60 protein-coding genes (1 of these 60 only partly in view) are annotated in these 54,771 nt (G+C 60.0%); 27 read left to right on the top strand and 33 right to left on the bottom strand.

The genetic code is table 11. The annotated features are described in order from the left end of the window. A partial coding sequence (locus AC1DPR_RS16805) for a helix-turn-helix domain-containing protein (RefSeq protein ID WP_477816810.1) occupies positions 1-161 on the bottom strand: 161 nt, incomplete at its 3' end. Positions 162-799: 638 nt separating this feature from the next. Between AC1DPR_RS16805 and AC1DPR_RS16810 the strand changes: the two genes are divergently transcribed. Beyond that, a complete protein-coding gene (locus AC1DPR_RS16810) occupies positions 800-1,840 on the top strand; it encodes a porin (protein WP_113470679.1) in 1,041 nt (346 codons plus the stop codon). A gap of 99 nt (positions 1,841-1,939) precedes the next feature. On the opposite strand, the gene AC1DPR_RS16815 is transcribed toward AC1DPR_RS16810, so the two are convergent. Further along, positions 1,940-2,827 carry an alpha/beta fold hydrolase gene (locus AC1DPR_RS16815; RefSeq protein ID WP_113470680.1) on the bottom strand — a complete coding sequence of 296 codons (888 nt, stop codon included), beginning with the start codon at positions 2,825-2,827 and terminating at the stop codon, positions 1,940-1,942. A gap of 63 nt (positions 2,828-2,890) precedes the next feature. After that, entirely contained in the window at positions 2,891-4,963 is a 2,073-nt protein-coding gene (locus AC1DPR_RS16820; RefSeq protein WP_113470681.1) for a lytic transglycosylase domain-containing protein, read from the bottom strand. A 213-nt stretch (positions 4,964-5,176) separates the two neighbouring features. On the opposite strand from AC1DPR_RS16820, the gene dapA reads away from it, so the two are divergent. Together dapA and smpB are read left to right on the top strand one after the other, a co-directional pair. Next, positions 5,177-6,061, top strand: coding sequence for a 4-hydroxy-tetrahydrodipicolinate synthase (gene dapA / locus AC1DPR_RS16825; protein ID WP_113470682.1), 885 nt, complete (start codon positions 5,177-5,179; stop codon positions 6,059-6,061). 103 nt (positions 6,062-6,164) lie between these two features. Then, on the top strand, positions 6,165-6,644 hold the full coding sequence (gene smpB / locus AC1DPR_RS16830; protein ID WP_025659866.1) for an SsrA-binding protein SmpB: 480 nt from the start codon (positions 6,165-6,167) through the stop codon (positions 6,642-6,644). A gap of 32 nt (positions 6,645-6,676) precedes the next feature. On the opposite strand, the gene AC1DPR_RS16835 is transcribed toward smpB, so the two are convergent. Further along, positions 6,677-7,258 carry a LabA-like NYN domain-containing protein gene (locus AC1DPR_RS16835; protein WP_018857436.1) on the bottom strand — a complete coding sequence of 194 codons (582 nt, stop codon included), beginning with the start codon at positions 7,256-7,258 and terminating at the stop codon, positions 6,677-6,679. A 285-nt stretch (positions 7,259-7,543) separates the two neighbouring features. Here AC1DPR_RS16835 and rpoZ point away from each other — a divergent pair, with 285 nt between their 5' ends. From rpoZ to AC1DPR_RS16895, 12 genes are all read left to right on the top strand, one after another. Next, the gene (rpoZ, locus tag AC1DPR_RS16840; RefSeq protein ID WP_018857435.1) at positions 7,544-7,948 is read left to right on the top strand and encodes a DNA-directed RNA polymerase subunit omega; all 405 of its coding nucleotides are present in this window, start codon (positions 7,544-7,546) and stop codon (positions 7,946-7,948) included. Positions 7,949-8,048: 100 nt separating this feature from the next. Then, positions 8,049-10,289 carry a RelA/SpoT family protein gene (locus AC1DPR_RS16845; protein ID WP_018857434.1) on the top strand — a complete coding sequence of 747 codons (2,241 nt, stop codon included), beginning with the start codon at positions 8,049-8,051 and terminating at the stop codon, positions 10,287-10,289. A 180-nt stretch (positions 10,290-10,469) separates the two neighbouring features. After that, entirely contained in the window at positions 10,470-10,619 is a 150-nt protein-coding gene (locus tag AC1DPR_RS16850; protein ID WP_018857433.1) for a hypothetical protein, read from the top strand. A 141-nt stretch (positions 10,620-10,760) separates the two neighbouring features. Then, positions 10,761-11,345: a DUF2062 domain-containing protein gene (locus AC1DPR_RS16855; RefSeq protein WP_025659865.1), complete on the top strand. Its 585-nt coding sequence runs from the start codon at positions 10,761-10,763 to the stop codon at positions 11,343-11,345. Beyond that, complete coding sequence (gene acpS / locus AC1DPR_RS16860) at positions 11,342-11,746, top strand: holo-ACP synthase (RefSeq protein WP_113470683.1); 405 nt, start codon at positions 11,342-11,344, stop codon at positions 11,744-11,746. The genes AC1DPR_RS16855 and acpS overlap by 4 nt, the downstream gene beginning before the upstream one ends. 114 nt (positions 11,747-11,860) lie before the next feature. Continuing rightward, positions 11,861-12,604, top strand: coding sequence for a signal peptidase I (gene lepB, locus AC1DPR_RS16865; protein ID WP_477816797.1), 744 nt, complete (start codon positions 11,861-11,863; stop codon positions 12,602-12,604). Further along, on the top strand, positions 12,601-13,320 hold the full coding sequence (gene rnc / locus AC1DPR_RS16870) for a ribonuclease III (protein WP_113470684.1): 720 nt from the start codon (positions 12,601-12,603) through the stop codon (positions 13,318-13,320). Before lepB ends, rnc begins: the two co-directional genes overlap by 4 nt. An 8-nt stretch (positions 13,321-13,328) precedes the next feature. Beyond that, positions 13,329-14,267, top strand: a complete 939-nt coding sequence (gene era / locus AC1DPR_RS16875; protein ID WP_113470685.1) for a GTPase Era — start codon at positions 13,329-13,331, stop codon at positions 14,265-14,267. A gap of 133 nt (positions 14,268-14,400) precedes the next feature. Then, positions 14,401-15,153, top strand: coding sequence for a Crp/Fnr family transcriptional regulator (locus tag AC1DPR_RS16880; protein ID WP_018857427.1), 753 nt, complete (start codon positions 14,401-14,403; stop codon positions 15,151-15,153). A gap of 231 nt (positions 15,154-15,384) precedes the next feature. Continuing rightward, entirely contained in the window at positions 15,385-15,747 is a 363-nt protein-coding gene (locus tag AC1DPR_RS16885) for a response regulator (protein WP_018857426.1), read from the top strand. A gap of 67 nt (positions 15,748-15,814) precedes the next feature. After that, the gene (gene recO / locus AC1DPR_RS16890) at positions 15,815-16,573 is read left to right on the top strand and encodes a DNA repair protein RecO (protein ID WP_113470687.1); all 759 of its coding nucleotides are present in this window, start codon (positions 15,815-15,817) and stop codon (positions 16,571-16,573) included. A gap of 106 nt (positions 16,574-16,679) precedes the next feature. After that, positions 16,680-17,681, top strand: a complete 1,002-nt coding sequence (locus AC1DPR_RS16895; RefSeq protein ID WP_113470688.1) for an aldo/keto reductase — start codon at positions 16,680-16,682, stop codon at positions 17,679-17,681. Here the strand turns inward: AC1DPR_RS16895 and AC1DPR_RS16900 are convergent. From AC1DPR_RS16900 to AC1DPR_RS16910, 3 genes are all read right to left on the bottom strand, one after another. After that, positions 17,678-18,532, bottom strand: a complete 855-nt coding sequence (locus AC1DPR_RS16900; protein ID WP_018857423.1) for an MOSC domain-containing protein — start codon at positions 18,530-18,532, stop codon at positions 17,678-17,680. The two genes, AC1DPR_RS16895 and AC1DPR_RS16900, sit on opposite strands and share 4 nt — an antisense overlap. 9 nt (positions 18,533-18,541) lie before the next feature. Continuing rightward, on the bottom strand, positions 18,542-19,186 hold the full coding sequence (locus tag AC1DPR_RS16905; protein WP_018857422.1) for an HD domain-containing protein: 645 nt from the start codon (positions 19,184-19,186) through the stop codon (positions 18,542-18,544). A 69-nt stretch (positions 19,187-19,255) separates the two neighbouring features. Further along, complete coding sequence (locus AC1DPR_RS16910; protein WP_477816798.1) at positions 19,256-21,127, bottom strand: putative bifunctional diguanylate cyclase/phosphodiesterase; 1,872 nt, start codon at positions 21,125-21,127, stop codon at positions 19,256-19,258. 454 nt (positions 21,128-21,581) lie between these two features. Here AC1DPR_RS16910 and AC1DPR_RS16915 point away from each other — a divergent pair, with 454 nt between their 5' ends. Beyond that, positions 21,582-21,899 carry a hypothetical protein gene (locus AC1DPR_RS16915; RefSeq protein WP_018857420.1) on the top strand — a complete coding sequence of 106 codons (318 nt, stop codon included), beginning with the start codon at positions 21,582-21,584 and terminating at the stop codon, positions 21,897-21,899. Between the two features lie 117 nt (positions 21,900-22,016). Beyond that, on the top strand, positions 22,017-22,532 hold the full coding sequence (locus AC1DPR_RS16920) for a superoxide dismutase family protein (protein ID WP_113470690.1): 516 nt from the start codon (positions 22,017-22,019) through the stop codon (positions 22,530-22,532). Between the two features lie 13 nt (positions 22,533-22,545). Here the strand turns inward: AC1DPR_RS16920 and AC1DPR_RS16925 are convergent, their stop codons facing one another. The 8 genes from AC1DPR_RS16925 to AC1DPR_RS16960 form a co-directional block, all read right to left on the bottom strand. Next, a complete protein-coding gene (locus AC1DPR_RS16925) occupies positions 22,546-23,121 on the bottom strand; it encodes a hypothetical protein (protein ID WP_113470691.1) in 576 nt (191 codons plus the stop codon). Positions 23,122-23,155: 34 nt separating this feature from the next. After that, positions 23,156-23,692: a tyrosine phosphatase family protein gene (locus tag AC1DPR_RS16930; RefSeq protein WP_477816799.1), complete on the bottom strand. Its 537-nt coding sequence runs from the start codon at positions 23,690-23,692 to the stop codon at positions 23,156-23,158. Further along, complete coding sequence (locus tag AC1DPR_RS16935; protein ID WP_113470693.1) at positions 23,689-24,294, bottom strand: HD domain-containing protein; 606 nt, start codon at positions 24,292-24,294, stop codon at positions 23,689-23,691. The genes AC1DPR_RS16930 and AC1DPR_RS16935 overlap by 4 nt, the downstream gene beginning before the upstream one ends. Then, positions 24,291-25,124, bottom strand: coding sequence for a CAF17-like 4Fe-4S cluster assembly/insertion protein YgfZ (ygfZ, locus tag AC1DPR_RS16940; protein ID WP_018857415.1), 834 nt, complete (start codon positions 25,122-25,124; stop codon positions 24,291-24,293). Before ygfZ ends, AC1DPR_RS16935 begins: the two co-directional genes overlap by 4 nt. A 61-nt stretch (positions 25,125-25,185) precedes the next feature. Then, positions 25,186-25,932 (bottom strand): glycoside hydrolase family 12 protein, encoded by a 747-nt coding sequence (locus AC1DPR_RS16945; protein ID WP_018857414.1) that lies wholly within the window; start codon positions 25,930-25,932, stop codon positions 25,186-25,188. Positions 25,933-25,949: 17 nt separating this feature from the next. Next, positions 25,950-26,207 carry a hypothetical protein gene (locus AC1DPR_RS16950; RefSeq protein WP_018857413.1) on the bottom strand — a complete coding sequence of 86 codons (258 nt, stop codon included), beginning with the start codon at positions 26,205-26,207 and terminating at the stop codon, positions 25,950-25,952. Between the two features lie 100 nt (positions 26,208-26,307). Beyond that, positions 26,308-26,739 (bottom strand): TIGR02301 family protein, encoded by a 432-nt coding sequence (locus tag AC1DPR_RS16955; protein WP_113470695.1) that lies wholly within the window; start codon positions 26,737-26,739, stop codon positions 26,308-26,310. Positions 26,740-26,799: 60 nt separating this feature from the next. After that, entirely contained in the window at positions 26,800-27,219 is a 420-nt protein-coding gene (locus AC1DPR_RS16960) for an NUDIX domain-containing protein (protein WP_113470696.1), read from the bottom strand. An 88-nt stretch (positions 27,220-27,307) separates the two neighbouring features. On the opposite strand from AC1DPR_RS16960, the gene AC1DPR_RS16965 reads away from it, so the two are divergent. The 3 genes from AC1DPR_RS16965 to AC1DPR_RS16975 are packed head-to-tail and all read left to right on the top strand — an operon-like array spanning position 27,308 to position 29,101. After that, complete coding sequence (locus AC1DPR_RS16965; RefSeq protein ID WP_018857410.1) at positions 27,308-27,628, top strand: YnfA family protein; 321 nt, start codon at positions 27,308-27,310, stop codon at positions 27,626-27,628. Between the two features lie 46 nt (positions 27,629-27,674). Beyond that, positions 27,675-28,439, top strand: coding sequence for an SOS response-associated peptidase (locus tag AC1DPR_RS16970; protein ID WP_113470697.1), 765 nt, complete (start codon positions 27,675-27,677; stop codon positions 28,437-28,439). A gap of 38 nt (positions 28,440-28,477) precedes the next feature. Next, positions 28,478-29,101 (top strand): LysE/ArgO family amino acid transporter, encoded by a 624-nt coding sequence (locus AC1DPR_RS16975; RefSeq protein WP_113470698.1) that lies wholly within the window; start codon positions 28,478-28,480, stop codon positions 29,099-29,101. Here the strand turns inward: AC1DPR_RS16975 and AC1DPR_RS16980 are convergent. The 6 genes from AC1DPR_RS16980 to AC1DPR_RS17005 all read right to left on the bottom strand — a co-directional run bounded on the left by AC1DPR_RS16980 (position 29,098) and on the right by AC1DPR_RS17005 (position 37,163). Next, on the bottom strand, positions 29,098-30,867 hold the full coding sequence (locus AC1DPR_RS16980) for an adenylate/guanylate cyclase domain-containing protein (RefSeq protein WP_477816800.1): 1,770 nt from the start codon (positions 30,865-30,867) through the stop codon (positions 29,098-29,100). The genes AC1DPR_RS16975 and AC1DPR_RS16980 overlap by 4 nt on opposite strands. Before the next feature lie 157 nt (positions 30,868-31,024). Further along, positions 31,025-31,165 carry a hypothetical protein gene (locus AC1DPR_RS16985; protein WP_007531226.1) on the bottom strand — a complete coding sequence of 47 codons (141 nt, stop codon included), beginning with the start codon at positions 31,163-31,165 and terminating at the stop codon, positions 31,025-31,027. 162 nt (positions 31,166-31,327) lie between these two features. Continuing rightward, on the bottom strand, positions 31,328-32,176 hold the full coding sequence (gene pssA, locus AC1DPR_RS16990) for a CDP-diacylglycerol--serine O-phosphatidyltransferase (RefSeq protein ID WP_018857405.1): 849 nt from the start codon (positions 32,174-32,176) through the stop codon (positions 31,328-31,330). A gap of 13 nt (positions 32,177-32,189) precedes the next feature. Further along, positions 32,190-32,888, bottom strand: coding sequence for a phosphatidylserine decarboxylase (locus AC1DPR_RS16995; RefSeq protein ID WP_025659847.1), 699 nt, complete (start codon positions 32,886-32,888; stop codon positions 32,190-32,192). A 241-nt stretch (positions 32,889-33,129) separates the two neighbouring features. Then, positions 33,130-35,007: an ABCB family ABC transporter ATP-binding protein/permease gene (locus tag AC1DPR_RS17000; protein ID WP_113470700.1), complete on the bottom strand. Its 1,878-nt coding sequence runs from the start codon at positions 35,005-35,007 to the stop codon at positions 33,130-33,132. Positions 35,008-35,210: 203 nt separating this feature from the next. After that, positions 35,211-37,163 carry a LysM peptidoglycan-binding domain-containing protein gene (locus AC1DPR_RS17005; RefSeq protein ID WP_477816801.1) on the bottom strand — a complete coding sequence of 651 codons (1,953 nt, stop codon included), beginning with the start codon at positions 37,161-37,163 and terminating at the stop codon, positions 35,211-35,213. 155 nt (positions 37,164-37,318) lie between these two features. On the opposite strand from AC1DPR_RS17005, the gene AC1DPR_RS17010 reads away from it, so the two are divergent. Then, positions 37,319-37,945 carry an LOG family protein gene (locus AC1DPR_RS17010; protein WP_026371809.1) on the top strand — a complete coding sequence of 209 codons (627 nt, stop codon included), beginning with the start codon at positions 37,319-37,321 and terminating at the stop codon, positions 37,943-37,945. Positions 37,946-37,954: 9 nt separating this feature from the next. On the opposite strand, the gene rarD is transcribed toward AC1DPR_RS17010, so the two are convergent. Continuing rightward, positions 37,955-38,869 carry an EamA family transporter RarD gene (rarD, locus tag AC1DPR_RS17015; protein WP_018857400.1) on the bottom strand — a complete coding sequence of 305 codons (915 nt, stop codon included), beginning with the start codon at positions 38,867-38,869 and terminating at the stop codon, positions 37,955-37,957. A gap of 105 nt (positions 38,870-38,974) precedes the next feature. Here rarD and AC1DPR_RS17020 point away from each other — a divergent pair, with 105 nt between their 5' ends. Beyond that, complete coding sequence (locus AC1DPR_RS17020; RefSeq protein ID WP_477816802.1) at positions 38,975-39,841, top strand: protein-L-isoaspartate O-methyltransferase family protein; 867 nt, start codon at positions 38,975-38,977, stop codon at positions 39,839-39,841. 3 nt (positions 39,842-39,844) lie between these two features. Here the strand turns inward: AC1DPR_RS17020 and cimA are convergent, their stop codons facing one another. From cimA to cysS, 6 genes are read right to left on the bottom strand one after another with little or no spacing between them, the layout of a single operon-like run. Further along, complete coding sequence (gene cimA, locus AC1DPR_RS17025) at positions 39,845-41,461, bottom strand: citramalate synthase (RefSeq protein WP_018857398.1); 1,617 nt, start codon at positions 41,459-41,461, stop codon at positions 39,845-39,847. A 29-nt stretch (positions 41,462-41,490) separates the two neighbouring features. Continuing rightward, the gene (gene pip, locus AC1DPR_RS17030; RefSeq protein WP_477816803.1) at positions 41,491-42,450 is read right to left on the bottom strand and encodes a prolyl aminopeptidase; all 960 of its coding nucleotides are present in this window, start codon (positions 42,448-42,450) and stop codon (positions 41,491-41,493) included. Next, the gene (locus AC1DPR_RS17035; protein WP_113470704.1) at positions 42,443-42,922 is read right to left on the bottom strand and encodes a GFA family protein; all 480 of its coding nucleotides are present in this window, start codon (positions 42,920-42,922) and stop codon (positions 42,443-42,445) included. The genes pip and AC1DPR_RS17035 overlap by 8 nt, the downstream gene beginning before the upstream one ends. After that, positions 42,919-43,407: a GFA family protein gene (locus AC1DPR_RS17040; protein WP_113470705.1), complete on the bottom strand. Its 489-nt coding sequence runs from the start codon at positions 43,405-43,407 to the stop codon at positions 42,919-42,921. Before AC1DPR_RS17040 ends, AC1DPR_RS17035 begins: the two co-directional genes overlap by 4 nt. Beyond that, positions 43,404-43,880, bottom strand: a complete 477-nt coding sequence (locus AC1DPR_RS17045) for a GFA family protein (protein ID WP_113470706.1) — start codon at positions 43,878-43,880, stop codon at positions 43,404-43,406. The genes AC1DPR_RS17040 and AC1DPR_RS17045 overlap by 4 nt, the downstream gene beginning before the upstream one ends. Beyond that, a complete protein-coding gene (cysS, locus tag AC1DPR_RS17050) occupies positions 43,877-45,268 on the bottom strand; it encodes a cysteine--tRNA ligase (RefSeq protein WP_113470707.1) in 1,392 nt (463 codons plus the stop codon). Before cysS ends, AC1DPR_RS17045 begins: the two co-directional genes overlap by 4 nt. A gap of 357 nt (positions 45,269-45,625) precedes the next feature. Here cysS and AC1DPR_RS17055 point away from each other — a divergent pair, with 357 nt between their 5' ends. Continuing rightward, positions 45,626-46,372: a glycoside hydrolase family 25 protein gene (locus AC1DPR_RS17055; RefSeq protein WP_113470708.1), complete on the top strand. Its 747-nt coding sequence runs from the start codon at positions 45,626-45,628 to the stop codon at positions 46,370-46,372. Between the two features lie 7 nt (positions 46,373-46,379). Here AC1DPR_RS17055 and AC1DPR_RS17060 read toward each other — a convergent pair whose 3' ends face one another. From AC1DPR_RS17060 to radA, 4 genes are all read right to left on the bottom strand, one after another. Then, on the bottom strand, positions 46,380-47,123 hold the full coding sequence (locus AC1DPR_RS17060; protein ID WP_062369333.1) for an SDR family NAD(P)-dependent oxidoreductase: 744 nt from the start codon (positions 47,121-47,123) through the stop codon (positions 46,380-46,382). 78 nt (positions 47,124-47,201) lie between these two features. Then, positions 47,202-48,692 carry an amidophosphoribosyltransferase gene (gene purF, locus AC1DPR_RS17065; protein ID WP_018857390.1) on the bottom strand — a complete coding sequence of 497 codons (1,491 nt, stop codon included), beginning with the start codon at positions 48,690-48,692 and terminating at the stop codon, positions 47,202-47,204. A gap of 171 nt (positions 48,693-48,863) precedes the next feature. Then, positions 48,864-49,493, bottom strand: coding sequence for a CvpA family protein (locus tag AC1DPR_RS17070; RefSeq protein ID WP_018857389.1), 630 nt, complete (start codon positions 49,491-49,493; stop codon positions 48,864-48,866). A gap of 93 nt (positions 49,494-49,586) precedes the next feature. Continuing rightward, a complete protein-coding gene (radA, locus tag AC1DPR_RS17075) occupies positions 49,587-50,990 on the bottom strand; it encodes a DNA repair protein RadA (RefSeq protein ID WP_018857388.1) in 1,404 nt (467 codons plus the stop codon). A gap of 150 nt (positions 50,991-51,140) precedes the next feature. Here radA and AC1DPR_RS17080 point away from each other — a divergent pair, with 150 nt between their 5' ends. Then, positions 51,141-51,776, top strand: coding sequence for a LysE family translocator (locus tag AC1DPR_RS17080; protein WP_113470709.1), 636 nt, complete (start codon positions 51,141-51,143; stop codon positions 51,774-51,776). A gap of 4 nt (positions 51,777-51,780) precedes the next feature. Here the strand turns inward: AC1DPR_RS17080 and alr are convergent, their stop codons facing one another. Continuing rightward, a complete protein-coding gene (alr, locus tag AC1DPR_RS17085) occupies positions 51,781-52,947 on the bottom strand; it encodes an alanine racemase (RefSeq protein ID WP_018857386.1) in 1,167 nt (388 codons plus the stop codon). 179 nt (positions 52,948-53,126) lie between these two features. Here alr and AC1DPR_RS17090 point away from each other — a divergent pair, with 179 nt between their 5' ends. The 3 genes from AC1DPR_RS17090 to AC1DPR_RS17100 form a co-directional block, all read left to right on the top strand. Beyond that, positions 53,127-53,948, top strand: coding sequence for an AraC family transcriptional regulator (locus AC1DPR_RS17090; protein WP_025659832.1), 822 nt, complete (start codon positions 53,127-53,129; stop codon positions 53,946-53,948). Between the two features lie 72 nt (positions 53,949-54,020). After that, positions 54,021-54,725 (top strand): AzlC family ABC transporter permease, encoded by a 705-nt coding sequence (locus AC1DPR_RS17095; protein ID WP_018857384.1) that lies wholly within the window; start codon positions 54,021-54,023, stop codon positions 54,723-54,725. Continuing rightward, on the top strand, positions 54,722-54,771 hold the start of the coding sequence (locus tag AC1DPR_RS17100; protein WP_018857383.1) for an AzlD family protein. 253 nt of this gene lie beyond the right edge of the window; 50 of the gene's 303 nt are visible here — the first part of the coding sequence; its start codon is at positions 54,722-54,724; its stop codon lies off the right edge, out of view. Before AC1DPR_RS17095 ends, AC1DPR_RS17100 begins: the two co-directional genes overlap by 4 nt.

Consider the following 54,771-nt stretch of genomic DNA (forward strand, 5'->3'; position numbering starts at 1 on the left):
AGGGCCTCCAGCCCGTCCTCCTTGCAGCGATTGAAGATCTTGTAGCCGGTCTTGCGCGAGATCCCGAACGACCGACACACCTCGCTCATACCTTCGCCCTCCAGCAAACGGGCGACAAATCGAAGACGCTCATCCATGACCGAAGTCTCTCTCCACGGCAACCACACCTCCCGACCAAAATCGAAAAATGTAACCCATGTCTCCGGTACGTTCTGTCACCTATCTCTCAGGTTGGGCACATCGCACAATCTGTTTCGACGAATGACCGCTCTTCAAGTGCGTCGTGTTTCGGCGCGCTGTCCACGACCTCCGCGTTTGGCGTCCCGAATCTCGCGTCAGCAGAATCGAACCGAGAATCATCCTTCGTCAGCGAAACTGATTCTGCTGCGATTGAACATGAGGCCGAGGGCAGGCGCCCACACGCTGTCTCTCTCATCTCCTGCAAAAGACGCGAATCCGGCGGGAAACTGGTTCCAATGTGGCACAATCCACAGCCGCACACCCCAGCTCAGCGGCGGCAAACTCCCGCAAAATCAGGGGTTTCTTAATAAAGTATAAAGAAACGAGAGGGGCGGATGCCGCATTTGTGACCTTTCAGCAACAGCGTATGCGGAAGGCTGTCGCAAACACCCCAAACGGGCAAGTTGGTGATTGCGTGACAGTCCCGGTCTTGTATTTTCAACCTCGGAAGCAAGGGCGGTTGATCGTCCGACTTCTTGAAACATGGGGATGGGGCAGGGAACGCTGCTCTAACGGCGAAAAACCCAGACCCGATCGAAACTTTGAATTGGAGGTCAATATGAACATCAAGAGCCTTCTTCTCGGCTCCGCTGCTGCTCTCGCAGTAGTTTCCGGTGCTCAGGCTGCTGACGCTATCGTTGCTGCTGAGCCGGAACCGGTTGAATACGTCCGCGTCTGCGACGCTTACGGCACCGGCTACTTCTACATCCCGGGCACGGAAACCTGCCTGAAGATCGAAGGTTACATCCGTTTCCAGGTTGATGTTGGTCCGGACCAGGTCAACAAGGGTGCCAGCGGTTTCATCGGTGGCACGTCTGACTGGGATGCGACCACCCGCGGTCAGGTTCAGTTCACGGCCAAGAGCGACACCGAATACGGCCCGCTCACCGGCGTGATCGTCCTGCAGCACAATGGCGACTCCGCTGCTTACCAGAACGCGGTCCTCGACTCGGCTTACATCGACATCGCTGGCTTCCGCGCCGGTCTGTTCTACAGCTGGTGGGACGATGGCCTCTCGGGTGAAACCGACGTTCTCGCAAGCCACGAAACGCTGCACAACTCCCTCCGTTATCAGTATGAGTCTGGCGACTTCTATGCTGGTATCTCGGTCGACGAGCTGGAAGACGGTGCCTTCAAGGATGGCGAACAGCCGAACAACGTTGGCGTTGCCCTCGGCCTCGGCGGCAAGGCTGGCGCGTTCACCTACCAGGTTATCGGTGGCTATGACACCGACAACGAAGAAGGTGCGATCCGCGCTATGGGTACGGTTGCCGTTGGTCCGGGCACGCTCGGCCTCGCAGCTGTCTGGGCATCTGGCACGAACTCCTACTACGACGAATCCGAATGGACGATCGCAGCTGAGTACGCCATCCAGGCCACCGACAAGCTGAAGATCACCCCCGGCGCTCAGTACTTCTTCAACTACATGGAAGACGAAGCCTCCAACGACTTCTCCAACGACGACGCTTGGAAGGTTGGTCTGACGGTTGACTACCAGATCGTAGAAAACTTCTACGCCAAGGCTTCGGTTCAGTACCTCGATGGCGACAACATCGACGACGTCACGACCGGCTACTTCCGCCTGCAGCGTGCATTCTAATCTGATCTGACTTCGGTCAATCAGGAGAGCCCGGCTTTCGAGCCGGGCTTTTTTTGTTGTGTTGGGCGATGCAGCAAGGGCGAGTGGCTTGGAGAGCGTTCACGCCTCCGCTATGAACCGCCTGATACGCTGGAGCAGTGGCTGCACATGCAGCAGCGGTGCGTGTCCCTGGCCGTATGCCTCCAGAATCACGATTGTTGGGCACCGCGCGCGCATCTTCGCAAGCGTCTTGTCGGAGATCAGATCGGAGTTCTCGCCCTTGACGACCATGAGAGGCATCGTCGCGAGCCTGTCGTAATAGTGCCAGAGATCAGGCAGCGGCTGATCGAAGTCGATCATCTGTAATTGAGCGGCAATGGCGGGATCGAAGTCCGCGATCGGGTTCCCGTCGATATCCCGATAGATCGCCGCAGCCATCTCCTGCCAGTCGCGCTCGTCAAGGGCGGTGAAGGAGGGGCCATGGCAGGCCTTGAGAAATGCGACTGCTTCCGGCCAGTTGCGCGGCGGCGCGGCAGAATTGAGATAGTCGCGGATGCGCTTGAGGCCGCTGGGTTCAATCTTCGGTCCGATGTCGTTGAGAATGGCGGCGGCGATCAGATCCGGCCTCATCTCAGCCAGCAGATGAAGAATCAGCCCGCCCCGCGAGGTGCCGATGAAGATGGCGCGTTCAATGGCGAAATGCCGGCAGGCCGAAATGACATCCCGCGTCTCGACGCCGGGATTGTAGTTCGCCTTGTTGGCGTCCCAATCGGACAGGCCTCGCCCGCGATAGTCGAGCGTGATGACGCGTCTCGGAATCGCTCGATCGGTCGACAGGAGCAGCGCCAGTTGGTGGAAGTCACGCGAGTTCCTCGTCAATCCCGGCAAACAGATGATCGGCAGCCGGTCGGCGATGTCAGGGCCACCGTAGTCTCGCGCATGGAGCCTGAGCCCGTCATCGCTCTGATAGGTTGTCGCGCGAAAACCATCGTCTCTTGCTTCATCCACGCTTCGTCGTCCCCCGTTGCATGGGAACAGATTAGCGAGACCGGCAATAGACGCAAATGGTGATCAGGAGGAGCGGCCGCCCGTCAGGTCGCGAACGATGTCGCTCGGCTGACCCAGCCGTGCCTTGTAGACTTCGTAGTTTTCCATCACCCGCTGAACATAGTTGCGCGTCTCGGGGAAGGGGATGCGCTCAATCCAGTCGACGATGGCGTCGATCGATTGGCCGCGCGGGTCGCCATAGCGGCCGATCCATTCGGGCACCCGCTTGGGACCGGCATTATAGGCAATGAAGGTCATGATGTAGGAGCCGCCAAAGGCGTCGATCTGTTCGCCGAGATAATGCGCCCCAAGGGTCGCGTTATAGCCGGCGTCGGCGGTCAGTCGTTCCTTCGAATAGGCGATGTTGTGACGCTTGGCGACGGCCTTTGCCGTGCCCGGCAATATCTGCAGCAATCCGCGAGCATCGGCTGCCGAAACGGCCGCGGGATTGAAGGCGCTCTCTTGCCGGGCAATCGCGTAGGCGAGGGCCTTCCCGGAGCCGGAGATGTTGGCGTTCGTCGGAATGACGCCGAGTGGGAAGGCCAGCGCCGCGACATCCACGCCGTGGGAGTAAGCAATCTTACCGATCTGCAGCGACAGATGGTGGTCGCCGGACCGTTCGGCCTGCGCGCTCAGAACCGCAAGTTCTCCAGGGCTTTGCAGTTGCTCGGCGAGCGCGAGGTAGAGGCTATTGGCCCGCCAGCCATGCCCGGCCGCGTCGAGACGGGCGATGGCCTGCACGGCCTCACGCGCCAGATAGCGCTGGCGATCCGCAGCAGTCGGAGACGGGTACGCCACGTTCAGTGTCTTGCGGCCGAGCTTGTCGCTGGCGAGCTGCCCATAGAAGGTGGTCGGATAGCTTGCGGCCTTGGCGTAAAATTCCGAGGCCTTGCCAGGCCCACCCGCCTCGGCAGATCGACCCATCCAGTACCAGGCGCGCGATACGGATATCGGCCCATTGGAGAAATCGAGAATCTTCCGGAAATGGGCCTGTGCCGCCGCAGGATCCTGCAGCCCGCGCAGCGCGTACCAGCCTGCGTGGAATTCGGCCTCGACGATGTCGGTCGGCGTCGTCGCAGCATAATTGGCAACGATTCCGTAGGCCGCCTTGAATTCCCCTTGATCGACGAGGCCGCGGCTCACGATCCGCTGCTCGTTCCACCACTCGCCGGCATTGACCAGTTCATCCCGATTGCGCGGGGCCTGCCGCAGCAACTTGGCGGCTTCCGTATACTTGTCCTGTTTTCGCAGATGTTCGATGCGCGCAAAGAGGTAACCGGCATCGCCTTTCCACTGGCCATCGACCGCGGCAAGAAGCGCCCCGGCGTTGGGTGCCTTGCTCATCACAGCGGCCCATGCCTTGTAGAGGGATTGGGCCTGACCCATGTCGCCAAAGCGCTTGGCCTGCTCAGTGCGATTGCGGTACATCAGGTAGTCCATTCGCGCCTTGTGATCAGCCGAGGTCAGCAAGCCGGAGAACTCAGCCAAAATCTTGTCTTCGGTCGGTTTGTCCAGCATCTCGCCGCGCCAGACCTTGCGAATGGTCTTCGCCGCCTGGCTCTGTTTACCCGTCGCGACAAGCGCACGCGAAAGGATCATCGCGCCCGGCGTGGTCTCCGGCACGGTCTGGCCGAAGGCCGCCAAGACAGCGGTCGGGTTAGGGTTTTCATCGTAAAGTGCCCGCTCCGAATAAGCCCGCAGCTTTGCGAGCCCGGGCCATCCCTGCAACTCCTGCGCCGCAGCCGCGATCTCTGTCGAGGGAATGCCCTTCTGCCCCGAGACCGCAATCGCCCAGGTCAGGATATGCCGGTCAAGCGTCCCACGTCCCATGCCGTCGCGAATGGATAGCGCTTGCAGGGGATTGTTGTCGGAAAGCGCGTCCAGGCCGGATTTCAAATCACTGTTAACGGGTGCAATTGCCTGGCCGCGCGGAATTGAGCCGGTAACGATCGATTCCGGTATTGTCGTCTGGGGGACGAAACCAATCGGCTTCACGTCCGGAACGGGCGCGCCCTCATTCGGAAGCGACGACGCGGCGCTGCTCCACGCGGCGACTGTAAAGCCGAGGGCGGACACGATCAGGACTGCTCTCTTCATGGGACACTCACAACGAAAACACGCCCGACCATTTGGCGGGAGCCATCTTAACGAAAGCTTACTAACGTCAGTAAACTTCGTTCACATTTGCTATCGGAATTTGCCCTAAACCGATCCATGCGTGCTTGTCGCGGCGATTTCACCGCACTATGGTGCCCCACCAATATTCAAGGAATGCGGCCGAAGCGTGGATTTGGCCATGAGGAGTTCTGCATGTTCCAGGGATCCATTCCCGCTCTCGTCACTCCCTTCACCGATGCCGGCCAAGTGGATGAAACTTCGTTCGCGAACCACGTCGACTGGCAGATCAAGGAAGGCAGCAGCGGTCTCGTTCCGGTTGGGACGACCGGCGAATCTCCGACGCTGTCGCATGCCGAGCATAAGCGGGTTGTGGAACTCTGCATTGAAGCCGCAGCCAAGCGCGTGCCTGTCATGGCCGGCGCCGGCTCGAACAACACGCGTGAAGCAATCGAACTTGCTCAGCACGCCGAGAGGGCCGGGGCAGATGCGGTCCTCGTGGTCACGCCCTATTACAACAAGCCCACCCAGAAGGGGCTGGTCGCGCATTTCTCCGCGATCGCCGAGGCAGTGAAGCTGCCGATTTACATCTACAACATCCCGGGTCGCTCCGCTATCGACATGACGCCGGAGACGATGGGCGCGCTTGCCAAGGCGCACTCGAATATCGTCGGCGTCAAGGATGCGACGGGCAAGATCGAGCGCGTGTCCGAGCAGCGTCTTACCTGCGGCAAGGAATTCAAGCAGTTGTCGGGTGAAGATGCCACGGCACTCGGGTTTAATGCCCACGGTGGCGTCGGGTGCATCTCGGTGACCGCCAACGTGGCGCCGCGCCTTTGCGCCGAGTTCCAGGCTGCGACGCTTGCAGGTGACTATGCGAAGGCGCTGGAATATCAGGACCGCTTGATGCCGCTACACAAGGCCATCTTCATGGAGCCCGGCCTCTGCGGAGCGAAGTATGGCTTGTCGAAGCTTGGGCGGATGAGCCGCAACGTGCGTTCGCCGCTGATTTCGACACTGGAACCTGCGACGGAAGCGGCGATTGACGCAGCCATGCGCCATGCCGGCCTGCTGAACTGAGGCAAGCCATTCGGCCCGCCTTCACAGGCGGTCGATGTTCCCCTACATAGGGGAGAAGAGAGAAGGGCGCGGTCGTCGCGCCCCTAAGCATTTGGAATGTGTCATGGCCCCCAAAGGCAGCGAGCGCGTGGTCAAGAAGATCGTGGCGGAAAACCGCAAGGCGCGCTTCAACTACGAGATCATCGATACCTACGAAGCTGGACTCGTGCTCAAGGGCACCGAGGTCAAGTCGTTGCGCGAGGGCAAGGCCAATATCGCAGAATCCTATGCCTCGGATGAGGATGGTGAGATCTGGCTGATCAATTCCTATCTGCCTGAATATCTGCAGGCGAACCGTTTCAATCATGAGCCGCGCCGCCGCCGCAAGCTCCTGCTTTCCGGCCGCGAGATCAACCGTCTGCGAGCGGGGATCAATCGCGAAGGCATGACCCTGATACCGCTGAAGATCTATTTCAACGATCGCGGCCGCGCCAAAATGGAACTGGCGCTCGCCAAGGGCAAGAAGCTGCACGACAAGCGCGAATCCGAGAAGGAACGCGATTGGAACCGGCAGAAGAGCCGTCTTCTCAAGGATAACGGCTAGTCAAAGGCATAGCCGGCGGTGAATTGCTGGCTTCAAGCTTCCAGATCGGTTGGCGTTGCCGTTTCGGTTGGCCGCGGTGGTCGCTCTGAAGGATCACGCCCGATTTCGCTCTTCAGCGATAGAAGGTCGATGAAGTGATCTGCCTGGCGACGCAGATCGTCGGCAATCATTGGAGGTTGTGTTGCCATCGTTGAGATGACCGAGACCTTTCGGCCCCGCCGCTGCAGCGCCTCGACGAGCGTCGTGAAATCTCCGTCGCCGGAGAAGATGACGAGATGATCGACGGTTTCCGACTGCTCCATGGCATCGATCGCAAGCTCGATATCCATGTTGCCCTTGATCTTGCGGCGACCCATCGAATCCGTGAATTCCTTTGCCGGCTTCGTCACGACCTTGTAGCCGTTGTAATCCAGCCAGTCGATCAGCGGGCGAATGGAGGAGTATTCCTGGTCCTCGATGAGGGCCGTATAGTAGTAGGCGCGCAGGAGATAGCCACGTTTCTGGAACGCCTTCAACAGCTTGCGGTAGTCGATATCGAAACCCAAACTTTTGGACGCAGCGTAGAGATTGGCGCCATCGATAAAAAGAGCAATTTTTTCGCGTGGATCAAACATCCCGTACCAATCCAATGTGAGAAATCGTCGTGCTTCCGTCAAAAACCCAACAAAACAATGAGTTATGAGGCCGCCTGGAACAAATCGTACTTTATGAACTTTTCATATAAGAAAGATTTAGGGCACGATTCGTGATATTCCAAGCAACTTCTGGTCGAAATCCGCTTTCGTTCCAAAATTCGTCACATTCGCCCGCAGAGGCGTCGTGCAATGAAAACTTGAATTTGCCCGGTTTTAATTGTATCGGGCGTGTTAATCCCGAGATCACGACGTAAAGGACAGGCAATGGCCCGTGTCACCGTAGAAGACTGCATTGATAAAGTTGAGAACCGCTTCGAGCTGGTTCTGCTTGCCAGCCACCGTGCCCGGCTGATTTCCCAGGGCGCCTCGATCACGATCGATCGCGACAACGACAAGAACCCGGTCGTGGCGTTGCGCGAGATCGCGGACGAGATGCTGTCGCCGGACGATCTCAAGGAAGACCTGATCCACTCGCTGCAGAAGCATGTCGAAATCGACGAGCCCGAGCCCGATCCGGCGAGCCTCATCGCAGCCGGCGGCGTCGCTGCGGCCGACAGCGAAGAGCAGGAAGACCTGCCGGAAACGATCACCTTCGACCAGATGTCGGAAGAGGAGCTTTTGGCTGGCATCGAAGGCCTGGTGCCACCGGAAAAGAGCGACGATTACTAATCGTCAACCTTGCACGATTATAGCTTCGGCATATTATCGCATATCATGTGCGCCAATCCGTGATTGGCGCGCTTTTCGTTTGTAATGGAGTGGTTTCGGGATGATGCGGCAGTACGAGCTCGTGGAGCGGGTTCAGAAATATAAGCCCGACGCCAACGAAGCCCTGCTGAACAAAGCCTATGTCTATGCAATGCAAAAGCATGGGCAACAGAAGCGTGCCAGCGGCGATCCCTATATCTCGCATCCGCTGGAAGTCGCCGCCATTCTGACGGACATGCATCTCGATGAGTCGACGATCGCCGTCGCGCTGCTTCACGACACCATTGAGGACACGACGGCCACCCGCGCCGAAATCGATGAGCTCTTTGGCGAGGATATTGGTCGGCTGGTCGAAGGGCTGACGAAGATCAAGAAGCTCGACCTCGTCACCAAGAAGGCGAAACAGGCAGAAAACCTGCGCAAGCTGCTGCTTGCCATCTCCGACGACGTACGCGTGCTGCTCGTCAAGCTGGCAGATCGCCTGCACAACATGCGCACCCTCGACCACATGTCGCCGGAAAAGCGCGCGCGCATTTCCGAGGAGACGATGGATATCTATGCGCCGCTGGCCGGGCGCATGGGTATGCAGGACATGCGCGAGGAGCTGGAAGACCTTTCCTTCCGCCACATCAATCCCGAAGCCTATGAGACCGTAACCAGGCGGCTCGAGGAGCTTTCCAAGCGCAACGAGGGTCTGGTCAAGAAGATCGAGACCGAATTGGGCGATCTGCTGGTTACGAACGGGCTGACGGGCGCCATCGTCAAGGGACGCCAGAAAAAGCCTTACTCCGTGTTCCGCAAGATGCAGTCGAAGTCGCTGTCCTTCGAACAGCTCTCTGACGTCTACGGTTTCCGTATCATCGTTGAAGATATCTCGGCCTGCTATAGGGCTCTCGGCATCGTCCACACCCGCTGGCGCGTCGTTCCCGGGCGCTTCAAGGACTATATCTCGACGCCGAAGCAGAACGACTACCGTTCGCTGCACACGACGATCGTCGGCCCATCCAGGCAGCGTATCGAGCTGCAGATCCGCACCAAGCGCATGCACGAGATCGCGGAATTCGGTATTGCCGCCCATACGCTCTACAAGGACGGGGCTTCGACGTCCGACAACGATATCCTCTCGCGCGAGTCCAACGCCTACTCATGGCTGCGGCACACGATCGAGGCGCTGGCGGAAGGGGACAGTCCTGAAGAATTCCTGGAGCACACGAAGCTTGAGTTGTTCCAGGATCAGGTCTTCTGCTTCACGCCGAAGGGCAAGCTGATCGCGCTGCCACGGGGTGCGACGCCGATCGACTTTGCCTATGCCGTTCACACCAATATCGGCGACACGACCGTGGGCGCCAAGATCAACGGGCGCATCATGCCTCTCGTAACACGACTGGCGAATGGCGACGAGGTCGAGATCATTCGCTCCGGCGTGCAGGTGCCGCCTGCTGCCTGGGAAGAGATCGTGGTAACGGGCAAGGCGCGTGCGGCGATCCGCCGGGCCACCCGACTTGCAATCCGCAAACAATATGCCGGTCTCGGCCATCGCATCCTGGAGCGCACCTTCGAGCGAGCCGGCAAGATCTTCTCCCGTGAAGCGATGAAGCCCGCGCTCCATCGCCTTGGCCAGAAGGATGTGGAAGACGCCATCGCTGCGGTCGGTCGCGGTGAAATGTCGTCGCTCGACGTATTGCGCGCCGTCTATCCGGATCATCTCGAAGAACGCGTGACGGCCAAGCCGAGCGGTGACGACGGTTGGTTCAACGTTCGCAGCGCCTCCGGCATGATCTTCAAGATCCCGGGCAAGCCGAAGTCCGGCATCGATGGTGCAGATCTCAGTGCTCTGGAAATGGACACGGTGCCGATCCGCGGCATTTCGAGCAATGTTGATGTGCAGTTTGCGCCGACGGGCGCCGTACCCGGTGACCGCATCGTCGGGATCATGAATACGACGGAAAAAGGCAACGGCATTACGATCTATCCGATCCAGTCACCGACGCTGCAACGTTTCGACGATCAGCCGGACCGCTGGATTGATGTTCGCTGGGATCTCGACGAGGCCAACAAGTCGCGTTTCATGGCGCGCATCATGGTCAATGCGTTGAATGAGCCCGGTACGTTGGCAAAGCTTGCCCAGACCGTTGCCGGCGTCGACGTCAATATTCGGGTGTTCAATACGGTGCGCGTCGCAACCGACTTCACCGAAATGACGCTCGACGTCGAAGTGTGGGACCTTCGGCAGTTGAACCAGCTGCTTGCCCAGCTGAAGGACCTCGAATGCGTCGCGACGGTTCGCCGGCTTTACGAGTAAGTCGGCAACCGCCCCTTGGCATTTGCACATTTTGTGATCGCTTCATGACGGAAAACGCACTGATATAAGGCTAGGTATGCGTCAATTGCATAGCTGTGCCCTTGTTAGAGCGTTGGTAATTGCTGCTGCGAGCGCCTATCTTCCAGTCATCAGGAAACGAACAGAAGATGAGGCAAAGAAATGTTTAAACCGATCAAGAAGATTGCCCGCGCATTGCGCGCTCCGACCGCTGAAGAACGCGAAATGGACTATCTGAACGGCTCGTTTGACCGTATCGATCTTGAATATCGTCAGCGTCAGGTTGACCGCGGTATGTTTCGCACCCGTTAATATCGGTTCTATACTTGAAGAATGAAAGGGGCGTATTGCATATCGCGCCCCTGGTGAGTGCTCAGTCTGCAGTGATCAAATAATGACTGAGATAGTTTGACGCTCTTGTAACGCTGGTGCGAGTTGCACTACATACGCGCCATGCTGTTCAGACGTCGAAAACCTGCCGGATTTCGTGAAAAGATGCGCGAGTTGTTGTGGCCTCGCAAGGGATTCTTGCGGCCGCTCCGCTATCTCACGATGCGTGTTCTGCGCTTGACGGCGTCGCCGCACGCCGTCGCCATGGGCGTAGCCGCAGGGATCTTCGTGTCCTGGACGCCCTTTATCGGCGTTCATTTTATCATGGCCTTCGTACTCAGCTATCTATTCGCGGGCAATATGGTCGCCGCTGCTCTTGGCTGTGCGGCCTTCGGCAATCCGCTGACCTATCCGTTCATCTGGGGCGCGACCTGGGAGATCGGTCACCTGCTGCTTGCGCGTCAGGATACGATGCAAGGGCATTCGATCGACCTTGGGGCGCTGTTTCATGAGCTGCATTTCAGCGAACTCTGGCAACCGGTGCTCGAACCGATGCTTGTCGGCTCCATCCCGCCGGCGCTCTTGACCTCCGTCATCGTTTATTTCGGAACCTTTTATGCCGTGAAGGGCTTTCAGACGCGCCGCCGCGAACGCCTTATGACGCGTGCCCGCGTGCGGCTGTCCAATCCAGTGCAGGAAACCGTATGATCATCGGTATCGGCAGCGATCTCATTGATATCAGGCGCGTCGAGAAATCCCTCGAACGCTTCGGCGACCGCTTCACCAATCGCTGCTTCACCGAGATTGAGCGGGCAAAGTCCGATCGGCGCGCCAATCGCGCCGCCTCCTATGCCAAGCGTTTCGCCGCCAAGGAAGCCTGCTCCAAGGCTCTCGGGACGGGCATGGCGCAAGGTGTGTTCTGGAAGGATCTCGGCGTTGTGAACCTGCCGAGCGGCAAGCCGACGATGCGGCTGACGGGCGGCGCGGCCGATGTGCTGAAGTCGCTACTGCCGGCTGGCCACAAGGCTGCCATTCATTTGACGATAACGGATGATTATCCCTTGGCGCAGGCGTTCGTCATCATTGAGACCCTGCCGGAAGATGTCTGAGCAGCGACGTAGAGTCGCTTTTAATGTTGGCGCCATTGCCGCAATCGGTCGAAGCCGCTAGAGAGAAGCAAACAAGAGTTGCGCCCTGGCGGTGCATTGAAGGAACAAGACTGCGTGTCCGAAAAAGTCGAAACCAAGCCGAACGCCCTATGGGAAAACATCAAGGTCATCGCCCAGGCGCTGATTTTGGCGATGGTTATCCGAACGGTGCTTTTTCAGCCGTTCACCATTCCGTCCGGCTCCATGATGCCGACACTGCTTGTCGGTGACTACATCTTCGTCAACAAGTTTGCCTACGGCTATTCGAGGTTCTCGCTGCCGTTCTCGCCGAACCTCTTCAGCGGTCGCATTTTCGAGAGCGAGCCGAAGCGCGGTGACATCGTTGTCTTCCGGTTCCCGCCGAACCCCGACGTTGATTACATCAAGCGGCTGGTTGGTCTTCCCGGTGATCGCATTCRGGTCAAGGAAGGCGTCCTCTACGTGAACGGCACGGCGGTTCCGAGGGTGCCGAATGGCACGTTCAATTCCGACTACGCGCAGGATCCGGGCCAGGATGTGCCGGTGTATCGCGAGACGCTGGATAACGGCGTCAGCTTTGACACGCTGGATCAGTCCCCGGTTTCGCGTGGCGACAACACCCGCGAGTTTATCGTTCCGGAAGGCCATTACTTCATGATGGGCGATAATCGCGATAATTCGCTCGACAGCCGCTTCGACGTTGGCTTTGTGCCTGCGGAAAATCTGGTCGGTCGCGCCAGCGTCATCTTCTTCTCGCTCGGCAACGACACCTCGTTCCGCGAGATCTGGAAGTGGCCGACGAACATGCGGTGGGATCGTCTGTTCAAGGGCGTTGAATGAGCAAGTCACAGACGCTTTCGGCGGCGGATCGAACACGGCTTGAAGCCCTGATCGGTCACGAGTTCGCCGAAAAGGAGCGGCTGGATCGGGCACTGACGCATGCAAGTGCCCGCACGCAGAAGGGCGGCAACTACGAGAGGCTGGAGTTCCTCGGTGACCGAGTCCTCGGCCTCTGCGTTGCCGAACTGCTCTTCCGGACGTTCGGTACGGCGACCGAGGGCGAACTTTCGGTGCGCCTCAATCAGCTCGTCAGTGCCGACACCTGTGCTGAGGTCGCTGATGAACTCGGCCTGCATCTCTTCATCCGGACTGGCGCCGACGTCAAGAAGCTGACCGGCAAGCGTATGATGAACGTGCGAGCCGACGTCGTCGAAAGCCTTATTGCGGCGATCTACCTCGATGGCGGCCTGGAGGTCGCCCGGCGTTTCATCCTGAAGTTCTGGGAAAAGCGGGCAGCGCGCGCCGACGGCGCGCGGCGCGACGCGAAGACCGAATTGCAGGAGTGGTCGCACGCCAAATTCGGCATCACGCCGATCTACCGGGTTGAAGAACGCACCGGACCGGATCATGATCCGCGTTTCACGGTGACGGTAGAGGTCACAGGTGTTAGGCCCGAAACGGGCATCGAACGCTCAAAGCGGGCCGCGGAACAGGTCGCAGCCACGCGAATGCTGGAACGCGAAGGCATTTGGCAGAAGTCCTCTGCCGGAAACTGACGGGACAAATGACGGAAGAACACGATATGGCGGACGACGCCCCTGAAACTGCGGGTGCCACACGGTCAGGCTTTGTCGCGTTGATTGGAGCGACCAACGCCGGCAAGTCCACGCTGGTCAATCGCCTCGTCGGCGCCAAGGTTTCGATTGTCAGCCATAAGGTGCAGACGACGCGTGCCATCGTGCGCGGCATCGCGATCCACAACAATGCGCAGGTCGTGTTCATGGATACGCCCGGCATTTTCAAGCCGCGTCGGCGGCTCGACCGCGCGATGGTGACATCAGCCTGGGGCGGCGCAAAGGATGCTGACCTGATCATGCTGCTGATCGACAGCGAACGTGGTCTGCGCGGCGATGCGCAAGCCATTCTTGAGGGCCTCAAGGAGGTACATCAGCCAAAGATTCTCGTCTTGAACAAGATCGATCGGGTCAAACGCGAAGATCTGCTGGCGCTTGCGGCGGCGGCCAACCAGAAGATCGACTTCACGCATACCTTCATGATCTCGGCCGAGAACGGCTCCGGCTGTGACGACGTCATGGATTATCTGGCAAAGACGCTGCCAGAAGGCCCCTGGTACTATCCCGAAGACCAGATCTCCGACCTTCCGATGCGCCAGCTGGCTGCGGAGATCACCCGCGAGAAGCTGTTCCTGCGTCTGCATCAAGAGCTTCCATATTCGTCGCATGTCGAGACGGAAAAGTGGGAAGAACGCAAGGACGGCTCGGTTCGAATCGAGCAGGTAATCTACGTCGAACGGGATAGCCAGAAGAAGATCGCGCTCGGCAAGGGTGGCGAAACGATCAAGGCGATTTCGTCGGCGTCCCGACGAGAGCTCTCCGAAATCCTCGAGCAGCCGGTTCATCTCTTCTTGTTCGTGAAGGTTCGTGAAAATTGGGGCGATGACCCCGAGCGCTTCCGCGAAATGGGTCTGGATTTTCCGACGTAAGTTGACGGCTTCTACCGCGTTGTTTCTGCGTTAAAAATTCCCGCGCGGGTGGAACAACCCTTGCCATTTGCGTGTTCTCGTAGGAAGCGCTGCCAATTCCGGCAGCGTCCTTCATTCGAGCACAAGGGCCTGTATGCCGACCGCGCGTCCCACCCACTCGTTCAAAACGCCCTGCGAGCACTGTCCGCTGCGTGCCAACCGGGTCTTCCGGGAGTTCACCGCCGATGAACTCGACTTCGTTTCGAAATTCAAGAGAGGCGAGCTGGCCGCGGATGCTGGTGCCACGATCATAGTCGAGGGTGCGCACAGCGCTCACCTGTTCACCGTCCTTTCCGGCTGGGGTTTTCGTTACAAGACGCTGGAGGACGGACGCCGGCAAATCCTGAACTACGTGATGCCGGGTGATCTGATCGGTCTTCAGGGAACGATTATGGGGGAGATGCAGCACTCCGTCGAGGCATTGTCGCCTGTATCGCTTTGCGTTTTCGAGCGCGACAAGCTGATGACCCTCTACAACAAGCATTCGTCCCTGGCCTTCGACATCACCTGGATTGCCGCCCAGGAAGAACGTATCCTTGACGAACACCTATTGAGCATTGGTCGCCGGACAGCGCTCGAGCGCGCCGCCTATCTCATCGCTTTCCTGTTCGAGCGCGGCAGGCAGCTGAAGCTCTTCAACGGCCACGCATCGATTCCAATCACGCAGCAACACGTTGCGGATACATTGGGACTTTCGATCGTGCATACAAACAAGACATTGAAAAAGCTCGCCAATCGCAACCTCATCCGCTGGCAGGAGCGTGCCTGCGAGGTGCTTGATGGGGAGGGGCTCAAGGCTGCTGCCGGTTGGGAGGGGCTTGGAGAGAGGGGCCGTCCGTTCATATAATAGCTGTAAGCGACATGTCTTATTTAAATGCCTTCTGAGCGGCACGCCCGTAAGGTCACCCTGCCATCTTTCTTCCTGCCCTGCTTTTTATCGACCCGAAACGAAAAAGCGGCTATGCAAGCTAAGCGGTATATAGTCGTCGCCAATGAGCCATGGGGCGTCAGAGGTTGAAATCCGGGAAATGCAGGTGCCGAGCATCTTAGTTGATACTCAGCGAGGGGCGTATTGGGTATGAAGGCAAACCGTGTTCTTGTCCTCGAGGACAGTTTGATCATCGCGATGGAGGCGGAGGATATTCTCCGCCAGGTGGGCGTGGAAACGATTGGAATCGTCAGCAGCCTTGAACAGGCGATGGAGGCGACCAAGACCGCGACCTTCGATTTCGCGCTGCTGGACGTCAATCTTGGCGAAGTCATGAGCTTCGACTTTGCCCGTCATCTGGCGAACAGCAACATCCCCTTTGGGTTTGTGAGCGGTTATTCCGATACAAAGGACTTCCCCGAAGACCTTCGGAACGTGCCGCTGCTCGTCAAGCCGTTTGGAGAATCGGCGATGCGCGACTTCCTCCAGAAACTGTTCCCAGCCAGCGCCTGAATGCCTTTTTATGACAGGGCAACGGTCTTGCGTTAGGATCGAATCGTAAGTTTAGGGTTCGCTTCCGATGCAGTGGCATGACCGGGCAATCATCTTGGGCGTCAAGCGCCATGGCGAGACCAGCGTCATCGCCGAGGTGATGACGCGCGAGCGCGGCCGCCATCTTGGCATGGTCCGCTCTGGTCGGTCTCGTGCCATGCAACCGGTTCTTCAACCCGGCAACGAGGTCGAGGTTACGTGGCGTGCGCGCCTAGACGAGCACCTTGGCGAATTCCGTATAGAGCCATTGACGTTACGGGCCGCGCGGCTGATGGAAACGGCGACTGCCGTCTATGGCGTGCAGGCGATGGGCGCACTGCTGCGCTTGCTGCCGGAGCGCGATCCGCATCCACATCTCTTCGAAGCGCTCGAAGTCATCCTCGACAATCTCCACAATCCGGCGGATGCCGGTGAGCTCTTCGTCCGTTTCGAGCTTGCCGTTCTGAACGACCTCGGCTTTGGTCTCGATTTGACCGAGTGCGCCGCGACGGGCAGTCGTTCCGACCTTGCTTATGTGTCGCCGAGGTCGGGCAGGGCGGTCAGCCGGACTGCGGGTGCTCCCTGGGCGGACAAGATGTTGCTCCTGCCACCATTCCTGAACAGTGAGGAAAACCGCGCGGCTGATATCGACGGCCTCAGCGCCGCGTTCCGCCTGACGGCATTCTTTCTCCATCGCCATGTCTATGAGCCGCGCGGCGTGGAAGCGGCAGCTGCGCGCGAGGGCTTCGTACAGGCAGCTCTGAAAGCACTCAAGGCGGCCGCACCGCAGGACGAATTGTCCGCCTGACCGACCGTTTTTCATTGGCGAAAAACATCATTCGGATCAGGCGCTTTACGTGTCTCACGCATCTTCCTATTTCGATCGCATGCAACCCAGCGATTGGAGGAATGCGATGCTGACCAAACCGGATGCGATGACGACGATAAATCTCTGGAACGATTATGAAATGCCCCGGTTGGGTATGGGCTGCTGGGCGATCGGCGGTCCCTTCTATGCCGGCGACACGCCGCTCGGCTGGGGCGAGGTCGATGACGACGAGTCCGTCGCCGCCATTCATCGCGCGATCGAACTCGGCATCCGTTTCTTCGATACGGCTTCGAACTATGGGGCCGGGCATTCAGAGGAAGTTCTCGGGCGTGCGATCGGTAGTCGCAGCGACATTGTCATCGCGACCAAGTTCGGCTTTGCCACCGATCCGTATACGAAGCAGGCAACCGGCGCCTTCGCCGATGCTGTCTTCATTCGCCGCTCGGCCGAGACGTCGCTGCGCAGGTTGAAACGGGATCGCCTCGATCTGCTTCAATTTCATCTGAACGACTTTCCGCTTGAACAGTCGGACGAGGTTTTCGAAATCCTTGAGACGCTCCGTGACGAGGGGAAGATCGACGCCTTCGGTTGGAGCACGGATTATCCCGATCGTGCCGCGCGACATGCCGGCCGCCCTGGTTTTGTTTCCGTCCAGCACACGATGAACGTCTTCGAGCCGGTGCCTGACATGATCTCGGTGATCGAACGGCATGGCCTGATTTCGATCAACCGCGGGCCGCTCGCGATGGGCTTGCTCAGCGGAAAATTCCGCGCCGACACGAAAATCGGTGACAAGGATGTTCGCGGCGCGAGCCTTGACTGGATGGTCTACTTCAAGGACGGCCGGATCGCGCCGGAATTTGCAGCGCGATTGGAAGCGGTTCGCGAGTTGCTGAAGTCCGATGGTCGAACTCTCACACAAGGCGCCCTGGCGTGGCTGTGGGCGCGCTCGCCCCGAACCCTGCCGATCCCGGGCTTTCGCACCGTTGCCCAGGTTGAAGAAAACGCCGGCGCGCTGGCCAAAGGCCCGTTATCGCCGGCTATCACGGATGAAATCGATGAGGCACTCGTGCAGCTTCGCGCCTAGCCGCGGTTGCGGACCTTGAAGGCCCAGCCTTCGGGCCTCTCCTCGATGACTTTGGCTGTATCGCCGACCGCAATCCGACCGGTCCCGCGAGGCGTGACATTCCAGCCGAAGAGCGGACCGGGTACACGCCGGTCCGCAGACATCCGAATGCGCCCCATGGCGGGCATCGGACTAGGAACGTCGCGCGATCCGGTCGATTGGTCCTGGGTGGTCATGATGCAACGTGCGCAAGGTTTGACGAGATCGAAACGAATGCCGCCGATCTCAATCGCAGCCCACCGGTCTTCCTGCCAACCTTCCTCGGTATCAAGGCTGATATTGGGCCGGAACCGCTCCATGCCCACTTGCCCTTCGCCGTGCGCCTCGAGATCGGCATTCAGTGCCCGCAGGGAGCCTGTCGTGGTGACAAGGATCTGGTAGCCATCGGCGAATGTGACCGGTGTGCCTTCGCCGGCCCATTCCGCACTGGCGGAACGCTTGGCATCCTGATCGAAGAACACCAGTCTCACCTCTCGCCCGAGCCAGGCCGAAAGTTCAGCATTCGCAGCATCATCGGCAACCGCCGCATTGACGATGGACTTCCAGATCGAGACGTCCATCCGTTTTGAGGCCGTTCGAATCTGCGCGTCAATCTTCTTGTCGCCCATGGTGAGATGGAGGCCCGACGGTCCCGCCTGCACGGCGATGCGAGCGAGATCGGGCAACTCCCGCTGGGTGATGAAGTGTCCGTCCCGATCGGTGATCATGGCGCGCCGGTCGCCCGGCAACCCGAATGCATCGATCTCCGAGGACTGCAGCGCGATACCCCGAGCACTTTTGAGCGGATAGATGAAAAGGCCTGTAATACGCATCAAGTGCTCCTAGATTTCGTCCATGAAAGCCGCAAGGAAGTCGCGCAGGCGCTGGTCGCGTGTGGCCGCGAGCGCCCGCCCGGCCTTCGTCTGAAAGCCGTCCGCGAGTTTGAACAATTTTGTCTGGAAGTGGTCAATGACATAGCGCTTGTCGTCAAGCTCGCGGTTGCTGCCTGCCGGATCGAACGGATCGTAGAGCGCGGAGGACATTCGGCCGCCAATGTAGAAGCAGCGTCCCGCGCCGACCATGCCGATCGCATCCAGGCGATCGGCATCCTGCAAGATCCTTGCCTCCAGGGTCTCGGGCGTAACATTGGCGGAAAAGCTATGCGCGACAATCGCATGCGCAACGGCGGTGATGTCGTCACTGGCCCAGCCAAGCTTCGCGAGAACGGCCGAGGCCTTCGCTGCTGCCAAAGCGGACGCCTTTGAGCGCATGGGGGAGTTCTTCTCCACGGCGACGCAATCGTGCAGGAGGACGGAAGCCGCAAGGATCCTGGCATCGCCACCCTCGACAGCCTGAATGCGCATGGCGTTCTTGAAAACGCGCAAGACATGCGCCACGTCATGCGAGCCGTCATCGCCTTCCGACGAATGCGGTACGAGCGCGGCGGCAAGCTTTTCAAATGGAGCGAAGGCCTTCGCCTGGAACATGGGATCACCGCGTGGGAAGAGGGTGTCCTTCCATAAACGCAGGAACCACGAGTCGCAACGAAGAGCGTACTAGCTGGCGCGGGCGCTCGGGTGCGCCTGCGGCCAAGCCAACAGGTAAGGTACGTCCCCGGCCGGCCGTGGCGGGCTGATATGGTAGCCCTGGATTTCATCGCAGGCTTCGCGCTGGAGCATGGCCAACTGCTCGGCCGTTTCGACGCCTTCCACGGTCACGCGCATGCCGAGCGCATCGCCGAGAAGGATGATGGCACGCATGATCGCAAAGGCTTCTTTGTCTTCAACGATACCGTTGACGAACGACTTGTCGATCTTGATCTTGTCGAAGGGGAACCGTCGGAGATAGCTCAGCGACGAATAGCCGGTGCCGAAGTCGTCCATGCCGATCCGGATGCCGCTCTGCTTGAGCGCGTGCAGTACAGGCAGGGCCTCATCGAGGTTTTCCATCAGCACGCTTTCGGTGATCTCGATTTCTAAACGGTTAGCTGGCAGCCCCGCTTCGGCCAGCGACGCGGCGACATCGCTCGGCAAATCACTGTTCGTAAACTGGATCGCCGATACGTTGACCGCAACCTTGATATCTTCTGGCCAATCCATGGCATCGCGGCAGGCGCGGCGTATGACCCAGCGTCCGATATCGACCACGAGGCCAACCTCCTCGGCAAGGGGAATGAACTCCATGGGCGGCACCCGTCCGCGCGTCGGGTGGTTCCATCGCAGAAGCGCCTCGAAACCGCAGATCTTCTGTTGGCCGAGGTCATAGAGCGGTTGATAGTGAAGCTCGAACTCCTCGCGTTCGATCGCCTTGCGCAAATCCGCTTCCAGTGTATGCCGTGCTTTGATCTGCGCTTCCATTTCGGCCGTGAAGAAGCGCTCGCCCTTTCCACCGCTGCACTTGGCATGCGACAGTGCGACGCCGGCGTGTTTCAGCAGGGTGTCCGTTTCAATTCCGTCCTGCGGACTGATTGCGATCCCCATCGACACGCTGAGTTCAACGGCCTTGTCTCCACGAAAGAACGGCTCCGAGAGTTCGCGGCGAATCTGGTCGGCCAGAGCCGTGACGTTCCATGGCTGCTGCCGTCCGGATTGAAGAATCGCGAATTCGTCCGAGCCGAGGCGCGCCAGCACATTACCGCCTGCCGACATGCGGATGCGCTCAGCCACCTGCCGCAGGATCTTGTCACCGGCCAAAACGCCGAGGGTGTTATTGATCGATTTGAAGCGGTCAAGATTAAGGTGCACAAGGGCAATCTGCTCGTCCGGCTTACAGGCGGCCAACGCGGCGTCGATGCGCTCCCTGAGGCTGATGCGGGTCGGCAGTCCGGTCAGCGGGTCGTGATGAGCGAGATAAGCTATGCGCTCGGCCGCCTTTCGGTCTTCGGTAACGTCCGCATGAATGGAAATGTTGCTGCCATCGGGGAGGACGGTGATGACGCTCTGGATGGTGCGCCCGTCTTCCATGATCCATTCGCGGTGGCGGATGTGTCCACCTTCGGTGGCGGCGCGCAGACGGGAGACCTTTTTCTCGATCCGCTCGGTGCCGCGGATCATCGAGATGAGTGTTTTCAGCGAGGCGCCGGGAGAGGCAGCTTCGACGCTGAAGCCGAAAACTTGTCGGAAGCGCGTGTTGCAGACGATCAATCGCTGCTCAGCGTCGAAGACACTCAGACCTTGCGGCAGGTTGTCGAGAACGATCCCGAACAGGCGTTGCTGTTCCGCGAGATCTTCTTTCGCGGCAACGAGGCCGCCTTTAAGCGTGGTGTTTTCTTCGCTCAGAAGGTGAGAATGGTCTTCCGCGGCGCGCTTCTTTCCTGCCTGCAGTCGATATGTTTCGACGACAAGATTCATCAGGCGCTCAGCGTTGGCAGAGCCATCCTCATTGACGGCGGTCGTGCACTGTTGCCGGAAAAGGGCTTCAGCGTCCATTTTCGGCAATCTTTGTTTCGGGAGCGAGGGGAGGGTGAGCGGAGCCCTGTGAGCGTGCTGCCAGCCTGCAGTTTCGACGCGGCGCGCCAGACATGAAAAGACCTTCTGAAACAATCCAAAATTATCGTCTAGGCAATCTCAAATTCGACCGGCCCCTATGCTGACGTGGCGAAGATAATCCATCGGTCGCATTAAAATTCTATTGCAACGCAAACGAATATATTGCTGGCATTATATTTGACTGCTGGTCACGAACTGCCTGGAAATGTGGCGATTTGAGCCCAGACCGCGCGCGGCTGATGCGCTGAAATCACACTTTGTCAATCATGGTTAATGGCGTGTTAACAGCTTATTGACGCAGTGCGCAAATCAGTTTAACGACCGTTTAGTCTTAGATTTTCCCATTTCGTATTGCGTACAAACATCACCGAAACAGCGGTGAATGGAGGTTTGTATGAGCCAAGTTTCATCGGTTAGTGATACATCCTATGCGTATCTCGCGACCCTGTCGCGATTGGACACAAATGGCGACGGCGTGCTGAGCCGTGGCGAGCGGGCGGCTGATGACAAGCCGGGCATTCTGAAGCAGTTGGGCTCAGAAGGGAGCAATGCTCAGGACTTTGCACCAAAGCTCTCGGATGGCGTGCTTGCCTTCATGATGGCTGCAAGTGAAACGGGTAGCCGTAATTTCTATCCGCAGTCCCAGCAGAACGCCTCTTACGATCTGTATAAGAGCACATACGGTCAGTATGATCTCGACACTGTCGCCTGATCACGTGGTGCGCTGAATTTGCGAAGCAGGCCTCAGAGCCTGCTTTTTCGTTGCCGCCGTTTTGGGAACTGCTTCGTGCCTCGCGCGTTCGGAAACGACGATGCAAAGGAAGCTCCAATGAAAACAATCCTCTCGTTCGCGGCTCTGACGCTCTTGGCCGTTTCCTCCGCTGCGATGGCTCAGGACAAGCAAACGGCCACTGCGGACTTTATCGGGCGTGATGGAAAGGCAAGCGGTCGGGCCACGCTAACGGCGGCGGCAAATGGCGGCGTATTGATCGAAGTCGAAGTGGCTGGGCTGCCTGCCAACAAATGGGTCGCATTCCATGTCCACGAGACCGGCAGTTGCGATGCGGCCGGCCATCACGAGTCAGCCGGAAAGCACTTCAATCCGACCAATGCCGAGCACGGCCTGCTGTCCGCAATGGGACCCCATGCCGGCGACATGCCCAACCAGTATGTTGATCAGGATGGCGTTCTGCGAGCGCAGGTGTTTGACGGCATGGTCACACTCGACGGCAAGACTGATGGCGTCCGCGGCCGAGCGCTGATCGTTCATGCCAATTCTGATGACTATCGCAGCCAACCTGCAGGCGATGCGGGTGAGCGCCTTGCCTGCGGCGTCATCAAGTAGGCAGTCTTTCCGGTCAGTGATAGTAGTATCGCTCCGCATACCACTCGCTTGATGCAACCGGCCTATCCGTCGCGACCCATTGCCCGATGCGACTTGTTTCGAGCAGGTCGGCCGTCGCGTGATCTTCCAGCCCGACGAATATGATATTCGTGTTTTCACGCAGTCTGGGATCGGTGCCGAAACCCGTGCGGCTGTCATCGGCCGAGTAGAGCAGCCGCATCCTGACATAGAAGAACTCGGCCTGGTAATCTGCAGCGCCTTTTTCGCTGAAGGCATGCGCAACGTCGATAACAGACTTCTGAGGCCCGCGATAAGCAGTGATTGCCTCATTCAGGCCGAATGTTGCCCCGTACAGCGCAATCGAACGTATCGGAACCGAGCTGGTGGCGCCGGTGGTCAAATCTATCTGTTGGCCGAGGAAGCGGACTTTGACACCATCCAGATCGCCGCGAAAGAAGTAGGAAAATCGATCACGTGTGAGATAGATCGCTTGCCACCGGAACCACGCATATTCGTCGCGCGCGCTTGTCAGGCTCCTGAGTGTAGCCAAGCATCGCACAAACGTATCGCGATAATTCTGCAGCGACATCGATCGACCTCCTCGAGGGATAACCGGTATCGACTCAAAACGTTCCAGCGGTCGGCTCGTCAAAAGCCAGTGTGAAAGGTGCGTTTCCATCCGCGTCCGCGCCACGGCCGATCGTTCGAACCGCATCGACCAGCCGCCCTCCGCGGCCGAGCAGGTCATCGCCGATCTGGATCAGCCGCGCATTCGGCGTGGCAAAAGGCGATGCAGTGCGCAGCCGGCGAACGAGCGCCGCATCCTCCTGCTCCGGCGACACGGAAAGGGCGGTAATCAAGGCCGCCGCCGGCGACCGGGAGACGCCCATCCAACAGTGGATCAAGAGTGGCGCAGCGCGATCCCACTCGCGGGCAAAACCGATGATCTCCCGCGCATGCGTTTCATCCGGCGTGACAAGGTTACCGGTTCCCTTGAACGCGATGTCGTTCATATGGAGGAGAAGATGCCGGTGCGCCTGAATCACGGCAGGCCGGTGGAAAGCCTGTTCCTTCGCCATCAGGCTGATCATCTCACGGGCGCCATGCCGGACTGCCATTTCGGCGATCCGGGCAAGCGGAGCGACAATGATGACAGTCATGCTTTGCTGCTCCGCATGGCCTCAATTGTCTCGAAGCGCTCGCAAAACAGGCGCTGCGCCTCGACTGCCGGCAGTGGCGTCATCAGCAACATGTCTTTTGTGATTCCGCGCGGCTGGCCGAAGAATTTCTTTGCCTCAATGGACGTAAACCCGGCAAGCTGAGTTGCCTCGAAATACGCAGCGATGGTGTCAGCCTTCTTGATCTTCTCCTTGAGTTCGCGCGTAGGGTGGGGCGGCAGGCCAAACCGAAGGTGGACGGCCGCTTCCAACCGCTTTTCGACGGCCTTGTATCCGCCGCCGACGACCGACTTGAACGGCGAGATCATGTCGCCGATGACATACTCCGGCGCATCATGCAGCAGCGCCATCAGGCGCTGATCGGCTGTCGCCTCGTTGAGGTGGCGGAAAATATCCTCCACGACAAGGCAATGCTGGGCGACGGAGAAGGCGTGATCTCCCGAGGTCTGCCCGTTCCAGCGGGCAACGCGCGCAAGCCCATGCGCAATATCGCTCACCTCGACGTCGAGAGGAGAGGGGTCGAGCAGATCAAGCCGGCGGCCCGAGAGCATGCGCTGCCACGCGCGCGGCGCCTTTGTCGTCACGCGCTGGCCTCGTCCGCCGTCGACGGGAACGTCAGCCCTGTCCAGGCGGGTAGTTCGAGAATGACGGCCGTCTCTCCTGCCAATAGAGGCGTCGCTGTCGCAATGGCCTCACCGGCACGGTCGATGCGAACGATCGCGAGGCCGCCTTTTCCGACGACCGATCCGAGCGTGCCGACCGGCTTGCCCCCGGCGGTGATCTCCGTCCCGGAGGGCGGCAGCGCCGTCTCGGCTTTCACGGTGACGACACGGCGGCGCGCCGTGCCGCGATGCTGCATGCGCGAGACGACCTCCTGGCCGACATAGCAGCCCTTCTTGAAGGAGAGGCCGCCGTTGAAGTCCATCAGGACATCGTGCGGGAAGGCATCCTGCAGCGCATAGTCCTGCCCGGATACGGCAACGCCGCTCGCGATGCGCAATGCGTCATAGATTTCGCGGTCATTGGCACCGTGCTGCCCCGCCTGGCGGACGAGCGCCACGCCAGCTTTGGCAAAGCGGCTATCGGCTGGACCCGTATTTGCGCCGTCCCAAGAAACCGTGACGCCCTCGCCGGCAGGCGAAAGGTCGACGGCGGCTCTGAGCTTGTACATCCCCAGTCGCTTAAGCAGCGCATCCCGCTGATCATCGTCCGTATCGATGATGAACCCATCGCCGTCCTGCCAGATCATGAAATCGAACAGGATTTTGCCCTGCGGCGTCAACAGCGCGCCCGGCCGTGCTTCATCCGCTGCGAGCGCGGCAAGATCGGTCGTGATCAGGTTCTGCAGAAAGGATTGGGCCTCCGGACCGCTCACCCGTATAAGCGAGCGGTTCTTCAGAAATACGGCTGGCATGGCGCACCTGTCGCGTTCGTTATCGCTCAGAAGTATGTCTTCGGTGAGGGGATCGCAAGCCTCAGTCGCCGGCGGTGAAGTACTTCCATTTGCCGTCGGGGGTGATGCCCAATCGATAGAAATTATAACCGCCGAACTCCTGCATGTCGGACAGGTCGCCGGCCGTAACGATGCGCAGCAATTCCACTCGCTCGGGGGGAGTCAGAGCCTTCAGGTCCTTCTCGGCGAAATAGGGCCAGACAAACATTTCGTCCGGTGTGCCCTGGCCGACATGAACGAAGCCGGTGGAAATGACATCAAGCAGGATCGCCAGGATCTCATCGCCCTCCGGATCGCCCGAAAGATCCTTGAGCGCGCTGATGGGGTCGTCCGTCGGCTCTCCGACCGTCACCTGTGTCTGAGTGGCGCCGGTGCCGAGCAGGGGGCGCAGCCGCTCGAGATCGCCCGAAGCGGCAGCCTCGACGATCTGCTCCCGCATCTTTCGAACGGGCTCGGGGACCTTGCTGATATCGTAGATGACTTCGACTGGCTTCGAGCTGTCCTCGGCGCCGGGCGTCTTGTCGTTGCTTTGGCCGGCCTGCGAATTGACCAGCGGGTCGGGCATCGGAACGCCGGGTGAGGTTGGGGAGGGGGCTGGCTTGTCGCCGCCTTGGCCAGGAGCGCTTTGTTCAACCTGTCCTGGGGTCTTCTGCAGCTCTGAGAGTGCCAGGGCCGAAGTCCCGGTCAGAAAGCTACTGGCGCTAAGGCCGATTGCAAGCAAAAGCGGCGCGATCGCGGGCCGCGAAGCATTGTCCCTAGCGGAATGCATCAAACTCTCTGTGATCGTTATTGCAGGGTGCGGTTCGGAGAAAACTCGCCGGCAAGCATGCGCTCGCGCAAGGAATCCAGAAGCGCTTCGGCACTATTCTCGCCATGGAGGCGAATGGTTTCCCGTAGCGCGTGGATGATTGCTGTATCGGCGATGATCTCGGGTTCGATTCCGTCGGCCATGCCATCAGCCCAGGCTTCGTTATGGTACTCCAAAGCCGCCTGAGTCTTCTCATGAACGATCATGTCGTCGATGTCATTGAGGCTTGGTTCCATTGTCATTTCCTCAAACTGCATGCCTTACTGCCTAGTTAACGACCTTATCAGCCTTTTCCCAAAACGACACGGCCGCCAGTGAAAAGAGGTTAATTAACCGTTAATTTCCGAACCTTGATGTTATTTCTGTGGCGAGTGTTGCACCTTCGGCACGGTATCGCTCTTCTGCCACGATGGCTGCCTGCGTGCAATCCGTGTAAACAGACGCGAAAGCGCGGTATCCGCGATTGAAAGCCGCGGTCAGCTGTTCCTTGCGCTGCGGCTCGTCCCTGGCTTCTGAATCAAGCAGTTGCTGCATGCGCCCTCGCCACTCGCTACTGTTTTCCGCCTTGCACAAAGTCCTCAGGTAGTGAACCGAGCCCAACACTTCGGCAAGCCGCGATAGCTTTTCGTCGTATGGCACGGTGACCGCTTTTGGCGCACTCTGCTCTGGCAACACTGGCGGCGTCGTACCCTGTGCCCATACAGGGGCGGGTAGGGCGGCGCTTGCGCACAATGCAAGAAACAGGAACGCGCGTCGAACGGGAATCATGTTGATAGTTGATACCCTGACAGTGACGGGAACAAGGCGCTTGCTTGAGTTTCCACCTGCTTATTCGCTGCCGGACGCCAGGCGCTCGGCACATTCAAGCACGCTTTGAGGCACGGGTAACCGGCGGATCTCCTCAACGGTGAACCAGCCGATATCGGCGGCGTCGTCGGCCGAAAGGCCGATGGCCGTCTCGTCGGCCTCGACCCGAAATACGGAAAGAAAGAAGTGGTTGACGACCGCGCCGTCAGGGGCGTGCGTCTTCAAATCGTATGTAGCGAAGAGGTGAGGGTTGCGAGCTTTTATGCCGGTCTCCTCCTCCAACTCGCGCAACGCCGTTTCCTCTGGCATTTCGCCCGGTTCGGCCCGTCCTCCCGGAAACGCATACATGTCGGCCGCCGGCGGATTGCGCCGAAGCACGAGGAGGAACCGGTTGCCGCGCTGGAGGATGGCCGAGGAGGCCGCCTTCGGAATGGAACTCATGGGGTTGCCGCGTTGGTCTCTGTTGGGATGTGCTTGGCGCAGCCATCGTTCCGCCGGATATTGAACGCGGCGATTCGATGGAGCTCTCGTGACTTATATCATTTATACTGCAGCAGCTGTTTTCGAGATTGCCGGCTGCTTCACCTTCTGGGCCTGGCTGAGAATGGCAAAGCCCGTCTGGTGGCTGGCGCCCGGTATGGTGTCCCTCGCGCTATTTGCATGGCTCCTCACTTTCGTGCCGAGTGAGGCCGCCGGCCGCACCTTCGCTGCCTATGGCGGCATCTATATCGTGGCTTCTCTGATGTGGCTGTGGATCGTCGAGAACCGTGTGCCCGACCGCTGGGACATTGGTGGCGCGCTCGTCTGCCTTTGCGGCTCGGCAATCATCCTACTCGCACCGCGCGGCTGAGGCGGCTAGCCTTGACCGTCGCCGGACGGAGTGCAAAGACATCCGAATGTGTGGACGTTATGCCCTGACGATATCCCCGGAGGAATTGAAGGAAGTTCTGGGGATCATGGATCTCGAGGACTTTCCCGCGCGTTACAACATTGCGCCGACCCAGCCCATCCTCGTCGTCGTTTCGGATGAAACGCGGGAGAAGGGCAGCAACCTCCCGGAGCGGCGCGCGGTGCTCGTACGATGGGGCTTTACGCCGGGATGGGTGAAGGATCCCAAGCAATTTCCGCTGTTGATCAATGCCCGCGCCGAAACGGCGATCGGCAAGGCGTCGTTTCGTGCGGCGATGCGCCATCGGCGCGTGCTCGTGCCAGGCTCCGGCTTCTATGAATGGCATCGCCCCGGCAAGGAGAGGGGCGAGAAGTCCCAGACCTATTGGATCAGGCCGCGCCGCGGCGGCATTGTGGCGTTCGCCGGCCTGATGGAAACATGGTCGTCCGCAGACGGTTCGGAAGTCGACACCGGTGCGATCCTGACGACCGCGGCAAATGCCGCCATCGCTCCGATCCATGACCGCATGCCCGTCGTCATCAAGCCGGAAGACTTTTCGCGCTGGCTGGATTGCAAGACACAGGAGCCACGGGACGTCGCCGACTTGATGAAGCCGGTCGAAGAAGATTTTTTCGAGGCGATCCCCGTCTCCGACAAGGTCAACAAAGTGACCAATATGGGGTCCGACCTCCAGGACAAGGTGGCTGTTGATAAGCTGCCGTCGCCGCCTGAAAAGAAAAAGCCGGATGACGGCCAGCTCAGCTTCTTCTAATCTGATAATCCCACCGCATAATTCTTCCGGAAAATCACATGATCTCCATTTCTGCCGCGCTTTCCGGCTTCTTCCTTGGTGCGTCGCTCATTATCGCCATTGGTGCACAGAACGCGTTCATTCTGCGCCAGGGCCTGCTGCGCTCACACGTCTTCATCCTGTGCCTGATCTGCGCCGTATCGGATGCAGTGCTGATCGCAGCCGGCGTTGCCGGGCTGGGAACGCTTGTTGCCCAGTCGCCGACTCTCATCTCGGCTGTGACGCTAGGTGGGGCAATTTTTCTCGGTTCGTATGCCGTTCTGGCATTCCGTCGCGCTCTCCATCCCGGCGCGATGCAGGCGGGTTCTCCGCAGACACTGGGTCTGAAGGCTGCAGTCGCGTCTTGCCTAGCCTTTACCTTTCTGAACCCGCACGTCTATCTGGACATGGTCGTTCTGATTGGCAGCCTGTCCGCGCCCTATAGCGGTGCAGACCGCATCGCCTACGGTGTCGGTGCCGCGACGGCGTCGTTCATCTGGTTTTTCGGCCTAGGCTACGGCGCTCGTCTGTTGCAGCCGGTTTTTGCAAAACCCGCAGCCTGGCGGGTTCTCGATGTCATCATCGGCATTGTCATGGGGCTGCTGGCGATCAGTCTGCTGGTCCGCTTCTTCCACCCGGCCTAGGCTTCCGGCATGCCGGCGAGCGCCAACCCTGTGAGGATCGGTTCGATCCGGTTAGGGTTCTTGGCGGCTTGGCCGGCGCGGATGCGGGCGACTGTGACGCCGGGCGAGAATGCAAGCAGACCCGCAAGGTGCCGCCGCGCTTCGTCCATGCGTCCGAGTTTTGCATTGGCCGCAATCATCATCCAGAAGCACGGACCGTAATAGGCATTCGCCGCCATGGATTTGCGCCCCCAGGCCAGAGCCTCTTCATAGTTCCCGCGGACCATTTCGACATGAGCCAGCCCGGTAAGGTTCCAATGAGCACCAAGGCTGTTTGGACTCAGTTGTTCGGCGCGCAGGAAATATGTGACGGCCTCATCGAGACTGCCGCAATGGAGGTTCGCGACGCCCGCATAATTGACGACGTCGAGGTTGTTGGGGTTGAAGGCAACGGCCTGGCAGACCAACTCGAAACCTCGATCGTACTGCTTCAGGTACTGCATCAGAGTATTGCCGCAGATCCCCACGACGGACGCGTCGCCGTGGCCATGCACAAGCGCCCGCTCGATGTAGTTCTCGCAGAGTGCTCGCTGATCCTCGACCCCCGGCAGCTTCCAGCCCAGAGTGCCGCGTTGCATGAGCAACCCGACTGCCGTCGCAAGATAGGTCGCGTTGTTAGGCTCGAGGGCGATTGCCTTGTTGATCAGGGCGAGGGAGGCGTCGTTCCGCTCTGGCATGTCGGAGTAGAAGCTTCCCATGGTCTGAAGGTAGAAATCATAGGCTTCAATGCTCTCTGGCCGCTCCCTTCGTGAAAGCGCGATCTCGGCAGACTTGATCTGGGGCTCAACAATCGAGACGACGCTCTCAGTGATGCGATCCTGGAAATCAAAAATTTCTTCCGCAGAGCCATCGTAGTGCTCTGCCCACAGGTGCGCACCGGTCGCGCCTTCGACGAGCTGTGCGGTAATGCGCAAGCGGTTACCGGCGCGCCGCACGCTGCCTTCCAGCACGTAGCGTACGCCAAGCTCGCGAGCGACCTGGCGCACATCGATCGCGCGGCCCTTGTAGATAAAGGAGGAGTTGCGGGCGATCACCGCGAAGGAGCGGAAACGACTGAGCGCCGTGATCATGTCTTCGACAACGCCATCGGCGAAATACTCCTGCTGGACATCGCCGCTCATATTCTGGAAGGGAAGCACGGCCAGCGACGGCCGGAGGTTGTCTTTTGCCTTTTGCAAGAGAGCACTGGTAGGGCTTGGGTGAGCGTCCGGCTGCCATTTCCAGATCCGGACTGGCCGATCGATGTTCCTGAGTTGGACGTCGCCACCGTCCTCGAATTCCGCGTCGACGCGGCCTACGATGTTCTCCCTGACGCTCGATGCGATGCAGACACCGCCGGGTTCCGCCAGCGGTTCCAGACGCGCGGCAATGTTTACGCCGTCACCATAAATATCGTCACCATCGATAACGACATCGCCGAGATTGATCCCGATGCGCAGCGTGATTCCTGGATGGGAGGCGTCGTTGCCCGAAGCGGCGGCGGTGCGTTGCACCGAAAGCGCGAACTTGACCGCATCAACGGCGCTGCCAAACTCGACGAGAGCGCCGTCGCCAACAAGCTTGATGACGCGGCCGTTGTGGTTCTCGACCTCAGGATTGACAGACAGCCGGTGATGCTTCAACGCGGCAAGCGTGCCTGCCTCATCCTTTGCCATCATCCGCGAATAGCCAACGACATCAGCGACAAGGATCGCACTGAGCTTGCGATTTGTCTGGACGTCGGTCATATCGCCTCCGAACTGGCCTATGGACGTGTATCCTAGCAGTTCGGTTCAACCACGTCGCGCGGGATGAGGACGCGCGTTGGATTTTCAATGAAGCATGGAGGCAAGGGCATGATCTTGGCGCTGTCGGTCCCATCGACAGCGCGGCATTTGCCTCGCCCTAGGCAATCTTCTTGACGAGCGGTGGCTTGCTCTTGAGCATCAGGGCGGCCGCAAGAACGGCCTTCAGGCCGAGCGGGCGGTAGTTGGCGCTGAGGTCGGACTTCGCCGGCTGTTCGACGCTTGTCTTCTTCGGGGTCACAATACTCTCCTCACGTGTGCTGTCCCTAGACTCTTATATTTATTGCTCTTTTGCGTGTAATAGCGACAAAATCGAGGCGCCGCTTATCAGGAATTGTGTATCCAATGCATATTTCGCGAGGCTTGAGTCAGGCATTCTTCGGCAAAGGAGAGTTGAAAAATGTCAGATGTGACGGCCGATATCGTCCTCGCCGACACCCGGTTCCTCGATGGTCAGCGTGCCGTATTTCCGCTTCCACTTGCGCGCGCCGAACGGCAGCGTCAGCAGGTAGATGACGGCGGTCACGACCATGACTTCCCATGTGAAGCTCGACAGTAGCGCCACGTAGAGAACGACCCCGAGCATGACCGGCAGCACCAGATCACGCCGCAGCCTGCTGCCCTCGGACTTGCCCGACCAGACAGGAAGGCGGCTAATGAGCAGGAACGCGATCAGAACCGTATAAACGGATGAAAAATAAGCGAAAGTGCGATCGGTCGTCAGCCCAAGGAAGCCGAGATAGACAGGGAGCAGCACCAGCATTGCTCCGGCTGGCGCGGGTACGCCGACGAAATACTCCGACTGCCAGGTTGCCTTGTTCTCGCGCTCGGCCATGACGTTGAAGCGAGCCAGACGAAGGCCCGCCGCAATGGAGTAGATCAGGGCGGCGATCCAGCCGATGGAGCGAGCCTGATCCAGTGCAAAGACATAGACGACAAGCGCGGGCGCGACGCCGAAATTCACGATATCAGCCAGCGAATCCATCTGCGCGCCGAACTTCGACGTCGCCTTCATCAGGCGGGCAACGCGGCCGTCGATCCCATCGAGGAATGCGGCGAGAAGCACCATGCCGACCGCAAGCTCGTACCGGTTCTCGAATGCAAGGCGGATGCCGGTGAGGCCGGCACAGATCGCCAGGATCGTGATGAGATTTGGAATGATAAGGCGAAGCGGGATCTCGCGAAGCCGTGGTCCGCGGCCCGAATCGTCAGGCGGACCGTTGGGCTCGAAAGGCGGGAAGGGCGTTTCCATGTCGCGCTCCAGTCTAGCTTCGACGGCTGACGACCGGGCCCTTGGTGGAGCCGAATTCGGCCAGCACGGTTTCTCCGGCAATTGCCGTCTGGCCGAGCGTCACCCGGGGCGCTGCGCCGGCCGGGAGAAATACATCAAGGCGCGAACCGAAGCGAATCAGGCCGAAGCGTTCGCCGGCATCCAGAGGCTCGCCGGTATTGGCCCAGCAAAGGATACGCCGAGCAACGAGGCCGGCGATCTGAACGACCCCGATCTGGCCGTGCGAGGTTTCGATGACAAGACCGTTGCGTTCGTTGTCTTCGCTTGCCTTGTCGAGTTCGGCATTCACGAAGCTGCCCGACCGGTAGTTGACGCTGACGATCCGCCCGCGCACCGGGGAGCGGTTCACATGGCAGTTGAAGACGTTCATGAACACCGAGATGCGCAGCATCGGCTCGCTGCCGAGATTCAGTTCGGCGGGCGGTACGACCATCTGGACCGACGACACTTTGCCATCGGCCGGCGAGATGACGAGATCGTCATCCTGCGGCGTCATTCTCTCGGGATCACGGAAGAAATAGGCGCACCACAGCGTCAGGATCAGCCCGATCCAGAACAGCGGCTTGAAGATCCAGCCCAGAATGAGCGAGGCGACGAAGAAGGCGGCGATGAAGGGATAACCTTCCTTGTGCACCGGAACGATCGTGTTGCGTACCGTATTGAACAAGCTCATTTATGCCGCGCTCCTAAAGCATGTCTCCCGAAAGCGGCAACCGGTTTCGGGCCAAAGACATGCGTGAAAACAAAGAACTAAAGCGCAACAAGCGAATCTGAAAGATCGCGTTGTGCTTTGACGCTCTTTTCTCATCGCTGGTTACAGGGAAACCGCAGCTGGGGCAATGCTGCGGCTCCTTGACCACACATCTATGACGGGCTTCTGAACAGCAAAGCAGCTCAAATGCCGTCCATTCAGGCTAGCTCGCCGGAGCAAGCCTGTTCACAACCCCCATGTCATCGCTCTCGCGGACCTGCTTCAGATGCTCTTCGGCCTGCGTGGCCTCGCGCTGGCGGTTCCACATCGAGGCATATAGGCCATTTTTCTGGAGAAGTGCGGTGTGGGTGCCGCGTTCAGCAATCTCGCCGCTTTTCAGAACGATGATTTCGTCCGCGCCGATAACCGTTGACAGCCGGTGGGCGATGACGAGCGTTGTGCGGTTCTTGGATACGACATCGAGTGCGGTCTGGATATCGCGCTCGGTGGTGGTGTCGAGGGCCGATGTTGCCTCGTCGAGGATCAGAATCGGCGGCGCCTTTAGGACCGTTCGGGCGATCGCAACGCGCTGTTTCTCACCGCCGGAGAGTTTCAGGCCACGCTCGCCAACCTTGGTATCAAAGCCCTCGGGCAACAGATCGATGAAGTGAGCGATCTGGGCGATCTCGGCTGCTGCCTTGACCTCTGCATCAGTAGCCGATGGACGCCCGTAGCGGATGTTGTAGGCAACCGTATCGTTGAAAAGGACGGTGTCTTGCGGGACCATCCCGATGACCGATCGCAGGCTCTTCTGGGTCACTGTCCGGATGTCCTGGCCATCGACCGAGACCGAACCGCTTTGAATGTCATAGAAACGATAGAGCAAGCGCGACAAGGTCGATTTACCGGCGCCCGACGGACCAACCACGGCGACCGTCTTGCCCGCAGGCACTTCAAAGGAGATACCTTTTAGGATCGGACGGGCAGGGTCATAGGAAAAGTGCACATCCTTGAAGGAGATGGCACCTTGCCTGATATCCAAAGGCGCCGCCTCGGGCGCATCCATCACTTCAGCCTTGACTTCGAGGAGATCGAACATCTGCTCGATATCCGTCAACCCCTGGCGAATTTCACGATAGACAAAGCCGATGAAGTTCAAGGGAACGGAAAGCTGCAGCAGCATGGCGTTGACGAAGACGAAGTCGCCGACCGTCTGCTCGCCACGTTGGACGGCAAGGGCCGACAGGATGAGCATCACCGTCGTGCCCAGGCCAAAAATCACGCCCTGGCCGAAGTTGAGCCAGCCGAGCGAGGTCCAGACATCCGTGGCCGCCTTCTCGTAGCGTTCGATCGACCTGTCGAAGCGCCGGGCCTCCATCTCCTCGTTGCCGAAATACTTGACCGTCTCGAAGTTGAGGAGGGAGTCGATAGCCTTGGTATTGGCGTCGGTATCGCTGTCGTTCATCGCCCGGCGGATCGCGATGCGCCAGTCGCTGGCGCGGATCGTGAACCAGATATAGGCCCAGACGGTGAACGCGGTGACGGCGAGATAGGAAAAGCCGTAGCCCCACCAGAAGATGATGGCCGTCAGCAAAAATTCGATCAGCGTCGGCACGGAGTTGAGGATCGTAAACCGCACGATGGTCTCGATCCCTTTGGTGCCACGCTCGATGACACGCGAAAGTCCACCCGTCTTGCGTTCGAGATGAAAGCGCAACGACAGTTCATGCATGTGCACGAAGGTCTTGTAGGCCAATTGCCGGACAGCATGCTGCCCGACGCTGGCAAAGAGCGCGTCGCGCAACTGGTTCAGACCGAGCTGGATGAGGCGGGTGAGGTTGTAGGCAATGACCAACGCCGTCGCGCCGACAAGCAGGTCCGGCAGCTTGCCGGCGAGGTCCATCTTCCCGTTCAGCGCATCGGTCGACCACTTGAAGAAATAGGGGACGAGCAGCAGTACGAACTTGGAAACGAGGAGGTAAACCGAAGCCCAGACGACCCGCATCTTGAGATCCGGGCGACCTGTTGGCCACATGTATGGCCACAGATTGAACAGCGTCCGCAGGAGGTTGGAATCAGAGACTGTCTTGTCGTTTGCCATGCGAATCTCCCGCCGAAAGGCGCTGATGGCGCTGCGTTGCCGACAAATTTGGGAGCCGCGGAAATGCCGAAAGGGGCTCGCCGGACATGATCGTCGTCACCACCACACAGGGGTTGGCGGGACCAATACAACAAATGGGTGCCGCAGGAAAAGAGCGGCCGGACGTGATATCCGTCCGGCCGCTCTATCAAGATGGGATCGCCTTAGAGGTGTTCGCCCGACAGCCGCTTGCGGTGAAGCTCTTCCGCGTTCGGCAGGGCATCCTTGGGAAGGCCGAAGATCTGTCCCGGCAAGATGCGGTCCGGGTTTGTGATCTTGTCCTCGTTGGCGACATAGATCGTCGTGTAGCGAACGCCCGCACCATAGACGCGCCGCGATATCTGCCAGAGCGTATCGCCGCGGCGGATAATGACAGTCTCGTTGCTCGGTGCGAGCGGCGCCTGCTCGATCGTCGTCGGACCGCCCTGGTCTCCAGCGATCTCGTTGGTCGCAGGTGCATTCGGCGCGGCCGGTGCAGTGGAAGGAGCGGTCAGCTGGGCGATGTCGGCGCCGAGCTTGCCCAGCGCATCGCCGACGGATTTCGCATCCTTTGGCAGAGCCTGCAGCATGCTCAGGGCATCGGCTGCGGCCTGGGCTGTGGTCGAAGCCTGCTGCCTAACGTCGGCTGTGGCATCGGCCGCGGTGCGGAATTCCACGATGGCACGCAGGGCGAACTCGGTGGCAGAGCGGGCAGCCGCGAGCTCTTCCACTCCCGGTATCTTGCCGTCGGCGAAGAGCCCGTTGAGCAGGGAGAAGGCCTTGGCGGCATCATTCTTCAGCTTTCCGAGCGTACCTTCATCCAGTGGCACGGTCCCCGCCGCGCTTCCGCCGTTAGGCTTCACGCTCTGCGCGGCAACCGTGACCTGATTTCCTTCCGGGCGGTTGAAATTCACCGACGCGCGAACGGCGACCTTACCGGCGTCATTGAGAACATCGACGCGAATCTTGTGATCGCCGACCGAAAGCGGCATCACGCCATCGACAACAAAATGACCGTCGGGACCGGCCTTCGCTTTGCCGATCAGCTGGTCGTCGGCATAGGCGACGACGTTCGCCGAGGCCTTCGCCATGCCTGCGACAAAGATCTTGTCGCCTTCGATCTCGACGGCGCTGACCATGACATCGTTAGCCGTCGTCGGACCTGCACCAGCCGGCGCGCTCGCGGCATCCGACGAACTCGGAGCAGTACTGCCATTGGAGGCGACCTGAGTATCCGGCTTGGGCGCGGTTATGACGCGGCTGGCGGTGCCCGGCTTGGAGACCATCGCCAGCAGTTCGGAGTTCTTGCCATCCGTGGGAACGGATACGGTCGCAACTTCTTCCGATGTCGAAGCTTTGCCATCCTTGCCGGTGGCTCGCAGGACGAGCTGGTGGTCGCCGGCGGAGAGCGGATTATCGAGCACCGCAACGAAATCGCCAGTCGGGCCGACGTCCGTCGTCGTTACGACCTTGTCCCCATCCAGGATTTCAAGCTTGCTGTTCGGTACTGCCGAACCGGCGATGACCGTAGAGCCATCCGGTTCTACGCGCAGCACGTCGAAAGTGGGGAGCTCGTTGGCGTTTTCCGCAGGCGAGGCCGCGACCGACGGTTCGCTGGCCGGCTCCGGGGAGCCTGTCAGCGCCGCTTCGGCTTTTGCGATCGCCGTTGCCGCATCGGCAATATTCTCCGGTAGCGCCTTGACGATCGTCAGCGCCTTGGCTGCACCGTCTTTTGCCTTGGTGGCGGCGGCAGCCGTGACCGGGTTCGTGCCATCAGGAATCGCAAAGTCCGCAAGTGCCTGCAGTGAGGTCGTCGCCTTCGACTTGGCTGTCTCGAAAACTTCCTGTGTCGGACCCTTGCCGTCTGCAAAGAGCGCCTTAAGTTCGGAGATGGATTGGCCCGCCTCCGAAGCAAGCCGACCGACTTTCTGCGTGGTCTCTGCATCGTCGGGAACTGAAGGGCGCGATGTCTTGGCGGTTTCGGTGACTGTTTTCTTTACTTCGGAGCCGGCCTGGTTAATTGCATCACCAACTTTGGCGGCGTCTCCGCCGATGCGGGGCATGACAAAAAAGACCATCAATAGAATTGCGATTACAAGCACTGCAAGGGCCAGCAAGCCGGCACGGTTTCTCATCATCACGTCTCCCCAGGCGGCAATCTTGCCGGACTTACTAAAATTGCTAGCGATTCCCGCTGCTTTGCACAAGCAGTCAAAGCGGTAAGGCAATAGTACGACGCAGCTTTTCCGTCATTTTTCTTGACTGGAGGCAGAGAGAATAGTTGTTTGCCCCTATGACAGATCAATCTCATTCCATTCGCTCCATTTGTGTTTACTGCGGCTCGCGACCGGGCAGCGATCCTCGCCATATGGCGGCCGGCCGTGCGCTGGGTAAGGAAATCGCGGACTACGGCCTGCGCCTCGTCTATGGCGGAGGCACCAAGGGCATCATGGGGGCTGTCGCGAGCGGCGTGCTTTCGAACGGGGGCCAGGTGACCGGGATCATTCCCGAGTTCCTGATCGACATGGAGGCTACTCGCCATTCCCTCGGCCAGCTCAATGAACTGATTGTAACGCCTAACATGCATACCCGCAAACATGCGATGTTCGAGCGCTCTGATGCGTTCGTCGCGCTGCCGGGCGGCATCGGCACGCTCGAAGAAATCGTCGAGATCATGACCTGGGCGCAGCTCGGCCGTCACGAGAAGCCGATGGTCTTTGCCAACGTCAACGGCTTCTGGGACCCGATGATGGAGCTCATGCGCCACATGACGGACGAAGGCTTCGTCCACACCGCCCATCGCGTTCAGCCGCTCGTCATCGACGACATATCCGAGATCATCCCTGGCATCATGGCGCAGGCGGCTGAAATTGCTTCGGTCGACAGTGACGGCGAGGACGCCGTTATTTCGAAGATGTAGGGCCGGGAGTTAGCGCTCCCGGTTCCCTTTGACCATCGCCCAGCTGTAGAGGAAGAGTCCCGCCCAGATCAGTGGGAAGGCGATCATGCGTGCGGTGCCGAGAGGTTCGTGGAACACGAAGATCGCAATCAGGAAGATCATCGTCGGCGCGATGTATTGCATGATGCCGATGGTCGAAAGCCGCAGCAGCTTGGCGCCGTTGGCGTAGATCATCAGCGGTACGGCGGTAACGACGCCGCAACCGAGCAGCAGGGCCGTATCGGCCCCGCCGGTGCGAAAGAAGTGTCCTTCCCCGCTGCCGAGTTCGAGATAGAGAATGTAGAAAAACGCCGGGATGCTGAGGATCAGCACTTCGAGAAAGAAACCCTGGTTCGGGCCGAGCGGCAACGTCTTGCGAAACAGAGCGTAAAGCCCCCAGGAAATCGTCAGCGTCAGCGACACCCATGGAACACCGCCGCTATCGAGCGCCAGCACGACGACTGCAAGTCCAGCCAACGCAATCGCTCCGATCTGAATGGGGTGCAGCCGCTCCTTCAATAGCACGGAGCCGAGTAGGATGCTGAATAGCGGGTTGATGAAATAGCCGAGCGCCGCATCGAGCGAATGGCCGGCGCCGATCGCCCAGACATAGGTACCCCAGTTGACGGTGATCAGCGCTGCCGTGAGCGCTGCCATGGCCAGCATCCGCGGTGACCGCAGGGCTATCCGGATATCCTGGGTGCGGCCGAGAACGATGAGCACCAGACCTGCCAGGGGCAAGGACCAGAGAATTCGATGAGCAATGACCTCGGCCGGCGAGATATGAGCGACGGCCTTCATGTAGATCGGTAGGAAACCCCACAGAAGATAGGCTACCAGCGCAAAGGCGAAGCCACGGGGACTGTCTTCGTTTTTGGCAATCGCGGCGCTTGCATTAGCAGACATCGAGTGTTTCCATATTTGTTCTCGTTATGAGCCGCTTAACTTAACGGACGTGAATAGGCCAATTCATTTCGGTGAATATTGCCGGCCATCGCGATGGTGAAGGATATGGACGACGAAGCTCTTGCGCAGTGTCGCAGAGCATATGCATCACGGGTGCTTACGAAGGAAGGCATTCAGGACGACGATGCGTTGTTGCAGGCCTACGCGACTGTCCCGCGCGAGCGCTTTCTGGGGCCGCCACCGTGGAGGATGGCAGGTTGGTGCGGCTACGTCGATGTTCCCTCGGGCGATGCCTCCGTCGTCTATCAGGATGCGTTGTTTGCGCTTCAGCACAAGCGGCACGTCAACAACGGCAGCCCGAGCCTACACGCCCGGGGAATACACAAGCTGGCGCTCCGGCGCGGCGACATGGTCTGTCATGTGGGCGCCGGCAGCGGCTATTATACAGCGATCATGTCCCTGCTCGTTGGCGCCGAGGGTTGCGTGATTGCCGTGGAGTTCGACGGGGAACTGGCGGCGCGCGCTGAGGCCAATCTTCGGGACTATCCAAATGTGAAGGTCGTCCATGGCAACGGGGTGGAGTGGCCACGCGAACCGACCAATGCCGTCTACGTCAATTTTGCGGTTCACCGTCCCGCCGATCCCTGGGTGGAGCACCTGTCGATCGGTGGTCGGCTAATCTTTCCGCTCGGCGTTCCCGACGTCGATGCCACGGGGCCGACGGGATTGGCTTCCTATGCCGGCTTTTTCCTTTTTCGCCGTGAAGACGATGCTTACGCGGTGGAGTTTCTGTGCCCGGTGGCTTTCGTTTGGGCGGAGGCCGTATCCGGCGGATTTGACAGCTACAGACGGCTTGAAGCCTCGTTCGGCCGCGGCGGGATGCAACATGTTTGCGCCCTGCGCTGGAAAACCGAGCGACAGGGCGACGAATGGTATTCGGAGAAGGATTGGGGCCTTGTCTACAGCCGCTGACGGCTACTCCGCCGCGATCTTGCCCGCCAATTGCCGGTTCTTCATCAGCTTGTAGATGACCGAGTCAACAAGCGCCTGGAACGACGCATCGATGATGTTCTCGGACACGCCGACCGTCCACCAGCGCACGCCGTCGCTATCGGTGGATTCGATGAGAACGCGGGTGATGGCCTCGGTGCCGCCATTGAGAATACGCACCTTGAAGTCGGCCAGCACCAGATCGTCGATCTCATGCTGATACTTCCCGAAATCCTTGCGCAGCGCGAGGTCGAGCGCGTTGACCGGGCCGTCGCCTTCGGCAACCGACATGATCGTCTGCCCCTCGATGACGATCTTCACGACCGCTTCCGAGACGATCTTCACGCGGCCATGGGAATCGAAGCGGCGCTCAACCATGACGCGGAAGCCCTCGATCGAGAAGAATTCCGGGATGGTTCCGAGGGTGCGGCGCGCCAATAGTTCGAAGCTCGCGTCGGCGCCCTCGTAGGCGTAACCGGAAGCCTCCCGCTCCTTGACCAGCGCAATCAGGCGGTCGAGTTTCGGATCATCCTTGCCGACCTCGATGCCGCGGCGCTTCAAAGCGTTGATGAAATTCGCCTTGCCGCCCTGGTCGGAGACCATGACCTTGCGGAAATTGCCGACGCTATCAGGCGTCACGTGCTCGTAGGTGCGGGGATCCTTGAGCAGCGCGGAGGCATGGATGCCGGCCTTGGTCGCGAAGGCCGAAGCGCCGACATAGGGCATCTGGTGGTCCGGCGAGCGGTTCAGAAGTTCGTCAAATGCATGCGACAGGCGCGTCAGGTTGGTCAGCCGTTCACTGTCGATCGCCGTCTCGAAGCGATGGGAATAGGTTTCCTTCAGCGCCAGTGTCGGGATCAGCGTCACGAGATTGGCATTGCCGCAGCGCTCGCCGATCCCGTTCAAGGTGCCCTGGATCTGGCGAACGCCTGCCTCCACGGCTGCGAGCGAATTGGCCACCGCCTGACCGGTATCGTTATGCGCATGGATCCCGAGACAGTGCCCGGGAACGCCCGCCACGATCAGCGCCTCGACGATCGCGCGGATTTCCGGCGGCTGCGTGCCGCCGTTGGTGTCGCAGAGAACGACCCAGCGCGCGCCGGAGTCATAGGCCGTCTTTGCACAGGCGATGGCATAGGCGGGGTTTGCCTTGTAGCCGTCGAAGAAATGTTCGCAGTCGACCATTGCCTCCTTACCGGCGGCAACGGCGGTCTTGACGCTCTCGGCGATGCTTTCGAGATTTTCCTCGTTGGTGCAGCCGAGCGCGACCTTCACATGGTAGTCCCAGCTCTTGGCAACGAAACAGATCGCGTCGCTCTCAGCCTGCAGGAGGGCTGCGAGGCCCGGATCATTTGAGGCCGAGATGCCGGCTCGCTTCGTCATTCCGAAGGCGACGAAGCGGGCCCGTGTCGTGCGCTTCTCGCTGAAGAAGGCGGAGTCCGTCGGATTGGCGCCGGGATATCCGCCTTCGACATAATCAAGGCCGAACTCATCCAGCATGCTCGCGATCGCAATCTTGTCCTCGACGGAGAAGTCGATGCCGGGCGTCTGCTGCCCGTCGCGGAGCGTCGTGTCGAAGAGGTAGATCTTTTCGCGTGTCATGATGGTCGTCCTGTCGGCCTTGTGCCTCGTTATTGCTTTCCGGCGAACTTGTCCGTAGCCCGGATCAACTGGTCGAGGATGCCGGGCTCCGAATAAGCGTGTCCGGCGCCTTCGATCAGATGGAACTCAGCCTGCGGCCACGCCTTGTGCAGCAGCCAGGCGTATTTTGCCGGGCAGGGCATGTCGTAGCGGCCATGCACGATGACGCCTGGAATATCCTTCAGCTTATAGGCATCGCGCAGCAGTTGGCCTTCGTCCATCCAGCCGGCATTGACGAAGAAGTGGTTTTCGATCCGGGAAAAGGCGTAGGCGAAGTCGGCATCCTCGAACTTGCCGCTGGTCGATTTTTCCGGCAGCAGCGTGATTGTCTCGCCTTCCCAGATGCTCCAGGCTTGAGCGGCCTCAAGGGCAACGGACCGGTCCGCACCGGTGAGCCGGCGATTGTAGGCCAGCATCATCTCGTGGCGCTCTTCGGGCGGGATCGGCGCGATGAAGCGCTCCCACTTGTCGGGGAACATTTCCGACACGCCGAACTGATAGTACCAGTCGAGCTCGGCTTTGGTCAGCGTATAGATACCGCGCACGACCAGTTCGGAAACGCGTTCCGGGTACGTCTCGGCATAAGCGAGCGCCAGCGTCGCGCCCCACGAACCGCCGAACACCTGCCACTTCTCGACGCCTGCCATTTCACGCAGTCGCTCGATATCGGCGACGAGATGCCAGGTGGTGTTGGCATTGAGATCGGCATACGGCGTGGACTTGCCGCATCCGCGCTGGTCGAACAGCAGCACATCGTAGAGTGCGGGATCGAACAGGCGGCGGTGGCTCGGAGAGAAGCCGCCGCCCGGTCCGCCGTGCAAGAAGACTGCCGGCTTTGCACCCGCTGTGCCCGAACGTTCCCAATAGATCTTGTGGCCATCGCCGACGTCGAGATGCCCTGAGGCATAGGGTTCGATTTCGGGATAGAGGGTACGGAGCACTTCAGTCATGTTCTACGCCTTCGGTTGGCCAGATTGCAGTATCGTAATCGGGATGCTGGAAGGAGATGATCGCCTCCTGCCGTGCATAAAAATCGGGTTCTTTGTGAATGCGTTGGTCGAAGATAGTGTCGACCCAGGGAATGCGGGCGTCGTAGTTGACTTGGATCTGCGGGGCCAGGTCGCTGCGATCGTCGAACGTGCCGATCGCCAGTTCGAGGCCCCCCGGGTGGCGGTAGGTCATCGGCGTGCCGCAGTTCTTGCAAAAGCCGCGCTCGATATTGACCGACGACTGGAAATAGCTGGGTTCGCCGCGTGTCCACTCCATCCCCTCGTCAGGCGCGGTCACAAGGGCGGAAAAGAGGCCGCCGAACTGCTTCTGACACATGCGGCAATGGCAGATCGAGGGGCGGCCAAGCTTGCCGCTGGTGCGGAATCTGACCGCGCCGCATTGGCAGCCGCCGGTACGAATGGGTTCGCTCATGCTGACGCTCCGGTTGGCCAATGTGCTGTGTCGTGGTCGGCGTGCTGGTGATTGCTGGCGGCAATCGCGTTTTCGCTCTCGGGCGTTTCCGCTTCGGGCTCGATGGGCAGTACGTCGAGCTCATGAAACCAGCTCATCTTGCGTCCGGTGTTCGATTGCATCACCGGCTTGACGCTATCGGGATCGTCCAAGGAGCCGAGCACGATGTTGACGAAATCCGCATCCGGAACATCATAGAAAAGCGGCGTCCCGCAGTCGGCACAAAAGCCGCGGCGGACGATATCGGACGAGTGAAACCACTTCGGTTCGCCACGCGTCAGCGCAAAAACCCTTCGCTTGGCGGCGGCGAGCGGCATGAAGTAGTTTCCAGCCGCCTTCTGGCACATACGGCAGTGGCAAAGGTGCGGATAGCCGAGTTCACCCACGACCTGGTAGCGAACCGCGCCGCATTGGCAACCTCCGCTCAGAGCCGCAGCTGTTGTCACGGGTTCCTCTCCACGGGCCAGGTGGTCGTGTCGTGATCCGGATGCTGGTAGGAAACGATGTCGAGCACGAAGGGCGCAGCCTCAACGTCCTCTTCGGTCTCGCGCGCGGGCAACTCATGCAGGTGATCGACGAAGCCGATCTTGCGCTCCGTGCCGAACTGAATGACCGGCGGAAGCGCCGAGGGATCGTCGAAGGCGCCAGCCGCGATCGCCATGCCATCCGGCGCCTCGTATGTCAGCGGCGTACCGCAATCGGCGCAGAAGCCGCGCTCGACCAGGTTCGACGAGCGGAAGCGCTTGCGCTCGCCGCGCGTCCACTCGAACTCTGCGCCACGGACGGAAACCAGAGGTGCGTAGTAGGCGCCAAACGCCTTCTGGCACATGCGACAATGGCAGATGGATGAATCCTTCAAGGTTCCGCGAACCCGGAAGCGGATTGCTCCGCACTGGCATCCGCCGGTATAGGTGTTCATCTCTTCACCTCCCATGTCGTTACCCGCTCGCCAGTAGCCGGATCCTTGCCGTCCTTGAGCTGGATGCCTTCGGCAAGCAGCGTCTCGCGGATCTTGTCGGCCTCGGCGAAGTTCTTCGCCTTCAGCAATTCGAGCCGTACCTTCACGCGCCGGTCGATTTCGATCGCAACCGCCTCGTCGATCTCGGCCATCTCAGGAAGGACGCCGAGCAGCGCGGCACTCGCGGCGAAAGTTGCGTGATCGCCGGACTGGGCAAGCGTATGCAGCGCCTGGATCGCCGCCACCGTGTTGAGGTCGACGGCCAAGGCCCTGACCACCGTGGCATCGGGCTCTGCGCCCGCGGCATCGGCTGCTGGCCATTTGGCGAGAAGGCGCTCGGCTTCTTCCAGCCGCTTGACGGAAAAATCGATCGGCTCGCGATAATGAGTCATCAGCATTGCAAGGCGCAGCACGTCGCCTGGCCACTGCCGACCGCCGAACTTCTGAGTATGCAGCAGTTCATAGATGGTGACGAAGTTGCCTTCGGACTTCGACATCTTGCGGCCTTCGACTTGCAGGAAGCCGTTGTGCATCCAGACATTCGCCATGACCTTGGTGCCATGGGCGCAACGCGACTGTGCGATCTCGTTCTCATGGTGCGGGAAAATCAGGTCGAGACCGCCGCCGTGGATGTCGAAGACCTCGCCGAGATAGCGCTCGCTCATGGCCGAGCATTCGATATGCCAGCCGGGGCGGCCACGGCCCCAGGGGCTCTCCCAGCCTGGCTCGCTCTCGCTCGAGAGTTTCCAGAGCACGAAGTCGCCGGGGTTCTTTTTGTGCGCATCGACGGCGATGCGGGCTCCGGCCTGCTGTTCATCGAGATTGCGCTTCGAAAGCTGGCCATAGTCGACCATCGATTTCGTGTCGAACAGCACTTCGCCGGCCGCCTGATAGGCATGGCCCTTGGCGATCAGCTTCTCGATGATCTCGATCATCTGGGCGATGTTTTCTGTCGCCCGGGGCTGGATCGTCGGGTCGAGGCAGCCGAGCGCCTTTGCATCTTCGAGATATTGCGTCTCGGTCTTTTCGGTGACCAGGCGGATCGCCTCGTTCAGCGGCAAACCGGGATGGTCCCGCAGAGCCCTTGCATTGATCTTGTCATCGACATCAGTGATATTGCGCGCATAGGTGACGTGCTCGGCGCCATAGACGTGCCGGAGCAGGCGGAACAGAATGTCGAAGACAATGGCCGGGCGCGCATTGCCGATATGGGCGTAGTCATAGACGGTAGGGCCGCAGACATACATGCGCACGTTCTGCGGATCGATCGGCGCAAAGGCCGTCTTTTCGCGCGTCAGCGTGTTGTAAAGCTCCAGTTCCGGCTTCTTTGTGTCTGGCGCGCCGGCCATGTCTACTCTCCCAAATGCAATGATCCGAAAAAAATGCTGCTACCCGGCGGGCCGGGGCGTTTCTCATCTTGGACTTTTCAGGAGACGAAAACGGCCAGGCCAGCGAGCGCGCTAGCGAATAATCTTCCGGCAGATAATGCAGATAACCGTTTTCATGGCGGGTTTTATGGCGCGCTAACCCGGTTTGGTCAAGGGGGTGAGAAGCGGTCCGGCCCCTAACCGGAGCAATCGATCCAGTGAATCGATTGCAGCGCCGAACGCCCGAAGCGCAAGCGCAGGGCCGGGCTGATGCCATCCGCCGCGACCTCACGAAATTCTGCTACAACGCGTCAAGGAAAACGAAAGACCATTGGAGTGATGAAAACCCTCTATCGAACAGTCCTCGCGGTGGTGATTCTAGCTGTCGCGGTCGCATCGTATCTGGCATACGATCGCGCCATGGCACCGTTCACACCTCCGACGCTTGCGGACTATCCCATACAGGGCGTCGACATCAGCCACCATCAGGGTGCCATAGATTGGCAAGCGCTGGCACGCCAGCCGAACGTCCGTTTCGCGATCATAAAGGCGACCGAGGGGGGCGACCACCGCGACAAGCGTTTTGCCGAAAACTGGAAGGCGGCGAGGGACGCCGGCATCGTGCGTGGCGCCTATCACTTCTTCACCTTCTGCCGCCCCGGCCGCGAACAGGCGCGCAATGTCATGGGAACCGTCCCGGTCGAAATGGATGCGATGCCGATCGCGATCGACCTCGAATTTACCGGAAACTGCGGCAAGGTGCCGACGCTCGAGGAGTTGAGCGCCGAGATCAGCGCGTTCTTTGATGAGCTGAACGGTGCCTATCCCGGCAAACCGATCTTCTACCTGAACCAGCAATTCTTCGATCAGTACCTGAAGGGCAACGAGGCACGTTTTCCTGATCACTATCTCTGGCTACGCAGCATCGGCCAGGCGCCGAAACGGGAGGACTGCGGCGGTTGGTCGATCTGGCAATTCGCTGACAACGGCGAGCTGGATGGCATTAAGGGTTCGGTCGACCTTAACGCGCTCTGCCCATCGGAAACAGGTTTCGCTCACCTGTTCCCGGCTCTGGCCGCCAAGTGAAGCGTGCTTATTCCGGTAGGCGGTAGTCGACGAGCTTGTTCTCGCGGACGATGAAGAGCTTACCGGTTTCGGTCACATCAGGGCCGACCAGCGGCAGGATCGCCTTGGCGACCTCGGAGGGATGCGGCAACGTCTCGGGATCTTCTCCCGGGACAGCCTGGGCACGCATAGCAGTGCGGGTCGCACCCGGATCGACACTGGTGATCCGAAGCGGCGTGCGCTGCGTTTCGCCAGCCCACGTGCGCGCCAGTGCTTCGACGGCTGCCTTGGAAGCGGAGTAGGGGCCCCAGAACGGACGACACTTGTGCGCAGCACCCGATGAGAGAATGACGGCGCGGCCGGCGTCGGAGCGCGAAAGCAGCGGATCGACCGAGCGGATCAGCCGCCATGTCGCGGTGACGTTGATGTTCATCACCTTCTCGAAGGTCTTTGCCTCGACATGTCCGATTGGCGAAATCACGCCGAGCACACCTGCGTTGGCGACGAGAATGTCGAGCTTGCCCCAGCGCTCGAAGATCGAGGCACCGAGCGCATCGATGGCGTTCATGTCGGCGAGGTCGAACGGGACGAGAGTAGCGGCGGAGCCACCAGCGGCCTTGATCGCATCATCGAGATCCTCGAGGCCGCCGACCGTGCGGGCGCAGGCAATCACATGCGCTCCGGCCTTTGCCAGCTCCAGCGCCGTGAAATAGCCGATACCTCGGGATGCGCCGGTAACGAGCGCGATCTTGCCTTCAAGGTTGATAGTCATTGTGCCCCGGTCCTGCGTCGCTGAAGAATTAAGGGGCGCAATAAGCGCCCCTTAATCAAATGTCAAAGCCAATGGCTGTCAGCCGTTGGTCGCGAGCAGGGAAACCTTGCGGCCCATCGTTTCGCCTTCCTTGTCGAGGAGGCGGGTCGGATAGTCACCGGTGAAGTAGTGGTCGGTAAACTGCGGACGGGCGTCATTGCGATCCTCGCCGCCGACGGCGCGATAAAGGCCGTTGATCGACAGGAATTCCAGCGAGTCCGCGCCGATATATTTGCACATGGCCTCTAGGCTGTCGTACTGGTTGGCGAGAAGCTTCTCGCGATCAGGCGTGTCGATGCCGTAGAAATCAGGATAATAGATCATCGGACTTGCGACGCGCAGGTGCACTTCCTTGGCACCGGCATCGCGGATCATCTGCACGATCTTCAGCGACGTCGTGCCGCGCACGACCGAATCGTCGACGAGCACGACGCGCTTGCCTTCGATCATCGCCCGGTTGGCGGAATGCTTCAGTTTGACGCCAAAGGCGCGGATCTGCTGCGTCGGTTCGATGAAGGTGCGACCGACATAGTGGTTGCGGATGATACCGTATTCGAAGGGGATGCCGCTTTCCTGAGCATAGCCGAGTGCAGCCGGCGTGCCGCCATCCGGAACCGGAACGACGACGTCGGCGTCAACCGGGGCTTCTTTTGCAAGATTGATGCCCATGTTCTTGCGCGCGACATAGACGCTGCGACCGCCGACCACAGAGTCAGGGCGGGCGAAATAGACATATTCGAACAGGCAGAGGCGTTCCGGCTGGCCGTTGCCGGCCTTGCGCGCGTCGATCGAGATTGAACCATCAGGCTGGATCTCGCAGATGATGACTTCGCCGTTCTCGACGTCGCGGATGAATTTCGCGCCGATGATATCGAGTGCACAGGTCTCGGAAGCGAAGATCGGCTTGCCGTCGAGTTCGCCCATAACCAGCGGGCGGATACCCGTGGGGTCGCGTGCCGCGATGAGCTTCGTGCGTGTCATGGCGAGCATCGAATAGCCGCCTTCCATCTGGCGAATAGCATCAATGAAGCGGTCGGCCGTGGAGGTGTAGCGCGAGCGGGCGATGAGGTGGAGAACCACTTCCGTATCGGAGGTCGACTGACAGATGGCGCCACCGGCGATCAACTGGCGACGAAGGGTCAGGCCATTTGTGAAGTTGCCGTTGTGGGCGATAGCGATGCCGCCGACTTCAAGTTCGGCGAAGAGCGGCTGCACGTTGCGGAGGGCGACTTCCCCGGTCGTTGAATAGCGGTTGTGGCCGATGGAGATGTTTCCGGGCAGGCGAGCAAGCGTGGTCGGATTGGTATAATGGTCGCCGACGAGACCCATGTGACGTTCGGAATAAAAGCGCAGTCCATCGAACGAGACAATGCCGGCTGCTTCCTGCCCGCGATGCTGAAGTGCATGCAGGCCGAGCGCGGTCAGGGTAGACGCATCGTCATGGCCAAGAATGCCGAAGACGCCGCATTCTTCGTGGAGGGTGTCTCCATCGAATTCGTCATTAAGCGTCAAGGAATGGGACTGGTTCATCGATGCGGGCCTTTGCTCTCACAAGAATGGATCGGCTTTCCATAGCATGACGCCGTGATCATGCGTTTTAAACGGCTGAGGCCCGGCAGAGCGGATGCCCGGCCGGACCTTTATTCACGTTCCGCTCAGATGGCAATTGCCAGGCGGCGGGTCAAGCTGTTGAACACTGCGTCAATTAGACGGCTGCTGTGCGCCGGTTGCAGGGACAGGAGCTGCATCTTCGGCTGGCGCCGCCTGGTCGGATGCCGGCGCGTTGCCGCTGTCAGTATTGCCGCCCTGCGGCTGAATTTTGTCCATCACGCTCGCCCGCACCATTTGCGCGAATTCCGCCGGTAGTACGGACTGCAACTTGACGACCATCGAGTCCAGGAACGGCTTCGACTTGGCGTTGTTCACCCAGGCCGGGCGGTGATCCACGTCCACGAGCCAGTTCCAGAAGGCGACGGCCACGACGAGAAGAAGTATGCCCCTAGCCGCGCCGAAGAGAAAGCCCAAAGTGCGGTCCAGCGCCCCGATCCGGCTGTCGATGATGAAGTCCGCGATCTTCATGGTGATGAAGGAGATCACGATCAGCGCGATCAGGAACACGACAGCTGCCGAACCGACGAGCGCGATGCGGTCGTCGTCGGTGTACTTCTTCGCGTAGGGGACGAGGTAGGGATAGAAATAGTATGCGGCGGCTGCAGAGCCGCCCCAGCTTGCGATAGAAAGAACTTCGCGGGAGAAGCCGCGGACCATTGCAAGTACGGCGGAGAAAAGAACGACGCCGATGACAATACCGTCGAAAATCGTAATGGGCATATAAATTCAACTCCAGGACCGCCGTTTATATACGGCTTGGTCGCGCCTCATTGCGTGCTTCCTATAACATCACCGGTGTAGGCGATGAAAGGATCAAACCTCTTCTTCCACACGTCGCAGTGCGCCTTTCGAACCGGCAATGCGTGCAACCAGGTCCGGAAGGCTCTCGATCTCGCTCCAGCGACCGCCGGAACCCTTTGGCAGGTCGGCTGACGCCGAGGGAAGCAGCGCGGCAGAAAAGCCCAGCTTCTCGGCTTCTTTGAGGCGCTGGGACGTCTGTGAAACCGGCCGGACGGCGCCCGACAGGCTGACTTCGCCGAAATAGACACAATTGGCCGGCAGGGCAATACCGGCGAGCGATGAAACCAAGGCCGAGGCCACGGCGAGATCGGCCGCCGGTTCCGAGATGCGGTAACCGCCTGCAATGTTCAGATAGACGTCGTGCTGACCGAGCCGAACGCCGCAATGCGCCTCGAGTACGGCAAGGATCATCGACAGGCGCGCCGAGTCCCAGCCGACCACTGCGCGGCGCGGGGTGCCGAGCGATGTCGGGGCAACGAGCGCCTGCACTTCGACCAGGATCGGGCGCGTGCCCTCCATGCCGGCAAAGACGGCCGCTCCCGGTGATTTCTCGTTGCGCTCGCCAAGGAATAGCTCGGATGGATTGGCAACCTCGCGCAATCCCTTGTCCGACATCTCGAAGACACCGATCTCGTCCGTCGGCCCAAAGCGGTTCTTGACCGTTCGCAGGATGCGATAGTGGTGACCGCGATCGCCTTCGAAGTAGAGCACGGCATCGACCATATGCTCAACGACACGCGGCCCCGCGATCTGTCCGTCCTTGGTGACGTGACCGACAAGAACCATGGCTGCACCGGTCTGTTTCGCGAAGCGGATCATCGACTGAACGCCGGTGCGTACCTGCGTTACGGTTCCGGGCGCGGACTCGGCCAGTTCGCTCCAAAGCGTCTGGATCGAGTCGATGATCACGAGATCGGGCCGCTTGCCTTCGGCGACCGTCGCCAGAATGTCCTCCACATTGGTTTCCGCGGCGAGCAGCACATCGGTGTCGGCAGCCTGCAGGCGCTGCGCCCGCAGCCGTACCTGGGCGACCGCCTCTTCACCCGATACGTAGATGACGCGGTGGCCATGGCGCGATAGAGCTGCCGCTCCCTGCATCAGCAGCGTCGATTTGCCGATGCCGGGATCGCCGCCTATCAGCACGGCCGAGCCGCGCACGAAGCCGCCGCCGAGAGCCCGATCGAGTTCGGAAATGCCTGTGTGGATGCGTGGAGCTTCCTCGATTTCGCCTGACAGCGTCGTCAGGGTGACCGGCCGGCCCTTCTTCGGCGTCTTCGCCGGGCCGCCGCCGATGCCGCCCATCGGGTCTTCTTCGACGATGGTATTCCACTCGCCGCAGTTATCGCATTTGCCCGCCCAGCGGTTGTGGACCGCGCCGCAGCTCTGGCAGATGAAATGTGTCCTGGCCTTCGCCATCAATCATGCTTTCGGTTGGATGGCCGCAACGCGTCGCATCGAATCACTTTGATGGCTCAAATAATCATTCCCGGCACCGATCAAAACTAATGATTTCCCTATCAGGGGCTGCGGTGGCACCTGTTCTCCACTGTCTTGGAGGCCACGACGATGCTGGATTACTCGCTTGCGCATTGGATCGCGTTCTTGACCGCGGCGGTCCTGCTCAATCTGTCGCCCGGTCCGGACATGGCTTTCATTCTCGGCCACACCGTCAAAAGCGGCACGAGGACCGGCTTCGCCGCGCTGTTCGGCATCTGGACGGGCGCCGGCCTGCATGTGGCGATGGCGGCATTTGGTCTTTCGGCGATCCTCGCCGCCTCCGCGCTGGCCTTCTCGGTGGTGAAGTGGGTCGGCGCGATCTACCTCGTCTGGCTCGGCATTCAGGCATTGCGCTCGAAGGGCGGAGGAGGCCTGGTCAATGCGGCAAAGGATGTCCTGCCCTGGAGCCGCGTCTACAAGGAGGGCATCCTCGTTTCGCTGCTGAACCCGAAAGTCGCGGTCTTCTTCCTCGCCTTCCTCCCGCAGTTCGTGGTGGAGGGTGCCGGACCGACGTGGCTGCAGCTGGCGGTCCATGGCGTCTTCATCATTGTCGTTGCAGCCTTCATCGAGCCGCCGCTCATCCTGGCGGGAGGGCGCCTCGCCGATCTCATCAAACGCAGAAAGAGTATCGGCCTCTGGCTCGATCGCGGCCTTGGCGCGCTGCTGGTGGCACTGGGCGTGCGATTGGCGCTAACGACGCGCTAGGTCCTTAGTCTTCCTCGTGCAGGTAACGCCGCTCGTGCCGAAGGCCGATGCTGGTCAGGATTTCGTAGCCGATCGTACCCGCTGACCTAGCGACGTCGTCGACCAGCACGTTCTTTCCGAACAATTCCACGTAATCGCCTGCGCGCACTGCGTTTTCCGGAAGATCAGTGACGTCGAAAATCGTCAGGTCCATGGTGATTCGGCCGGCAATGGGAATCTTCCGGCCAGCCAGGAAGCCATAACCTCCCTCGGGCACGACCTGTCGCAGTGGCACGCCACCGCTCGACTGGCTACGCAGGTAGCCATCGGCATAGCCCGCCGACACGACGGCGAGCCTGCTGTCGCGGGTCAGTTGCAAGGCACGGCCGTAGCCGACGAACTCGCCTGCCTTGGCCGTGCGCACCTGAATGATCCGCGCCTCGGCGGTCACCACCGGTCGCATCGGGTTCGCCAGGCCGTTGACCGCTTCGCCGCCATAGAGTGCTATGCCGGGGCGCGTGAGATCGAAGTGATAGTCGCTGCCGAGGAAGATGCCGCCCGACGCCGCAAGACTTGAAACGATGCCTTCATACGCCGCGCTAACCTGCCGAAATGATTCAAGCTGTTGCTTGTTCATCTCTGAGGAATGGTCGTCACTGCATGCGAGATGGCTCATGACGAGCACCGGCGCAAAACTTGCCGGGCGTGAAACGTCGTCAGCGAGCGCCATTGCCTCTTCCATGGAAAGGCCCAGCCTGTTGAAGCCCGTATCGACATTGAGCGCGCAGGGGTAGTCGCCGTAGTCGGCAAGAACCGCCATCCAAAAGGCGAGTTGCTCCTCCGATGAGATGACCGGGACGAGGTCGTTTTCGAAGAGCCGCCGCTCTGTACCAGGCCAGACGCCGGACAGGACAAAAATGCGGGCGTCGGGCGCATAAGGCCGAAGCGTCACGCCCTCATCGACGGTCGCCACGAAGAAATCGCGTGCGCCGGCCATGAAAAGCGCCTCGCCTGCGTCTTCGATCCCGGTGCCGTAGGCATCCGCCTTCACGACCGCGGAGGCTCGCGCCTTGCCGGAGCGCCGCGCCATGTCCTTCCAGTTTTCCGTCAGCGCCGTCAGATCGACGGTCAGGCGCAGGCCAGCGGAGTCGAATGGGTCTTCATCTTCGAAACTATCAACAAAATCAGTCATCGTGCTTCACAAAAATAGGGAGAGTGCTAGTCGGGTCGCAGTCTAGAGATCAATAAGGCAAAGTGGAAGCAAGCCAAGGAGATATCCATCTTGCGATCACTTTTGTTCAAGACGCAGGGGCGCGCCTGCAGTAGTTTGGTTCGATGGAGAACGTATCGCAGAAAGAGGCGGCCGACGCGATGCCGCTGGCAGGCATGGAGCGGGCACGGTTCTGGCGCGACCGGCGTTTCCGTAACATGGAGTGCCTGAGCGCGAGCTTCGTGACGCATGAATATGCGCCGCATGCCCATGACACCTTCTCGATCGGCGCGATCGAAAGCGGCACGCAGATCGCGACGATGAAGGGCGTCCGGGAGGAAACCGGCGCAGGCGATCTCTATCTCATCGACCCGGGCGTCGTGCATGACGGTGTGCCGGGTGGCGATGGCTATCGCTACCGAATGATCTATCCGGACACCAAACTCTTCGTCGATATCCTCGAAGACGTGACCGGCAAGGCCTTCAACGCCACCCCATCCTTCCCCAAGGAGCTTCTCAGCGATCCCGAGATGGCCGCCACCTTCCACGCCGCCCATCGCGTCTTGGAGAGCGGCGCCGGAGCGTTGGAATCCGAGGAGGCGATGTTTCGCGTGCTTGCCGCGATCTTCCAGCGTTACGGCAGCACGATCGTCGTGCCGGTGGACACCAAGGAGCGCACCGCAGTCGGCCGCGCGCGAGACTATCTGACCGACAATTTCGACAGCGACGTCGGGCTGGACGAATTGGCTAACGTCGCGGGTCTGAGCCGCGCGCATCTCATCCGGGCATTCCGGCGCGAATATCACATCACTCCGCATGCCTTCCTGACCGACAAGCGGGTGCGCGAGGCGCGCAAGCTGTTGCGGGCAGGGCAAGCGCCCGCCGATGTGGCGATCCAGTGCGGTTTCGCCGACCAGGCGCACTTCACCCGCCATTTCAAGGCACGCACGGGCGTCACGCCGGGGCAGTATCGCGTGGGTTGATCACTTTCGTTCAAGACCATCGCCGTGCAACGGCTTAACACCCTCCGAACTTTCGCAGTTCTGGAGGTTTCAATGTTCACTCAAAGGCGACGGACAGACGATTTTCTTGCCGGGGCAAAGGCAATCCTGCCGCTCGTCGTCGCCGTCATTCCGATCGGTCTTGTCTTTGGCGCGGTTTCGGCCACGAAAGGGCTGTCTGCTCTCGAAGCCACTCTGATGAGCGCACTCGTCTTTGCCGGTGGCTCGCAGTTTGTCGCTATGGATATCTGGACGCACCCCGCCAGTTGGGCGGGCGTCGGATTTGCCGCCCTGCTTGTCAATATCCGCCATGTCCTGATGAGCGCATCGATCGGCACGAAGATGCAGGCCTTCTCGGGCTTGCGGAAGTATGCCGCCATGCTGTTCCTCGCCGATGAGATATGGGCGATCGCAGAGTTCCGTGTGGGCGTAGCGCGACTGACGCCATCATGGTTTGCTGGCGTCGCGGCGCCGTTCTATGCAGCCTGGGTCGGGTCGACCCTGGTTGGCGCATCGCTCGGGGCCTTCCTTGGCAACCCTGCCGCGATCGGGCTCGACTTCGCCTTTCCGGCAGTCTTCGTCGTGCTGACAATGGGTTTCTGGAAGGGACGCGCGACGGGCTCGGTGCTCGCCGCCAGTGCGCTGGCCGCTGTTCTGGTGCACCAATTCGTGCCCGGCGTTTGGTACATCGCAGCTGGGGCCCTCGCTGGACTTGCCGCGGCGCTTTGGACAGGCAAGACAAAGGCAGTCACGGCATGACCCTGGACTTACATACGCTTCTTGCGATCCTCGCCATGGCGGCTGC

This window comes from Rhizobium sp. 01T417 (assembly GCF_056398905.1).

Excerpts from the sequence above, each read along its gene's own strand:
- AC1DPR_RS16915 (WP_018857420.1), top strand. The coding sequence starts at position 21,582 with ATGAGCCAAGTTTCATCGGTTAGTGATACATCCTATGCGTATCTCGCG.
- AC1DPR_RS16910 (WP_477816798.1), bottom strand. The coding sequence starts at position 21,127 with ATGGACGCTGAAGCCCTTTTCCGGCAACAGTGCACGACCGCCGTCAAT.
- rarD (WP_018857400.1), bottom strand. The coding sequence starts at position 38,869 with ATGTCTGCTAATGCAAGCGCCGCGATTGCCAAAAACGAAGACAGTCCC.
- radA (WP_018857388.1), bottom strand. The coding sequence starts at position 50,990 with ATGGCGAAGGCCAGGACACATTTCATCTGCCAGAGCTGCGGCGCGGTC.
- AC1DPR_RS16855 (WP_025659865.1), top strand. The coding sequence starts at position 10,761 with ATGCTGTTCAGACGTCGAAAACCTGCCGGATTTCGTGAAAAGATGCGC.
- AC1DPR_RS17020 (WP_477816802.1), top strand. The coding sequence starts at position 38,975 with ATGGACGACGAAGCTCTTGCGCAGTGTCGCAGAGCATATGCATCACGG.
- cimA (WP_018857398.1), bottom strand. The coding sequence starts at position 41,461 with ATGACACGCGAAAAGATCTACCTCTTCGACACGACGCTCCGCGACGGG.
- AC1DPR_RS17035 (WP_113470704.1), bottom strand. The coding sequence starts at position 42,922 with ATGAGCGAACCCATTCGTACCGGCGGCTGCCAATGCGGCGCGGTCAGA.
- AC1DPR_RS16970 (WP_113470697.1), top strand. The coding sequence starts at position 27,675 with ATGTGTGGACGTTATGCCCTGACGATATCCCCGGAGGAATTGAAGGAA.
- ygfZ (WP_018857415.1), bottom strand. The coding sequence starts at position 25,124 with ATGCCAGCCGTATTTCTGAAGAACCGCTCGCTTATACGGGTGAGCGGT.
- pip (WP_477816803.1), bottom strand. The coding sequence starts at position 42,450 with ATGACTGAAGTGCTCCGTACCCTCTATCCCGAAATCGAACCCTATGCC.
- AC1DPR_RS17070 (WP_018857389.1), bottom strand. The coding sequence starts at position 49,493 with ATGCCCATTACGATTTTCGACGGTATTGTCATCGGCGTCGTTCTTTTC.
- AC1DPR_RS16920 (WP_113470690.1), top strand. The coding sequence starts at position 22,017 with ATGAAAACAATCCTCTCGTTCGCGGCTCTGACGCTCTTGGCCGTTTCC.
- AC1DPR_RS17000 (WP_113470700.1), bottom strand. The coding sequence starts at position 35,007 with ATGGCAAACGACAAGACAGTCTCTGATTCCAACCTCCTGCGGACGCTG.
- AC1DPR_RS16885 (WP_018857426.1), top strand. The coding sequence starts at position 15,385 with ATGAAGGCAAACCGTGTTCTTGTCCTCGAGGACAGTTTGATCATCGCG.
- AC1DPR_RS16945 (WP_018857414.1), bottom strand. The coding sequence starts at position 25,932 with ATGCATTCCGCTAGGGACAATGCTTCGCGGCCCGCGATCGCGCCGCTT.
- AC1DPR_RS16950 (WP_018857413.1), bottom strand. The coding sequence starts at position 26,207 with ATGGAACCAAGCCTCAATGACATCGACGACATGATCGTTCATGAGAAG.
- purF (WP_018857390.1), bottom strand. The coding sequence starts at position 48,692 with ATGAACCAGTCCCATTCCTTGACGCTTAATGACGAATTCGATGGAGAC.
- era (WP_113470685.1), top strand. The coding sequence starts at position 13,329 with ATGACGGAAGAACACGATATGGCGGACGACGCCCCTGAAACTGCGGGT.
- AC1DPR_RS17005 (WP_477816801.1), bottom strand. The coding sequence starts at position 37,163 with ATGATGAGAAACCGTGCCGGCTTGCTGGCCCTTGCAGTGCTTGTAATC.
- AC1DPR_RS16820 (WP_113470681.1), bottom strand. The coding sequence starts at position 4,963 with ATGAAGAGAGCAGTCCTGATCGTGTCCGCCCTCGGCTTTACAGTCGCC.
- cysS (WP_113470707.1), bottom strand. The coding sequence starts at position 45,268 with ATGGCCGGCGCGCCAGACACAAAGAAGCCGGAACTGGAGCTTTACAAC.
- AC1DPR_RS16895 (WP_113470688.1), top strand. The coding sequence starts at position 16,680 with ATGCTGACCAAACCGGATGCGATGACGACGATAAATCTCTGGAACGAT.
- AC1DPR_RS16835 (WP_018857436.1), bottom strand. The coding sequence starts at position 7,258 with ATGTTTGATCCACGCGAAAAAATTGCTCTTTTTATCGATGGCGCCAAT.
- recO (WP_113470687.1), top strand. The coding sequence starts at position 15,815 with ATGCAGTGGCATGACCGGGCAATCATCTTGGGCGTCAAGCGCCATGGC.
- AC1DPR_RS17080 (WP_113470709.1), top strand. The coding sequence starts at position 51,141 with ATGCTGGATTACTCGCTTGCGCATTGGATCGCGTTCTTGACCGCGGCG.
- AC1DPR_RS16925 (WP_113470691.1), bottom strand. The coding sequence starts at position 23,121 with ATGTCGCTGCAGAATTATCGCGATACGTTTGTGCGATGCTTGGCTACA.
- AC1DPR_RS16810 (WP_113470679.1), top strand. The coding sequence starts at position 800 with ATGAACATCAAGAGCCTTCTTCTCGGCTCCGCTGCTGCTCTCGCAGTA.
- rnc (WP_113470684.1), top strand. The coding sequence starts at position 12,601 with ATGAGCAAGTCACAGACGCTTTCGGCGGCGGATCGAACACGGCTTGAA.
- acpS (WP_113470683.1), top strand. The coding sequence starts at position 11,342 with ATGATCATCGGTATCGGCAGCGATCTCATTGATATCAGGCGCGTCGAG.
- AC1DPR_RS16980 (WP_477816800.1), bottom strand. The coding sequence starts at position 30,867 with ATGACCGACGTCCAGACAAATCGCAAGCTCAGTGCGATCCTTGTCGCT.
- AC1DPR_RS16900 (WP_018857423.1), bottom strand. The coding sequence starts at position 18,532 with ATGCGTATTACAGGCCTTTTCATCTATCCGCTCAAAAGTGCTCGGGGT.
- AC1DPR_RS17045 (WP_113470706.1), bottom strand. The coding sequence starts at position 43,880 with ATGAACACCTATACCGGCGGATGCCAGTGCGGAGCAATCCGCTTCCGG.
- AC1DPR_RS17095 (WP_018857384.1), top strand. The coding sequence starts at position 54,021 with ATGTTCACTCAAAGGCGACGGACAGACGATTTTCTTGCCGGGGCAAAG.
- smpB (WP_025659866.1), top strand. The coding sequence starts at position 6,165 with ATGGCCCCCAAAGGCAGCGAGCGCGTGGTCAAGAAGATCGTGGCGGAA.
- dapA (WP_113470682.1), top strand. The coding sequence starts at position 5,177 with ATGTTCCAGGGATCCATTCCCGCTCTCGTCACTCCCTTCACCGATGCC.
- AC1DPR_RS16995 (WP_025659847.1), bottom strand. The coding sequence starts at position 32,888 with ATGAGCTTGTTCAATACGGTACGCAACACGATCGTTCCGGTGCACAAG.
- AC1DPR_RS17010 (WP_026371809.1), top strand. The coding sequence starts at position 37,319 with ATGACAGATCAATCTCATTCCATTCGCTCCATTTGTGTTTACTGCGGC.
- rpoZ (WP_018857435.1), top strand. The coding sequence starts at position 7,544 with ATGGCCCGTGTCACCGTAGAAGACTGCATTGATAAAGTTGAGAACCGC.
- AC1DPR_RS16845 (WP_018857434.1), top strand. The coding sequence starts at position 8,049 with ATGATGCGGCAGTACGAGCTCGTGGAGCGGGTTCAGAAATATAAGCCC.
- AC1DPR_RS16960 (WP_113470696.1), bottom strand. The coding sequence starts at position 27,219 with ATGAGTTCCATTCCGAAGGCGGCCTCCTCGGCCATCCTCCAGCGCGGC.
- pssA (WP_018857405.1), bottom strand. The coding sequence starts at position 32,176 with ATGGAAACGCCCTTCCCGCCTTTCGAGCCCAACGGTCCGCCTGACGAT.
- AC1DPR_RS16905 (WP_018857422.1), bottom strand. The coding sequence starts at position 19,186 with ATGTTCCAGGCGAAGGCCTTCGCTCCATTTGAAAAGCTTGCCGCCGCG.
- AC1DPR_RS17060 (WP_062369333.1), bottom strand. The coding sequence starts at position 47,123 with ATGACTATCAACCTTGAAGGCAAGATCGCGCTCGTTACCGGCGCATCC.
- AC1DPR_RS16850 (WP_018857433.1), top strand. The coding sequence starts at position 10,470 with ATGTTTAAACCGATCAAGAAGATTGCCCGCGCATTGCGCGCTCCGACC.
- AC1DPR_RS16930 (WP_477816799.1), bottom strand. The coding sequence starts at position 23,692 with ATGACTGTCATCATTGTCGCTCCGCTTGCCCGGATCGCCGAAATGGCA.
- AC1DPR_RS16975 (WP_113470698.1), top strand. The coding sequence starts at position 28,478 with ATGATCTCCATTTCTGCCGCGCTTTCCGGCTTCTTCCTTGGTGCGTCG.
- alr (WP_018857386.1), bottom strand. The coding sequence starts at position 52,947 with ATGACTGATTTTGTTGATAGTTTCGAAGATGAAGACCCATTCGACTCC.
- AC1DPR_RS17055 (WP_113470708.1), top strand. The coding sequence starts at position 45,626 with ATGAAAACCCTCTATCGAACAGTCCTCGCGGTGGTGATTCTAGCTGTC.
- AC1DPR_RS16880 (WP_018857427.1), top strand. The coding sequence starts at position 14,401 with ATGCCGACCGCGCGTCCCACCCACTCGTTCAAAACGCCCTGCGAGCAC.
- AC1DPR_RS17090 (WP_025659832.1), top strand. The coding sequence starts at position 53,127 with ATGCCGCTGGCAGGCATGGAGCGGGCACGGTTCTGGCGCGACCGGCGT.
- AC1DPR_RS16955 (WP_113470695.1), bottom strand. The coding sequence starts at position 26,739 with ATGATTCCCGTTCGACGCGCGTTCCTGTTTCTTGCATTGTGCGCAAGC.